The sequence below is a fragment of the Escherichia sp. HH41S genome (assembly GCF_009820115.1).
Classification (GTDB): domain Bacteria; phylum Pseudomonadota; class Gammaproteobacteria; order Enterobacterales; family Enterobacteriaceae; genus Escherichia; species Escherichia coli_F.
Genome location: NZ_VNXE01000105.1, coordinates 1 through 57,671, shown reverse-complemented (window position 1 = coordinate 57,671; position 57,671 = coordinate 1). Strand labels below are relative to the sequence as shown.

The 57,671-nt window shown below is 51.4% G+C and carries 51 protein-coding genes, 1 other RNA gene and 1 other annotated feature; of the genes, 30 read left to right on the top strand and 22 right to left on the bottom strand.

What is annotated here, in order from left to right; translation table 11 throughout:
- Positions 1 to 88: 88 nt before the first annotated feature.
- Positions 89 to 1,564 carry a muropeptide MFS transporter AmpG gene (ampG, locus tag FQZ95_RS20445; protein WP_032183476.1) on the bottom strand — a complete coding sequence of 492 codons (1,476 nt, stop codon included), beginning with the start codon at positions 1,562 to 1,564 and terminating at the stop codon, positions 89 to 91.
- Between the two features lie 43 nt (positions 1,565 to 1,607).
- Positions 1,608 to 2,186, bottom strand: a complete 579-nt coding sequence (locus FQZ95_RS20440) for a lipoprotein (RefSeq protein WP_001295326.1) — start codon at positions 2,184 to 2,186, stop codon at positions 1,608 to 1,610.
- 304 nt (positions 2,187 to 2,490) lie between these two features.
- Here FQZ95_RS20440 and bolA point away from each other — a divergent pair, with 304 nt between their 5' ends.
- From bolA to fadM, 9 genes are all read left to right on the top strand, one after another.
- A complete protein-coding gene (gene bolA, locus FQZ95_RS20435; RefSeq protein ID WP_000973448.1) occupies positions 2,491 to 2,808 on the top strand; it encodes a transcriptional regulator BolA in 318 nt (105 codons plus the stop codon).
- Positions 2,809 to 3,151: 343 nt separating this feature from the next.
- Positions 3,152 to 4,450, top strand: coding sequence for a trigger factor (tig, locus tag FQZ95_RS20430; protein ID WP_001198386.1), 1,299 nt, complete (start codon positions 3,152 to 3,154; stop codon positions 4,448 to 4,450).
- A 246-nt stretch (positions 4,451 to 4,696) separates the two neighbouring features.
- Positions 4,697 to 5,320: an ATP-dependent Clp endopeptidase proteolytic subunit ClpP gene (gene clpP, locus FQZ95_RS20425; RefSeq protein ID WP_160530591.1), complete on the top strand. Its 624-nt coding sequence runs from the start codon at positions 4,697 to 4,699 to the stop codon at positions 5,318 to 5,320.
- A 126-nt stretch (positions 5,321 to 5,446) separates the two neighbouring features.
- The gene (gene clpX, locus FQZ95_RS20420) at positions 5,447 to 6,721 is read left to right on the top strand and encodes an ATP-dependent protease ATP-binding subunit ClpX (RefSeq protein ID WP_000130305.1); all 1,275 of its coding nucleotides are present in this window, start codon (positions 5,447 to 5,449) and stop codon (positions 6,719 to 6,721) included.
- Positions 6,722 to 6,908: 187 nt separating this feature from the next.
- Complete coding sequence (lon, locus tag FQZ95_RS20415; protein WP_001295325.1) at positions 6,909 to 9,263, top strand: endopeptidase La; 2,355 nt, start codon at positions 6,909 to 6,911, stop codon at positions 9,261 to 9,263.
- A gap of 190 nt (positions 9,264 to 9,453) precedes the next feature.
- Complete coding sequence (gene hupB / locus FQZ95_RS20410) at positions 9,454 to 9,744, top strand: nucleoid-associated protein HU-beta (protein WP_254892905.1); 291 nt, start codon at positions 9,454 to 9,456, stop codon at positions 9,742 to 9,744.
- Positions 9,745 to 9,935: 191 nt separating this feature from the next.
- A complete protein-coding gene (ppiD, locus tag FQZ95_RS20405; protein WP_160530590.1) occupies positions 9,936 to 11,807 on the top strand; it encodes a peptidylprolyl isomerase in 1,872 nt (623 codons plus the stop codon).
- A gap of 150 nt (positions 11,808 to 11,957) precedes the next feature.
- A complete protein-coding gene (locus tag FQZ95_RS20400; protein ID WP_000680297.1) occupies positions 11,958 to 12,329 on the top strand; it encodes a helix-hairpin-helix domain-containing protein in 372 nt (123 codons plus the stop codon).
- Between the two features lie 105 nt (positions 12,330 to 12,434).
- Positions 12,435 to 12,833: a long-chain acyl-CoA thioesterase FadM gene (gene fadM / locus FQZ95_RS20395; protein WP_001194534.1), complete on the top strand. Its 399-nt coding sequence runs from the start codon at positions 12,435 to 12,437 to the stop codon at positions 12,831 to 12,833.
- A gap of 51 nt (positions 12,834 to 12,884) precedes the next feature.
- Here the strand turns inward: fadM and queC are convergent, their stop codons facing one another.
- On the bottom strand, positions 12,885 to 13,580 hold the full coding sequence (gene queC / locus FQZ95_RS20390) for a 7-cyano-7-deazaguanine synthase QueC (RefSeq protein ID WP_032183478.1): 696 nt from the start codon (positions 13,578 to 13,580) through the stop codon (positions 12,885 to 12,887).
- A gap of 64 nt (positions 13,581 to 13,644) precedes the next feature.
- The gene (locus tag FQZ95_RS20385; protein WP_032183479.1) at positions 13,645 to 15,345 is read right to left on the bottom strand and encodes an SgrR family transcriptional regulator; all 1,701 of its coding nucleotides are present in this window, start codon (positions 15,343 to 15,345) and stop codon (positions 13,645 to 13,647) included.
- Between the two features lie 99 nt (positions 15,346 to 15,444).
- On the opposite strand from FQZ95_RS20385, the gene cof reads away from it, so the two are divergent.
- The 6 genes from cof to amtB all read left to right on the top strand — a co-directional run bounded on the left by cof (position 15,445) and on the right by amtB (position 22,285).
- Positions 15,445 to 16,263, top strand: coding sequence for an HMP-PP phosphatase (cof, locus tag FQZ95_RS20380; protein ID WP_001353404.1), 819 nt, complete (start codon positions 15,445 to 15,447; stop codon positions 16,261 to 16,263).
- A 152-nt stretch (positions 16,264 to 16,415) separates the two neighbouring features.
- Entirely contained in the window at positions 16,416 to 16,874 is a 459-nt protein-coding gene (gene decR / locus FQZ95_RS20375) for a DNA-binding transcriptional regulator DecR (protein WP_000884589.1), read from the top strand.
- A 29-nt stretch (positions 16,875 to 16,903) separates the two neighbouring features.
- The gene (locus FQZ95_RS20370; RefSeq protein WP_160530589.1) at positions 16,904 to 18,676 is read left to right on the top strand and encodes a SmdA family multidrug ABC transporter permease/ATP-binding protein; all 1,773 of its coding nucleotides are present in this window, start codon (positions 16,904 to 16,906) and stop codon (positions 18,674 to 18,676) included.
- Positions 18,669 to 20,450 (top strand): SmdB family multidrug efflux ABC transporter permease/ATP-binding protein, encoded by a 1,782-nt coding sequence (locus FQZ95_RS20365; RefSeq protein ID WP_160530588.1) that lies wholly within the window; start codon positions 18,669 to 18,671, stop codon positions 20,448 to 20,450. Before FQZ95_RS20370 ends, FQZ95_RS20365 begins: the two co-directional genes overlap by 8 nt.
- A 180-nt stretch (positions 20,451 to 20,630) precedes the next feature.
- Positions 20,631 to 20,969, top strand: coding sequence for a P-II family nitrogen regulator (gene glnK / locus FQZ95_RS20360; protein ID WP_000780338.1), 339 nt, complete (start codon positions 20,631 to 20,633; stop codon positions 20,967 to 20,969).
- Between the two features lie 29 nt (positions 20,970 to 20,998).
- Positions 20,999 to 22,285 (top strand): ammonium transporter AmtB, encoded by a 1,287-nt coding sequence (amtB, locus tag FQZ95_RS20355; protein ID WP_160530587.1) that lies wholly within the window; start codon positions 20,999 to 21,001, stop codon positions 22,283 to 22,285.
- Between the two features lie 48 nt (positions 22,286 to 22,333).
- Here the strand turns inward: amtB and tesB are convergent, their stop codons facing one another.
- Positions 22,334 to 23,194 carry an acyl-CoA thioesterase II gene (gene tesB / locus FQZ95_RS20350; protein WP_000075876.1) on the bottom strand — a complete coding sequence of 287 codons (861 nt, stop codon included), beginning with the start codon at positions 23,192 to 23,194 and terminating at the stop codon, positions 22,334 to 22,336.
- 217 nt (positions 23,195 to 23,411) lie between these two features.
- Here tesB and FQZ95_RS20345 point away from each other — a divergent pair, with 217 nt between their 5' ends.
- A complete protein-coding gene (locus FQZ95_RS20345) occupies positions 23,412 to 23,984 on the top strand; it encodes a YbaY family lipoprotein (RefSeq protein WP_000779831.1) in 573 nt (190 codons plus the stop codon).
- Positions 23,985 to 24,014: 30 nt separating this feature from the next.
- On the opposite strand, the gene FQZ95_RS20340 is transcribed toward FQZ95_RS20345, so the two are convergent.
- On the bottom strand, positions 24,015 to 24,326 hold the full coding sequence (locus FQZ95_RS20340) for an MGMT family protein (protein ID WP_000409907.1): 312 nt from the start codon (positions 24,324 to 24,326) through the stop codon (positions 24,015 to 24,017).
- Positions 24,327 to 24,488: 162 nt separating this feature from the next.
- Here FQZ95_RS20340 and ffs point away from each other — a divergent pair.
- Positions 24,489 to 24,585, top strand: an RNA gene (gene ffs / locus FQZ95_RS20335) — signal recognition particle sRNA small type.
- A gap of 119 nt (positions 24,586 to 24,704) precedes the next feature.
- Positions 24,705 to 25,058 carry a DUF1428 domain-containing protein gene (locus tag FQZ95_RS20330; RefSeq protein ID WP_000878140.1) on the top strand — a complete coding sequence of 118 codons (354 nt, stop codon included), beginning with the start codon at positions 24,705 to 24,707 and terminating at the stop codon, positions 25,056 to 25,058.
- Between the two features lie 41 nt (positions 25,059 to 25,099).
- Here the strand turns inward: FQZ95_RS20330 and pdeB are convergent, their stop codons facing one another.
- The 7 genes from pdeB to acrA form a co-directional block, all read right to left on the bottom strand.
- Positions 25,100 to 26,650: a cyclic-guanylate-specific phosphodiesterase PdeB gene (gene pdeB, locus FQZ95_RS20325; RefSeq protein WP_001353400.1), complete on the bottom strand. Its 1,551-nt coding sequence runs from the start codon at positions 26,648 to 26,650 to the stop codon at positions 25,100 to 25,102.
- Between the two features lie 163 nt (positions 26,651 to 26,813).
- Entirely contained in the window at positions 26,814 to 27,284 is a 471-nt protein-coding gene (locus FQZ95_RS20320) for a YlaC family protein (RefSeq protein WP_000136192.1), read from the bottom strand.
- 115 nt (positions 27,285 to 27,399) lie between these two features.
- The gene (gene maa, locus FQZ95_RS20315) at positions 27,400 to 27,951 is read right to left on the bottom strand and encodes a maltose O-acetyltransferase (RefSeq protein ID WP_000102551.1); all 552 of its coding nucleotides are present in this window, start codon (positions 27,949 to 27,951) and stop codon (positions 27,400 to 27,402) included.
- A 171-nt stretch (positions 27,952 to 28,122) separates the two neighbouring features.
- Positions 28,123 to 28,341 (bottom strand): HHA domain-containing protein, encoded by a 219-nt coding sequence (locus tag FQZ95_RS20310; protein ID WP_001291435.1) that lies wholly within the window; start codon positions 28,339 to 28,341, stop codon positions 28,123 to 28,125.
- 25 nt (positions 28,342 to 28,366) lie between these two features.
- Complete coding sequence (gene tomB / locus FQZ95_RS20305) at positions 28,367 to 28,741, bottom strand: Hha toxicity modulator TomB (RefSeq protein ID WP_000344800.1); 375 nt, start codon at positions 28,739 to 28,741, stop codon at positions 28,367 to 28,369.
- 546 nt (positions 28,742 to 29,287) lie between these two features.
- Positions 29,288 to 32,437 carry an efflux RND transporter permease AcrB gene (gene acrB, locus FQZ95_RS20300; protein ID WP_001132492.1) on the bottom strand — a complete coding sequence of 1,050 codons (3,150 nt, stop codon included), beginning with the start codon at positions 32,435 to 32,437 and terminating at the stop codon, positions 29,288 to 29,290.
- Between the two features lie 22 nt (positions 32,438 to 32,459).
- The gene (gene acrA / locus FQZ95_RS20295) at positions 32,460 to 33,653 is read right to left on the bottom strand and encodes a multidrug efflux RND transporter periplasmic adaptor subunit AcrA (protein WP_001353399.1); all 1,194 of its coding nucleotides are present in this window, start codon (positions 33,651 to 33,653) and stop codon (positions 32,460 to 32,462) included.
- Between the two features lie 141 nt (positions 33,654 to 33,794).
- On the opposite strand from acrA, the gene acrR reads away from it, so the two are divergent.
- Both acrR and mscK read left to right on the top strand, forming a co-directional pair.
- Positions 33,795 to 34,442 carry a multidrug efflux transporter transcriptional repressor AcrR gene (gene acrR, locus FQZ95_RS20290; protein WP_000101739.1) on the top strand — a complete coding sequence of 216 codons (648 nt, stop codon included), beginning with the start codon at positions 33,795 to 33,797 and terminating at the stop codon, positions 34,440 to 34,442.
- 127 nt (positions 34,443 to 34,569) lie between these two features.
- Entirely contained in the window at positions 34,570 to 37,932 is a 3,363-nt protein-coding gene (gene mscK / locus FQZ95_RS20285; protein ID WP_088541925.1) for a mechanosensitive channel MscK, read from the top strand.
- A 211-nt stretch (positions 37,933 to 38,143) separates the two neighbouring features.
- Here the strand turns inward: mscK and rsmS are convergent, their stop codons facing one another.
- Both rsmS and priC read right to left on the bottom strand, forming a co-directional pair.
- Entirely contained in the window at positions 38,144 to 38,305 is a 162-nt protein-coding gene (gene rsmS / locus FQZ95_RS20280; protein WP_000051146.1) for a pleiotropic regulatory protein RsmS, read from the bottom strand.
- Between the two features lie 13 nt (positions 38,306 to 38,318).
- Positions 38,319 to 38,846 carry a primosomal replication protein N'' gene (priC, locus tag FQZ95_RS20275; protein ID WP_088541926.1) on the bottom strand — a complete coding sequence of 176 codons (528 nt, stop codon included), beginning with the start codon at positions 38,844 to 38,846 and terminating at the stop codon, positions 38,319 to 38,321.
- 69 nt (positions 38,847 to 38,915) lie between these two features.
- On the opposite strand from priC, the gene FQZ95_RS20270 reads away from it, so the two are divergent.
- From FQZ95_RS20270 to hemH, 8 genes are all read left to right on the top strand, one after another.
- Positions 38,916 to 39,293: a DUF454 family protein gene (locus tag FQZ95_RS20270; RefSeq protein WP_160530586.1), complete on the top strand. Its 378-nt coding sequence runs from the start codon at positions 38,916 to 38,918 to the stop codon at positions 39,291 to 39,293.
- Between the two features lie 152 nt (positions 39,294 to 39,445).
- A complete protein-coding gene (apt, locus tag FQZ95_RS20265) occupies positions 39,446 to 39,997 on the top strand; it encodes an adenine phosphoribosyltransferase (protein ID WP_000127356.1) in 552 nt (183 codons plus the stop codon).
- A 128-nt stretch (positions 39,998 to 40,125) separates the two neighbouring features.
- Entirely contained in the window at positions 40,126 to 42,057 is a 1,932-nt protein-coding gene (gene dnaX, locus FQZ95_RS20260) for a DNA polymerase III subunit gamma/tau (protein WP_160530585.1), read from the top strand.
- Positions 41,390 to 41,454: a sequence feature (DnaX frameshifting element), on the top strand. Its footprint overlaps the gene before it by 65 nt.
- Positions 42,058 to 42,109: 52 nt before the next feature.
- Positions 42,110 to 42,439, top strand: coding sequence for a YbaB/EbfC family nucleoid-associated protein (locus FQZ95_RS20255; protein WP_000467098.1), 330 nt, complete (start codon positions 42,110 to 42,112; stop codon positions 42,437 to 42,439).
- Positions 42,439 to 43,044, top strand: coding sequence for a recombination mediator RecR (gene recR / locus FQZ95_RS20250; RefSeq protein WP_001195025.1), 606 nt, complete (start codon positions 42,439 to 42,441; stop codon positions 43,042 to 43,044). Before FQZ95_RS20255 ends, recR begins: the two co-directional genes overlap by 1 nt.
- Positions 43,045 to 43,153: 109 nt before the next feature.
- Entirely contained in the window at positions 43,154 to 45,028 is a 1,875-nt protein-coding gene (htpG, locus tag FQZ95_RS20245; RefSeq protein WP_039020780.1) for a molecular chaperone HtpG, read from the top strand.
- 180 nt (positions 45,029 to 45,208) lie between these two features.
- Positions 45,209 to 45,853, top strand: a complete 645-nt coding sequence (adk, locus tag FQZ95_RS20240; RefSeq protein WP_001220233.1) for an adenylate kinase — start codon at positions 45,209 to 45,211, stop codon at positions 45,851 to 45,853.
- Positions 45,854 to 45,984: 131 nt separating this feature from the next.
- The gene (gene hemH, locus FQZ95_RS20235) at positions 45,985 to 46,947 is read left to right on the top strand and encodes a ferrochelatase (protein WP_160530584.1); all 963 of its coding nucleotides are present in this window, start codon (positions 45,985 to 45,987) and stop codon (positions 46,945 to 46,947) included.
- Here hemH and aes read toward each other — a convergent pair.
- Complete coding sequence (gene aes, locus FQZ95_RS20230; RefSeq protein WP_115738928.1) at positions 46,944 to 47,903, bottom strand: acetyl esterase; 960 nt, start codon at positions 47,901 to 47,903, stop codon at positions 46,944 to 46,946. The genes hemH and aes overlap by 4 nt on opposite strands.
- 151 nt (positions 47,904 to 48,054) lie before the next feature.
- Here aes and gsk point away from each other — a divergent pair, with 151 nt between their 5' ends.
- Complete coding sequence (gsk, locus tag FQZ95_RS20225; RefSeq protein ID WP_000671574.1) at positions 48,055 to 49,359, top strand: inosine/guanosine kinase; 1,305 nt, start codon at positions 48,055 to 48,057, stop codon at positions 49,357 to 49,359.
- Between the two features lie 208 nt (positions 49,360 to 49,567).
- On the opposite strand, the gene ybaL is transcribed toward gsk, so the two are convergent.
- Together ybaL and fsr are read right to left on the bottom strand one after the other, a co-directional pair.
- The gene (ybaL, locus tag FQZ95_RS20220; RefSeq protein WP_000546224.1) at positions 49,568 to 51,244 is read right to left on the bottom strand and encodes a YbaL family putative K(+) efflux transporter; all 1,677 of its coding nucleotides are present in this window, start codon (positions 51,242 to 51,244) and stop codon (positions 49,568 to 49,570) included.
- A gap of 237 nt (positions 51,245 to 51,481) precedes the next feature.
- The gene (gene fsr, locus FQZ95_RS20215) at positions 51,482 to 52,702 is read right to left on the bottom strand and encodes a fosmidomycin MFS transporter (protein ID WP_160530583.1); all 1,221 of its coding nucleotides are present in this window, start codon (positions 52,700 to 52,702) and stop codon (positions 51,482 to 51,484) included.
- Between the two features lie 217 nt (positions 52,703 to 52,919).
- Between fsr and ushA the strand changes: the two genes are divergently transcribed.
- On the top strand, positions 52,920 to 54,572 hold the full coding sequence (ushA, locus tag FQZ95_RS20210) for a bifunctional UDP-sugar hydrolase/5'-nucleotidase (RefSeq protein WP_160530582.1): 1,653 nt from the start codon (positions 52,920 to 52,922) through the stop codon (positions 54,570 to 54,572).
- 37 nt (positions 54,573 to 54,609) lie between these two features.
- On the opposite strand, the gene FQZ95_RS20205 is transcribed toward ushA, so the two are convergent.
- The 4 genes from FQZ95_RS20205 to FQZ95_RS20190 form a co-directional block, all read right to left on the bottom strand.
- On the bottom strand, positions 54,610 to 55,113 hold the full coding sequence (locus tag FQZ95_RS20205; RefSeq protein WP_160530581.1) for a hypothetical protein: 504 nt from the start codon (positions 55,111 to 55,113) through the stop codon (positions 54,610 to 54,612).
- Positions 55,110 to 55,910 carry a DUF6896 domain-containing protein gene (locus FQZ95_RS20200; protein WP_000439794.1) on the bottom strand — a complete coding sequence of 267 codons (801 nt, stop codon included), beginning with the start codon at positions 55,908 to 55,910 and terminating at the stop codon, positions 55,110 to 55,112. Before FQZ95_RS20200 ends, FQZ95_RS20205 begins: the two co-directional genes overlap by 4 nt.
- Before the next feature lie 23 nt (positions 55,911 to 55,933).
- Positions 55,934 to 56,413 carry a Cys-tRNA(Pro)/Cys-tRNA(Cys) deacylase YbaK gene (ybaK, locus tag FQZ95_RS20195; protein WP_000186628.1) on the bottom strand — a complete coding sequence of 160 codons (480 nt, stop codon included), beginning with the start codon at positions 56,411 to 56,413 and terminating at the stop codon, positions 55,934 to 55,936.
- Positions 56,414 to 56,616: 203 nt separating this feature from the next.
- A complete protein-coding gene (locus FQZ95_RS20190; protein WP_160530580.1) occupies positions 56,617 to 57,411 on the bottom strand; it encodes a TraB/GumN family protein in 795 nt (264 codons plus the stop codon).
- Positions 57,412 to 57,671: the final 260 nt, after the last annotated feature.

The following is a 57,671-nucleotide window of genomic DNA, read 5'->3' as shown; positions in this document are numbered from 1 at the left end:
AAGAACAAATATTAATAAGCGATGCTGATGTTTATTTAGCCGTAATAATTACGGCGAGTGATTACTACGGCTAAATAATATTTACAGATTACGTCAGATGCGTTTTTCGTAGCGCCAGATAATCCAGCAAACCACCAAGCACGACGCCAGAAAGGGCGACTAAAACCCCGACTTCCAGCAGAGCAGGCAGAAAAGAGAAGTGCGTCAAATCCAGCGCGTCCATCGTCAACAGCAGTAACCACACGGTCAACAGGCTGACGCCCGCCGCCAGTGTCCACATGGCAAAGGCATAACCTGACGGATACTCGGTGCGGGAGATAAAGTTGTCATTTACTCGTGTATATTCAAGCGTCTGGCGGCAAACCAGCAATAAAAAAAGCCCTGGTACGGCAGCGGCGACGGAGAACAGATAGAATGTCGACCAGCCGTGTGCTTCAACAAACCAACCCGCCACGGGGCCGACATAAACTCGCCCTACAGCAGAAAGCGCTGAGAGCAGGGCAAATTGAGTAGCGGAAAATGACTTATTACACAGCGTCATTAACAGCGCGACAAAGGCTGATGTACCCATCCCGCCACAGAGGTTTTCGAAAAAGACGGCTGCGCCCATGCTGTAGAGATGCTTATCAGTAATCGACAGCAGCCAGTAACCGGCGTTAGATGCACCTTGTAAAATGCCGAAAATCAGCAGCGCCCGGAACAGTGACAGGCGCTGCATCAAAATCCCACCGTACAACGCGCCAACAATGGTCGCCAGCAAGCCAAGCGTTTTGTTAACCACGCCTACTTCACCTGCATCAAATCCGACGCCGCGAATCAAAAAAGTGGTTGTCAGGCTCATGGCGAATGCGTCGCCCAGCTTATACAGCACGATGAGAAGCAAAATAAGCCACGCGTTATTGCGACCAAAGAAATCGCGCAGAGGTGCAACAACCGCTTGTTCCAGCGTTTTGGGCACAGGAACGGTGTCGGTTGGTTCTGGTGCAAGTAACGTCGCGATAATACAGGGGATCAACAGCGCCGCCATCAACCAGTACATGCCCTGCCAGCCCAGCCATTTATCTGCCAGCCACAGGGCTAAGCCGCCGGAAACCAGCATCCCTAAACGGTAACCCAGCACGCTGATTGCCGCGCCCGCACCACGCTCTTCTGCCGGGAGCACATCGGTTTTCCACGCATCGAAGACAATATCCTGGGAGGCAGAGCAAAAAGCGATCACCACCGCCAGTGCCGCCATCCAGCGGAGCTGGGTGCCTGGTTCGAGAAAACCCATCGCCGCAATGGCGACTAATAACAGAATTTGCGTGGCGAGCAGCCAACCGCGCCGCCGCCCGAAAAATGGGGGCGTGTAGCGGTCCATCAGCGGTGACCAGAGGAATTTAAAAACGTAAGCCTGGCCTACCAGAGAGAAGAAACCAATGGTTTTAAGATCGATATTCTCGACCGTCATCCAGGCCTGTAAGGTGCCGGATGTCAGGGCGAGCGGTAGCCCGGAAGCAAAACCCAGAATCAGCAATATGGCTGAACGTGGCTGTTGAAAAATACGTAAATATTGACTGGACATGGGCGTCTACAGGCCCGGTTTGCACCGGGCCAGAGGGCAGAAATTAACGCGCGTTCTGCTTGATGAATTCGTGGATGCTGGTGTCCTGAGACATATCAGCGATGGTATCGGTCAGCACACTGTTAACCGCATCGGCGATATTTTTGTTGGAGGCCTGGAACGCACCTTCAACGTTGTAGCTGGCACGATAGTTTTTGGTCATTTTGTTGCCATTCTGCGCGGTAGCGATGATAGCGATATCCGCTTTGGTGGCGATGTTATAGCGCACGTTGCCCTGGGACACGTCAGCATACAGTTGGCTAACGATGATTTGCAGATTAACCGGGCCATTCGGACCAACCATGTAACCACGCGCGGTCATCTGTTTTTCCAGCACTTCTTGCAGCAGGAAACGCAGATCGCGGGAGGCAGTCAGGGTAACGATTTGATTATCGCGGGTGACTTTTGCCAGCGCCTGATCGGTACGCTGATCGGCACCATTAATGCTTACGGTGACGCCCATCAGGCTTGGATCCTGCTGTGGCAGTGTTATCGTCGGTGAAACTTCAATAGTTGTTGGCGGTTTTGCGCATCCTGCAAGCATAAACAGAGCAACTAACGGGAAGAGGATTTTTTTGAACATGTTCGGGCTCTCAGAGACTCTTAAGCGTGTTTGGTAAAAATTCCCGCCATCATAACATTGCCAACGGCGAGGGGAAGTGGGTAAGGCATGTAAATTCATCATGTTGACGAAATAATCGCCCCTGGTAAAAGAAACGCTGATGCGAGGCCTGTGTTTCAATCTTTAAATCAGTAAACTTCATACGCTTGACGGAAAAACCAGGACGAAACCTAAATATTTGTTGTTAAGCTGCAATGGAAACGGTAAAAGCGGCTAGTATTTAAAGGGATGGATGACATCTCAGCGTTGTCGGAGGAGATATTTCATGATGATACGTGAGCGGATAGAAGAAAAATTAAGGGCGGCGTTCCAACCCGTATTCCTCGAAGTAGTGGATGAAAGCTATCGTCACAATGTCCCAGCCGGCTCTGAAAGCCATTTTAAAGTTGTGCTGGTCAGCGATCGTTTTACGGGTGAACGTTTTCTGAATCGTCATCGAATGATTTACAGTACTTTAGCGGAGGAACTCTCTACTACCGTTCATGCGCTGGCTCTGCATACTTACACTATTAAGGAGTGGGAAGGGTTGCAGGACACCGTCTTTGCCTCTCCTCCCTGTCGTGGAGCAGGAAGCATCGCGTAAAAACGCATTTGCAACTGTCGGCGCTTTTCCAGTATGTTGCTAAAGATTTTATGAAAAACGGCCTGCGGGCCGTTTTGTTTTGTCTGGATTTTGCGCTTTTTGCCCAGCATTCAGACGAAAATTGCCCGGGAATTGTGAAAAAATACGCGACAGCGCGCAATAACCGTTCTCGACTCATAAAAGTGATGCCGCTATAATGCCGCGTCCTATTTGAATGCTTTCGGGATGATTCTGGTAACAGGGAATGTGATTGATTATAAGAACATCCCGGTTCCGCGAAGCCAACAACCTGTGCTTGCGGGGTAAGAGTTGACCGAGCACTGTGATTTTTTGAGGTAACAAGATGCAAGTTTCAGTTGAAACCACTCAAGGCCTTGGCCGCCGTGTAACGATTACTATCGCTGCTGACAGCATCGAGACCGCTGTTAAAAGCGAGCTGGTCAACGTTGCGAAAAAAGTACGTATTGACGGCTTCCGCAAAGGCAAAGTGCCAATGAATATCGTTGCTCAGCGTTATGGCGCGTCTGTACGCCAGGACGTTCTGGGTGACCTGATGAGCCGTAACTTCATTGACGCCATCATTAAAGAAAAAATCAATCCGGCTGGCGCACCGACTTATGTTCCGGGCGAATACAAGCTGGGTGAAGACTTCACCTACTCTGTAGAGTTTGAAGTTTATCCGGAAGTTGAACTGCAGGGTCTGGAAGCGATCGAAGTTGAAAAACCGATCGTTGAAGTGACCGACGCTGACGTTGACGGCATGCTGGATACTCTGCGTAAACAGCAGGCGACCTGGAAAGAAAAAGACGGCGCTGTTGAAGCAGAAGACCGCGTAACCATCGACTTCACCGGTTCTGTAGACGGCGAAGAGTTCGAAGGCGGTAAAGCGTCTGATTTCGTACTGGCGATGGGCCAGGGTCGTATGATCCCGGGCTTTGAAGACGGTATCAAAGGCCACAAAGCGGGCGAAGAGTTCACCATCGACGTGACCTTCCCGGAAGAGTACCACGCAGAAAACCTGAAAGGTAAAGCAGCGAAATTCGCTATCAACCTGAAGAAAGTTGAAGAGCGTGAACTGCCGGAACTGACTGCAGAATTCATCAAACGTTTCGGCGTTGAAGATGGTTCCGTAGAAGGTCTGCGCGCTGAAGTGCGTAAAAACATGGAGCGCGAGCTGAAGAGCGCCATCCGTAACCGCGTTAAGTCTCAGGCGATCGAAGGTCTGGTAAAAGCTAACGACATCGACGTACCGGCTGCGCTGATCGACAGCGAAATCGACGTTCTGCGTCGCCAGGCTGCACAGCGTTTCGGCGGTAACGAAAAACAGGCTCTGGAACTGCCGCGCGAACTGTTCGAAGAACAAGCTAAACGCCGCGTAGTTGTTGGCCTGCTGCTGGGCGAAGTTATCCGCACCAACGAGCTGAAAGCTGACGAAGAACGCGTGAAAGGCCTGATCGAAGAGATGGCTTCTGCGTACGAAGATCCGAAAGAAGTTATCGAGTTCTACAGCAAAAACAAAGAACTGATGGACAACATGCGCAATGTTGCTCTGGAAGAACAGGCTGTTGAAGCTGTACTGGCGAAAGCGAAAGTGACTGAAAAAGAAACCACTTTCAACGAGCTGATGAACCAGCAGGCGTAATTTACGCAGCATAACGCGCTAAATTCGCACAAAGGCCCATCACCGCCAGGTGGTGGGTCTTTTTTTTGTCATGAATTTTGCATGGAACCGTGCGAAAAGCCTCTTTCGGTGTTAGCGTAACAACAAAAGATTGTTATGCTTGAAATATGGTGATGCCGTACCCATAACACAGGGACTAGCTGATAATCCGTCCATAAGGTTACAATCGGTACAGCAGGTTTTTTCAATTTTATCCAGGAGACGGAAATGTCATACAGCGGCGAACGAGATAACTTTGCACCCCATATGGCGCTGGTGCCGATGGTCATTGAACAGACCTCACGTGGTGAGCGCTCTTTTGATATCTATTCTCGTCTACTTAAGGAACGCGTCATTTTTCTGACTGGCCAGGTTGAAGACCACATGGCTAACCTGATTGTGGCGCAGATGCTGTTCCTGGAAGCAGAAAACCCAGAAAAAGATATCTATCTGTACATTAACTCCCCAGGCGGGGTGATCACTGCCGGGATGTCTATCTATGACACCATGCAGTTTATCAAGCCTGATGTCAGCACCATCTGCATGGGCCAGGCGGCCTCGATGGGCGCTTTCTTGCTGACCGCCGGGGCAAAAGGTAAACGTTTCTGCCTGCCGAATTCGCGCGTGATGATTCACCAGCCGTTGGGCGGCTACCAGGGCCAGGCGACCGATATCGAAATTCATGCTCGTGAAATTCTGAAAGTTAAAGGGCGTATGAATGAACTTATAGCGCTTCATACGGGTCAATCATTAGAACAGATTGAACGTGACACCGAGCGCGATCGCTTCCTTTCCGCCCCTGAAGCGGTGGAATACGGTCTGGTCGATTCGATTCTGACCCATCGTAATTGATGCCAGAGGCGCAACTGTGCCGCTATACTTATCCAGGGCGGCACAACGCTATAAAGCGGCTTGCGCCTGAGAATGGCATTTGCGTCGTCGTGTGCGGCACAAAGAACAAAGAAGAGGTTTTGACCCATGACAGATAAACGCAAAGATGGCTCAGGCAAATTGCTGTATTGCTCTTTTTGCGGCAAAAGCCAGCATGAAGTGCGCAAGCTGATTGCCGGTCCATCCGTGTATATCTGCGACGAATGTGTTGATTTATGTAACGACATCATTCGCGAAGAGATTAAAGAAGTTGCACCGCATCGTGAACGCAGTGCGCTACCGACGCCGCATGAAATTCGCAACCACCTGGACGATTACGTTATCGGTCAGGAACAGGCGAAAAAAGTGCTGGCGGTCGCGGTATACAACCACTACAAACGTCTGCGCAACGGAGATACCAGCAATGGTGTCGAGTTGGGCAAAAGTAACATTCTGCTGATCGGTCCGACCGGTTCCGGTAAAACGCTGCTGGCCGAAACGCTGGCGCGCCTGCTGGACGTCCCGTTCACCATGGCCGATGCAACCACGCTGACCGAAGCCGGTTATGTGGGCGAAGACGTTGAAAACATCATTCAGAAGCTGTTGCAAAAGTGCGATTACGACGTACAGAAAGCGCAGCGCGGGATTGTCTACATCGATGAAATCGACAAGATTTCTCGTAAGTCAGACAACCCGTCCATTACCCGAGACGTTTCCGGTGAAGGCGTACAGCAGGCACTGTTGAAACTGATCGAAGGTACGGTAGCTGCTGTTCCACCGCAAGGTGGGCGTAAACATCCGCAGCAGGAATTCTTGCAGGTTGATACCTCTAAGATCCTGTTTATCTGTGGCGGTGCGTTTGCCGGTCTGGATAAAGTGATTTCCCATCGTGTAGAAACAGGCTCCGGCATTGGTTTTGGCGCGACGGTAAAAGCGAAATCTGACAAAGCAAGTGAAGGCGAGCTGCTGGCGCAGGTTGAACCGGAAGATCTGATCAAGTTTGGTCTGATCCCTGAGTTCATTGGTCGTCTGCCGGTTGTCGCAACGTTGAATGAACTGAGCGAAGAAGCTCTGATTCAGATCCTCAAAGAGCCGAAAAACGCCCTGACCAAGCAGTATCAGGCGCTGTTTAATCTGGAAGGCGTGGATCTGGAATTCCGTGACGAGGCGCTGGATGCTATCGCTAAGAAAGCGATGGCACGTAAAACCGGTGCTCGTGGTCTGCGTTCCATCGTTGAAGCCGCACTGCTCGATACCATGTATGATCTGCCGTCCATGGAAGATGTCGAAAAAGTGGTTATCGACGAGTCGGTAATTGATGGCCAAAGCAAACCGTTGCTGATTTATGGCAAGCCGGAAGCGCAACAGGCATCTGGTGAATAATTAACCATTCCCATACAATTAGTTAACCAAAAAGGGGGGATTTTATCTCCCCTTTAATTTTTCCTCTATTCTCGGCGTTGAATGTGGGGGAAACATCCCCATATACTGACGTACATGTTAATAGATGGCGTGAAGCACAGTCGTGTCATCTGATTACCTGGCGGAAATTAAACTAAGAGAGAGCTCTATGAATCCTGAGCGTTCTGAACGCATTGAAATCCCCGTATTGCCGCTGCGCGATGTGGTGGTTTATCCGCACATGGTCATCCCCTTATTTGTCGGGCGGGAAAAATCTATCCGTTGTCTGGAAGCGGCGATGGACCATGATAAAAAAATTATGCTGGTCGCGCAGAAAGAAGCTTCAACGGATGAGCCGGGTGTAAACGATCTTTTCACCGTCGGGACCGTGGCCTCTATATTGCAGATGCTGAAACTGCCTGACGGCACCGTCAAAGTGCTGGTCGAGGGGTTACAGCGCGCGCGTATTTCTGCGCTCTCTGACAATGGCGAACACTTTTCTGCGAAGGCGGAGTATCTGGAGTCGCCGACCATTGATGAGCGGGAACAGGAAGTGCTGGTGCGCACCGCAATCAGCCAGTTTGAAGGTTATATCAAGCTGAACAAAAAAATCCCACCAGAAGTGCTGACGTCGCTGAACAGCATCGACGATCCGGCGCGTCTGGCGGATACCATTGCTGCGCATATGCCGCTGAAACTCGCTGACAAACAGTCTGTTCTGGAGATGTCCGACGTCAACGAACGTCTGGAATATCTGATGGCGATGATGGAATCGGAAATCGATCTGCTGCAGGTTGAGAAACGCATTCGCAACCGCGTTAAAAAGCAGATGGAAAAATCCCAGCGTGAGTACTATCTGAACGAGCAAATGAAAGCTATTCAGAAAGAACTCGGCGAAATGGACGATGCACCGGACGAAAACGAAGCACTGAAGCGCAAAATCGACGCGGCGAAAATGCCGAAAGAGGCAAAAGAGAAAGCGGAAGCAGAACTGCAGAAGCTGAAAATGATGTCTCCGATGTCGGCAGAAGCGACCGTAGTGCGTGGTTATATCGACTGGATGGTACAGGTGCCGTGGAATGCGCGTAGCAAGGTCAAAAAAGACCTGCGTCAGGCGCAGGAAATCCTTGATACCGACCATTATGGTCTGGAGCGCGTGAAAGATCGTATCCTTGAGTATCTTGCGGTTCAAAGCCGTGTCAACAAAATCAAAGGACCGATCCTCTGCCTGGTAGGGCCGCCGGGGGTAGGTAAAACCTCTCTTGGTCAGTCCATCGCCAAAGCCACCGGGCGTAAATATGTCCGTATGGCGCTGGGCGGCGTGCGTGACGAAGCGGAAATCCGTGGTCACCGCCGTACTTACATCGGTTCTATGCCGGGTAAACTGATCCAGAAAATGGCGAAAGTGGGCGTGAAAAACCCGCTGTTCCTGCTCGATGAGATCGACAAAATGTCTTCTGACATGCGAGGCGATCCGGCTTCCGCACTGCTTGAAGTGCTGGATCCAGAGCAGAACGTAGCGTTCAGCGACCACTACCTGGAAGTGGATTACGATCTCAGCGACGTGATGTTTGTCGCGACGTCAAACTCCATGAACATTCCGGCACCGCTGCTGGATCGTATGGAAGTGATTCGCCTCTCCGGTTATACCGAAGATGAAAAACTGAACATCGCCAAACGTCACCTGCTGCCGAAGCAGATTGAACGTAATGCACTGAAAAAAGGTGAACTGACCGTCGACGATAGCGCCATTATCGGCATTATTCGTTACTACACCCGTGAGGCGGGCGTGCGTGGCCTGGAGCGTGAAATCTCCAAACTGTGTCGCAAAGCGGTTAAGCAGTTACTGCTCGATAAGTCATTAAAACATATCGAAATTAACGGCGATAACCTGCATGACTATCTCGGTGTTCAGCGTTTCGACTATGGACGCGCGGATAACGAAAACCGTGTCGGTCAGGTAACTGGTCTGGCGTGGACGGAAGTGGGCGGTGACTTACTTACCATTGAAACCGCGTGCGTTCCGGGTAAAGGCAAACTGACCTATACCGGTTCGCTCGGCGAAGTGATGCAGGAGTCCATTCAGGCGGCGTTAACGGTGGTTCGTGCGCGTGCGGAAAAACTGGGGATCAACCCTGATTTTTACGAAAAACGCGACATCCACGTCCACGTACCGGAAGGTGCGACGCCGAAAGATGGTCCGAGTGCCGGTATTGCTATGTGCACCGCGCTGGTTTCTTGCCTGACCGGTAACCCGGTTCGTGCCGATGTGGCAATGACCGGTGAGATCACTCTGCGTGGTCAGGTACTGCCGATCGGTGGTTTGAAAGAAAAACTACTGGCAGCGCATCGCGGCGGGATTAAAACAGTGTTAATTCCGTTCGAAAATAAACGCGATCTGGAAGAGATTCCTGACAACGTAATTGCTGATCTGGACATTCATCCTGTGAAACGCATTGAGGAAGTTCTGACTCTGGCGCTGCAAAATGAACCGTCTGGCATGCAGGTTGTGACTGCAAAATAGTGACCTCGCGCAAAATGCACTAATAAAAACAGGGCTGGCAGGCTAATTCGGACTTGCCAGCCTTTTTTTGTCTCGCTAAGTTAGATGGCGGATTGGGCTTGCCCTTATTAAGGGGTGTTGTAAGGGGATGGCTGGCCTGATATAACTGCTGCGCGTTCGTACCTTGAAGGATTCAAGTGCGATATAAATTATAAAGAGGAAGAGAAGAGTGAATAAATCTCAATTGATCGACAAGATTGCTGCAGGGGCTGATATCTCTAAAGCTGCGGCTGGCCGTGCGTTAGATGCTATTATTGCTTCCGTAACTGAATCTCTGAAAGAAGGGGATGATGTAGCACTGGTAGGTTTTGGTACTTTTGCCGTTAAAGAGCGTGCTGCCCGTACTGGCCGCAACCCGCAGACCGGTAAAGAGATCACCATCGCTGCCGCTAAAGTACCGAGCTTCCGTGCAGGTAAAGCACTGAAAGACGCGGTAAACTAAGCGTTGTCCCCAGTGGGGATGTGACGAAGTTCAAGGGCGCATCTACTGATGTGCCTTTTTTATTTGTATTCGGTGACTTTCTGCGTCTTGTGGGCTGACAATTGCCCCCGTTTCTTGTCACAATAGGCCTTTGCGCGCATCGATACGTTGCGTGAGGTACACAGTCATCTACAGCGGAGTGTTGTTACACCATGATGGACAGCTTACGCACGGCTGCAAACAGTCTCGTGCTCAAGATTATTTTCGGTATCATTATCGTGTCGTTCATATTGACCGGCGTGAGTGGTTACCTGATTGGCGGAGGCAATAACTACGCCGCAAAAGTGAATGACCAGGAAATCAGCCGTGGGCAGTTCGAGAACGCCTTCAACAGCGAGCGTAATCGCATGCAGCAACAGCTGGGCGATCAATACTCTGAGCTTGCAGCGAACGAAGGCTATATGAAAACCCTGCGTCAACAGGTGCTGAATCGTCTGATCGACGAGGCGCTGCTGGATCAGTACGCTCGTGAGCTGAAACTGGGTATCAGTGATGAGCAGGTTAAACAGGAGATTTTCGCGACCCCAGCCTTCCAGGTTGACGGCAAATTTGATAACAGCCGCTATAACGGTATCCTCAACCAGATGGGGATGACCGCCGATCAGTACGCCCAGGCGCTACGTAACCAGCTCACTACCCAACAGCTGATTAACGGCGTTGCCGGTACCGATTTTATGCTGAAAGGTGAAACCGACGAGCTGGCGGCACTGGTAGCTCAACAACGCGTGGTACGTGAAGCGACTATCGATGTTAACGCGCTGGCGGCGAAGCAGCCTGTGACCGAACAGGAAATTGCCAGCTACTACGAACAAAACAAAAACAATTTCATGACGCCGGAACAATTCCGCGTGAGTTACATCAAGCTGGATGCCGCAACGATGCAGCAACCGGTTAGCGATGCGGATATCCAGAGCTACTACGATCAGCATCAGGATCAATTCACCCAGCCGCAGCGTACCCGCTACAGCATCATCCAGACCAAAACTGAAGATGAAGCGAAAGCGGTACTTGATGAGCTGAATAAAGGCGGTGATTTTGCTGCGTTAGCCAAAGAAAAATCTGCCGATATTATCTCTGCCCGTAACGGCGGCGATATGGGTTGGTTAGAAGATGCCACTATCCCGGACGAACTGAAAAATGCTGGTCTGAAAGAAAAAGGCCAACTCTCTGGTGTCATCAAATCTTCGGTCGGTTTCCTGATTGTACGTCTGGACGACATTCAGCCAGCGAAAGTGAAGTCGTTAGACGAAGTGCGTGACGATGTCGTGGCGAAAGTGAAACACGAAAAAGCTCTCGATGCGTACTACGCACTGCAGCAGAAAGTGAGCGATGCAGCAAGCAATGATACCGAGTCTCTGGCCGGTGCAGAGCAAGCTGCGGGCGTAAAAGCCACTCAGACGGGTTGGTTCAGCAAAGATAACCTGCCGGAAGAGTTGAACTTTAAGCCGGTTGCAGACGCTATCTTTAACGGCGGTCTGGTAGGTGAAAACGGCGCACCGGGCATCAACTCTGACATCATCACCGTAGACGGCGACCGCGCATTCGTGCTGCGCATCAGCGAGCACAAACCGGAAGCGGTGAAACCGTTGGCAGATGTTCAGGAACAAGTTAAGGCACTGGTTCAGCACAACAAAGCTGAACAACAGGCGAAAGTGGATGCTGAAAAACTGCTGGTTGATTTGAAAGCCGGCAAAGGTGCAGAAGCTATGCAGGCCGCCGGTCTGAAATTTGGCGAGCCGAAAACCTTAAGCCGTTCCGGTCGTGACCCGATTAGCCAGGCGGCGTTTGCACTGCCACTGCCAGCGAAAGACAAACCGAGCTACGGTATGGCGACCGATATGCAAGGTAATGTGGTTCTGCTGGCGCTGGATGAAGTGAAACAAGGTTCAATGCCGGAAGATCAGAAAAAAGCGATGGTGCAGGGTATCACCCAGAACAACGCACAAATCGTCTTTGAAGCTCTGATGAGTAACCTGCGTAAAGAGGCGAAAATCAAAATTGGCGATGCGCTGGAACAGCAATAATCCTGAAGCCGCCTCGCAAAAAAATGCTTTGCAGCTGTAACAAGAAAAGGTCGCTTTCGCGGCCTTTTCCATTTCTGAACATTGCCATTTGTTTCCTGTTTTCACTGCCGTTAAGGTGATTCCACTGTTAACAAACAAGGAGAAAACAGTATGAAACACGGAATTAAAGCACTGCTCATTACCCTGTCCCTGGCCTGTGCCGGAATGTCTCATAGCGCGCTGGCGGCAGCTCCTGCGGCGAAACCGACAACGGTAGAAACCAAAGCGGAAGCTCCTGCAGCACAAAGTAAAGCAGCAGTACCGACTAAAGCCAGTGACGAAGAAGGTACCCGGGTCAGCATTAATAATGCCAGCGCGGAAGAGTTAGCCCGCGCGATGAATGGCGTTGGCCTGAAGAAGGCGCAGGCGATTGTCAGTTATCGCGAAGAGTACGGTCCGTTTAAAACGGTGGAGGATCTCAAGCAGGTGCCGGGGATGGGCAATTCGCTGGTGGAACGTAATCTGGCGGTATTAACCCTGTAATTAATTTGCATAGTGGCAAATTTTTGCCAGACTGAAGAGGTCATACCAGTTATGACCTCTGTACTTATAACAGTTCTTATAACAACAACGTAAGGTTATTGCGCTATGCAAACACAAATCAAAGTTCGTGGATACCATCTCGACGTTTACCAGCACGTAAACAACGCCCGCTACCTTGAGTTTCTCGAAGAAGCCCGCTGGGATGGGTTGGAAAATAGCGACAGTTTTCAGTGGATGACGGCCCATAACATCGCCTTCGTCGTGGTCAATATCAATATTAACTATCGTCGCCCGGCGGTATTAAGCGACCTGTTAACCATTACCAGTCAGTTGCAGCAATTAAACGGTAAAAGCGGCATCTTAAGCCAGGTCATTACACTGGAGCCGGAAGGGCAGGTGGTCGCGGATGCGCTTATTACGTTTGTTTGTATTGATCTTAAAACGCAGAAAGCATTAGCTCTGGAAGGGGAATTGCGCGAAAAGCTGGAGCAGATGGTTAAGTAAACGTTTTGTGGTGCCGGATGCTCAAGCCGCATCCGGCGACACCCGGAATAATTACTTCAACCCGGTTTTCTGCTTCATCGCTGCCATCACCGTCGGTTTATCGGCCAGATAATGATGCAAACCGTTGGAGCGTAAATTACACGCCGCACAATGACCGCAACCGTCGCCTTTAATGCCGTTATAGCAGGTCAACGTTTCGTTACGGACTAAATCTAGTTTGCCGTAATAATCAGCCAGCGCCCAGGTTTCCGCTTTATCAATCCACATCAGCGGCGTTTCAAAACGAATATTTTTCGCCATGCCTAAACTGACGGCATGGTTTAGTGCTTTCACAAACTCATCGCGGCAATCCGGGTAACCGGAGAAATCCGTTTCGCAGACGCCGGTAATTACGGCTTCTGCTTTTACCTGATACGCATATATTGCCGCCAGTGTCAGGAACAAAATATTACGCCCAGGGACAAACGTATTCGGGATGCCATCAGCTTCAGGTTCATAATCAGGCACCGGAATGCTGTCACGCGTCAGGCTGCTGACCGCCAGTTCGTTGAGCAGCGTTACATCCAGCACTTTATGTGCACGAGCGCCCAGTTTCAGCGCCAGTTCGCGTGCCACGTCGATTTCTGCGCGATGTCGCTGACCGTAATCGAACGTCACGCAATGGACTTCATCATATTGTTGTAATGCCTGCACCAGACAGGTGGTGGAATCCTGGCCTCCACTGAACACAACGACAGCACGTTTCATAGATAATCCTGCTTGAACAATAAAAGCGTTATGGTAACGCCTGCGATTAACCCGGACCAGCTATTCATTGCGACGGCGCGGGAAGCCAGGCTTCGGTAAATTCAAACCAGCCTCGCGGTGTCAGCCGCACACCGTTCACGCCGGGAGGGGCGCTAATGCGATAGTGATAGTTGAACAGCGGCGTCAGCGTCGCATCTGCCATTAACTGGCTAAAAACCGCTTTCAGGGCATTAAATCGGTTTTCCTCATCAGGCATTACTTGCACCGCGTCCAGTGTCGATTGCAAATGTGCATATGCTGGAGCCTCGAAAACATGTGGCCACAGTGGATCGCATCGCAGCCATTGCTCCAGGGTATATTCCGGCGCTTCGCCAATTAACCTGTCGCCCATCATGAGGTCTGCTTGTGTCAGCAGGGTCGTGTCGTCCCAGTTTTTTGCGTTATGAAAAATAATTGTAAGTTCACAGCCTTCCGCGGCCAGTGTCGCCTGTAGGCGTTCTGCCATGGTATGAAGTTCTATCGGTAGGTGATAAACCAGCGTCAAGGTTTTCGGTAGTTTGACGTCATCCGGTACTTGCCATTGTGGAATAGTCCAGCCAGGCAGTAATGCATGACTGGCGGTGATCAGGTTTTCTCCGACTTCTAACGTTTGTAATAAACCGGATTGATGAATAATGGAGATCACTTTTCGCGCCTGCCAGAGGGACAGTCGGGGACTTTTGCGCAACGTTAAATAGCAAAAACCTAAACTGATGCCACTACTGACCTGGCTGACCCGTTGCAGCTCCTCAGGTTTGCCGATAGTGATTTGCACGGGATGCCGACAACTGGTTCCCAAATCTTTTTCGAAAAGCGGCGGAGTTATCCAGTACTCAACCGCTTTAAGCAGCGGATGACGTAAATGGTAATAATCATGACTCTCCAGGCGCACCAGTTCCGCTGTGAATTGTGTTAAGCGAAAAGGACCAGTGCCGATCAGGGGGAATTGCGGATGCGCCAGATGGCTGCAGTAGCTCGCCAGCCGGTGCGCAAGCCAGTAATCGGGGCGATGTAAAAAGAAGGTCAGACACTGCGGATGGGTGACTTCAATACGCTTCACGCTAATAAATAATAGATCCAGTGCTGGCAGTTGTAACAGCATCAATAACCGCTGGTGTAAGTGTGAGGCTTTTACTGCATCGCCGTTATGCCAGTGTAGGGTTGAGCGAAGATAAAAGTCCCAGCGTAACCCGTCAGCAGAGGTTTCCCAGTGATGCGCTAAATCGCCAATCGGGCGCTGGGTATTATTATCGAAGCGGGTCAGGCCGGAAAATATCTGTCCGGCGAGATGCTGCTCGGCACGGCCGGGCAAAAAGCCCGGTTGTAGCGGTTCGAGCGGGCGATAGTAGGGAATACGCAACGTGGGCGTATCGTTTTGCCATTGTCCGCCCATAAACGGCTGTAACAGAGTGCGCAGCTCACCTGGGGCCAGTTGCGCCAGCTCCAGCACATCTTGCTGCTTTCCGGTTTCCAGCGCCTGTTCCATCATCGCATTGCGTAGCGATTCTGGCGTGACCAGAAAGCGTAGTTGACCGCGCTTTCCGCGTCCTGACTGCGCCTGCCACTCCAGCCATCCCGCCTCCTGTGCCTGGCGTAACAGCGTACGAACATGGCGTTCGCTGCAAAAACAGCGTTCGGCCAGTTCGCTGACGGTGACGGTTTGCGGCTTTCCGGCGGAAGGTTGCCACAGACGTTGATACTGGTTAAGACGGTTGAGCAGTCGCATATAAACCCGGAACAATATTATTTAACTATTCACTATTACTTCCGTATATATCAGGTGATACTCAATCGCTATTAACCGTGTCACAGAGTGGAGAAAGAAATGGCTCGTCTGGCAGCATTTGATATGGACGGCACTTTATTGATGCCTGACCATCATTTAGGTGAGAAAACACTCTCTACTTTGGCACGACTGCGTGAACGCGACATTACCCTCACTTTCGCCACAGGTCGTCATGCGCTGGAGATGCAGCATATTCTCGGGGCGCTATCGCTGGATGCGTATTTGATTACCGGCAACGGAACGCGCGTGCATTCTCTGGAAGGTGAACTTTTACATCGTGATGATTTACCTGCGGATGTGGCAGAGCTGGTGCTGTATCAGCAATGGGATACCCGAGCTAGCATGCATATTTTCAATGACGATGGTTGGTTTACCGGAAAAGAGATCCCTGCGTTGTTGCAGGCATTTGTCTATAGCGGTTTTCGTTATCAGATAATCGATGTTAAAAAAATGCCACTCGATCGCGTCACCAAGATCTGCTTCTGTGGCGATCACGACGATCTTACACGCTTGCAGATCCAACTACACGAAGCATTAGGCGAGCGTGCACATTTGTGTTTTTCCGCGACTGATTGCCTCGAAGTGCTCCCGGTGGGCTGCAATAAAGGCGCTGCATTGACGGTGCTGACCCAACATTTAGGTTTATCGTTGCGCGATTGCATGGCCTTTGGTGATGCGATGAACGATCGCGAAATGTTAGGCAGCGTCGGTAGCGGCTTTATTATGGGCAATGCGATGCCGCAACTGCGCGCGGAGCTCCCTCATTTACCGGTGATTGGACACTGCCGAAATCAGGCTGTCTCTCACTATTTGACACACTGGCTGGACTATCCACATCTACCTTATTCCCCCGAATAACGAGATCCCTTCCAGCACCGGGCAATTGCCCGGTTTTTTTTGCGTTGAATTTGTCATTTTGTGCCGTGGTGTTTAAACCGCACAGAATAAATTGTCGCGATTTCACCTTTAAAATAGAATTAAAAGAGAAAAAATTTCTCTGTGGAAGGGTTATGTTAGATAAAATTGACCGTAAGCTGCTGGCCTTACTACAGCAGGATTGCACCCTCTCTTTGCAGGCATTGGCTGAAGCCGTTAATCTGACAACCACGCCTTGCTGGAAGCGACTGAAACGGTTGGAGGATGACGGTATCCTTATCGGCAAAGTCGCCCTGTTGGACCCGGAAAAAATTGGCCTCGGTCTGACCGCCTTTGTGCTGATAAAAACGCAACATCACAGCAGCGAATGGTATTGCCGCTTTGTGACGGTGGTTACTGAAATGCCAGAAGTGCTGGGGTTCTGGCGCATGGCCGGGGAATACGATTATCTGATGCGCGTCCAGGTTGCCGATATGAAACGCTACGACGAGTTTTATAAGCGTCTGGTAAACAGCGTGCCGGGGCTGTCGGACGTCACTTCCAGCTTCGCGATGGAACAGATTAAATACACCACTTCTTTACCCATCGAATAAATATCCAGAATCAGGTCAGGACACTACGCGTGCGATTATTTGCTCAATTAAGCTGGTATTTCCGTCGGGAATGGCGTCGCTATCTCGGGGCTGTTGCCTTGCTTGTCATTATCGCGATGCTGCAACTGGTTCCGCCGAAAGTGGTTGGTATTGTTGTCGATGGCGTGACAGAACAACACTTTACTACCGGGCAGATCCTGATGTGGATCGCCACCATGGTGCTGATTGCTGTTGTGGTTTATCTCCTGCGTTACGTCTGGCGCGTATTGCTGTTTGGCGCGTCTTATCAACTGGCTGTTGAACTGCGTGAAGATTATTACCGTCAGCTAAGCCGGCAGCATCCTGAGTTTTACCTGCGTCATCGCACGGGTGACCTCATGGCTCGTGCGACCAATGACGTCGATCGGGTCGTGTTTGCCGCCGGAGAAGGGGTGCTGACGCTGGTGGATTCACTGGTGATGGGCTGCGCTGTGTTGATTATGATGTCTACGCAAATTAGCTGGCAGTTGACCTTATTTGCCCTGTTACCTATGCCAGTGATGGCGATCATGATTAAGCGCAACGGCGATGCCTTGCATGAACGCTTTAAGCTGGCACAGGCGGCGTTTTCCAGTCTTAATGACCGCACCCAGGAAAGCCTCACCAGTATCCGCATGATCAAAGCCTTTGGTCTGGAAGATCGCCAGTCGGCGTTATTTGCCGCGGATGCCGAAGATACCGGCAAAAAAAACATGCGGGTGGCGCGTATTGATGCTCGTTTCGACCCGACCATCTATATCGCGATTGGTATGGCGAACTTGCTGGCGATTGGCGGCGGTAGTTGGATGGTGGTGCAGGGCAGTTTAACGCTGGGCCAGCTCACCAGTTTTATGATGTATTTAGGTCTGATGATTTGGCCGATGCTGGCGCTGGCATGGATGTTTAACATAGTGGAGCGTGGTAGTGCTGCGTACAGCCGTATTCGCGCGATGCTGGCGGAAGCGCCGGTGGTGAACGATGGTAGCGAACCCGTGCCCGAAGGTCGTGGTGAACTGGATGTAAATATTCGCCAGTTTGCGTATCCGCAGACTGACCATCCTGCGCTGGAAAACGTCAATTTCGCCCTGAAACCCGGTCAGATGCTGGGTATCTGCGGGCCGACTGGTTCCGGCAAAAGTACCCTGTTGTCGCTCATTCAGCGTCATTTCGACGTCAGCGAGGGGGATATTCGCTTTCATGATATTCCTCTGACGAAGTTACAACTCGATAGCTGGCGTAGCCGCCTGGCGGTGGTCAGCCAGACGCCATTCCTTTTTTCCGACACCGTGGCGAACAACATCGCGCTGGGTTGCCCGAATGCCACACAGCAAGAGATTGAGCATGTCGCGCGGTTAGCCAGCGTACATGACGATATTTTGCGTCTACCGCAAGGTTACGATACAGAGGTGGGCGAGCGCGGCGTGATGCTTTCTGGTGGGCAAAAACAGCGTATCTCCATTGCTCGTGCGTTATTAGTCAACGCGGAAATCCTCATCCTTGATGATGCGCTTTCGGCGGTGGACGGACGCACAGAGCACCAGATCCTGCATAACCTGCGTCAGTGGGGGCAGGGAAGAACGGTAATCATCAGTGCCCATCGCCTTTCGGCACTGACGGAAGCCAGTGAAATTATTGTGATGCAGCACGGACATATCGCCCAGCGTGGCAATCATGATGTGCTGGCACAACAAAGCGGCTGGTATCGCGATATGTATCGCTATCAACAACTGGAGGCGGCGCTCGACGACGCTCCGGAAATTCGCGAGGAGGCCATCGATGCGTAGTTTTAGCCAACTGTGGCCGACTCTCAAGCGCCTGTTAGCGTACGGTTCGCCGTGGCGTAAACCGTTGGGGATTGCGGTCCTGATGATGTGGGTTGCGGCGGCGGCAGAAGTCAGCGGGCCGCTGCTTATCAGCTATTTTATCGACAATATGGTGGCGAAAAATAACCTGCCGTTGAAAGTGGTTGCCGGGCTGGCTGCGGCGTATGTTGGGCTACAACTGTTTGCCGCCGGGCTACATTACGCGCAGTCGCTGCTGTTTAATCGGGCGGCGGTTGGCGTGGTACAACAGTTGCGTACCGACGTGATGGATGCTGCGTTACGCCAACCGTTGAGTGAGTTTGATACTCAGCCGGTCGGGCAGGTGATTTCCCGCGTTACCAATGATACTGAAGTGATCCGCGACCTCTACGTTACCGTAGTGGCAACGGTCCTGCGTAGCGCCGCCCTGGTGGGTGCGATGCTGGTGGCGATGTTTAGTCTCGACTGGCGAATGGCGCTGGTAGCGATAATGATTTTCCCGGTGGTGCTGGTGGTAATGGTGATATACCAGCGTTACAGCACGCCGATTGTCCGTCGTGTGCGCGCCTATCTGGCAGATATCAACGACGGCTTTAACGAAATCATCAATGGCATGAGCGTCATCCAGCAGTTCCGTCAGCAGGCGCGATTTGGCGAACGTATGGGTGAGGCCAGTCGTTCACACTATATGGCGAGGATGCAAACCCTGCGCCTCGACGGTTTTCTGCTGCGTCCGCTGCTGAGTCTGTTTTCATCGCTCATTCTTTGTGGCTTGTTGATGCTGTTTGGCTTCTCCGCCAGCGGTACCATTGAAGTGGGCGTACTGTATGCGTTTATCAGCTATCTTGGGCGACTTAACGAACCCTTAATCGAACTGACCACGCAACAAGCAATGCTGCAACAGGCCGTTGTTGCTGGTGAGCGCGTGTTTGAGTTGATGGACGGGCCGCGCCAGCAATACGGCAATGATGATCGCCCGTTGCAGAGCGGCAACATTGAAGTCGATAACGTGTCATTTGCTTATCGCGATAACAATCTGGTGCTGAAGAATATTAATCTCTCTGTGCCTTCGCGCAACTTTGTGGCGCTGGTGGGGCATACCGGCAGTGGAAAAAGTACCCTCGCCAGTTTATTGATGGGCTATTACCCGCTAACGGAAGGTGAGATTCGCCTTGATGGTCGTCCGTTAAGTTCGCTAAGTCACAGCGTGCTGCGCCAGGGCGTGGCGATGGTGCAACAAGATCCGGTGGTACTGGCGGATACCTTCCTCGCCAACGTGACGCTGGGACGTGATATCTCCGAAGAACGTGTCTGGCAGGCGCTGGAAACCGTGCAACTGGCGGAGCTGGCGCGCAGCATGAGCGATGGTATTTATACGCCGCTGGGCGAGCAGGGGAATAATCTCTCCGTCGGGCAAAAGCAACTGCTGGCACTGGCGCGCGTGCTGGTGGAGACGCCGCAAATCCTGATCCTTGATGAGGCAACCGCCAGCATTGACTCCGGTACTGAACAGGCGATTCAACACGCACTGGCGGCGGTGCGTGAACACACTACGCTTGTGGTGATTGCTCACCGCTTATCGACCATTGTCGATGCCGACACCATTCTGGTGCTTCATCGTGGTCAGGCTGTGGAACAGGGGACTCACCAGCAACTGCTGGCCGCCCAGGGGCGCTACTGGCAGATGTATCAACTGCAACTTGCGGGCGAAGAGCTGGCAGCCAGCGTGCGTGAAGATGAATCATTGAGCGCCTGAATAGCGCAATATTTCATCGTTGGTGCAAAAATGTAACGCACTGTGCACTGTCATAGTGCGTTTTTGTTTTCAATCTTCTTAACTTCCTGCTCACTTTCTCGTTTTTCATTTCTGGCACACCGCTTGCAATACCTTATTCGTGTAGCAGAACCATTACCGAATTCTGACCGGAGGGGATCTATGAAGCTGGTGACCGTGATAATCAAACCATTCAAGCTGGAAGACGTTCGTGAAGCGTTATCTTCCATTGGTATTCAGGGCCTGACCGTCACCGAAGTGAAAGGTTTCGGGCGTCAGAAAGGGCATGCCGAGCTGTACCGGGGGGCGGAATACAGCGTCAACTTTCTGCCAAAAGTAAAAATTGATGTGGCGATTGCTGATGACCAACTCGATGAAGTGATCGATATCGTCAGCAAAGCGGCTTACACCGGAAAAATTGGCGACGGCAAAATCTTCGTCGCTGAATTGCAACGCGTCATTCGTATTCGTACCGGCGAAGCCGACGAAGCGGCGCTGTAATCTCTGGCACACAGCAACAGGAACGAAAAATGAAGATAGCGACGATAAAAACTGGGCTTGCTTCACTGGCGATGCTGCCGGGACTGGTAATGGCTGCACCTGCGGTGGCCGATAAAGCTGACAATGCGTTTATGATGATTTGTACTGCGCTGGTGCTGTTTATGACTATTCCGGGGATTGCCCTGTTTTACGGTGGGTTAATTCGCGGCAAAAACGTGCTGTCGATGCTGACGCAGGTGACGGTGACGTTTGCACTGGTCTGTATTCTCTGGGTGGTTTACGGCTACTCGCTGGCGTTTGGTGAGGGCAACAACTTCTTCGGTAACATTAACTGGTTGATGCTGAAAAACATCGAACTGACGGCGGTGATGGGCAGCATTTATCAGTATATCCACGTGGCGTTTCAGGGATCGTTTGCCTGCATTACCGTCGGCTTGATCGTCGGGGCGCTGGCGGAACGGATCCGCTTCTCAGCTGTGCTGATTTTCGTGGTGGTGTGGCTGACGCTTTCTTACATTCCGATTGCGCATATGGTCTGGGGCGGCGGTTTGCTGGCTTCTCACGGTGCGCTGGATTTTGCGGGTGGCACGGTGGTGCACATTAACGCCTCTATTGCAGGTCTGGTGGGCGCGTATCTGATTGGTAAACGCGTGGGCTTCGGCAAAGAGGCGTTTAAACCGCACAACCTGCCGATGGTCTTTACCGGTACTGCCATTCTCTATATCGGTTGGTTTGGCTTTAACGCCGGGTCAGTGGGCACGGCGAATGAAATCGCAGCACTGGCATTTGTGAATACTGTGGTCGCAACGGCGGCGGCAATTCTTGGCTGGATCTTCGGTGAATGGGCGCTGCGTGGTAAGCCTTCACTGCTGGGAGCGTGTTCAGGCGCGATTGCCGGTCTGGTCGGCGTGACGCCAGCCTGTGGCTACATTGGTGTTGGCGGCGCGTTGATTATCGGCGTGGTAGCTGGTCTGGCAGGCTTGTGGGGCGTGACCATGCTCAAACGCTTGCTGCGGGTGGATGATCCCTGCGATGTCTTCGGTGTGCACGGTGTTTGTGGCATTGTCGGCTGTATCATGACTGGGATTTTTGCCGCCAGCTCGCTGGGCGGCGTAGGCTTCGCTGAAGGTGTGACGATGGGCCATCAGTTGCTGGTACAGCTGGAAAGCATTGCCATTACGATTGTCTGGTCCGGTGTGGTGGCGTTTATTGGCTACAAACTGGCGGATCTGACGGTTGGTCTGCGTGTACCGGAAGAACAGGAGCGAGAAGGGTTGGACGTCAACAGCCACGGCGAAAATGCCTATAACGCGTAATAAGCACTGCAAAAAACAGCCGGACGGTTTTCACCTCCGGCTATTTTTTTAATTGTGATTACGCATTACCCCTTCCTGAACGGTCGAGGCAACCAGCACGCCGTCCTGGGTATAAAACTCACCGCGCACAAAGCCGCGTGCGCTGGACGCCGAGGTGCTCTCCACGCTATACAGCAGCCATTCATTCAAATTAAACGGGCGATGGAACCACATGGAATGGTCGATGGTTGCTATCTGAATCCCTGGTTCGAGAAAACCGATGCCGTGCGGCTGTAAAGCTACCGGCAGGAAATTAAGGTCAGAAGCGTAACCGAGCAGATACTGATGAACGCGCAGATCATCCGGTACGCTACCATTTGCGCGGATCCACACCTGACGATGTGGTTCTGCGACATGTCCTTTCAGTGGGTTATGAAACTCCACCGGACGGACTTCCAGCGGACGATCGCAGATGAATTTATCTTTCAGCACTGGCGGCAGCAGGTGCGCCAGCGATTGGGCGATTTGCGTTTCCGAAGGCAGGCCATCAGGCGCTGGCGCGGACGGCATTGTTTTTTGATGTTCGAAACCCGCTTCCGGAGCCTGGAAAGAGGCTGTCATATAGAAAATCGGTTTACCGTTTTGAATAGCAGCAACCCGGCGGGCGCTGAAGCTGTTACCGTCACGCAGCGTTTCGACATCATAAATAATCGGCTTCTTACTGTCGCCTGGGCGAAGAAAGTAGCTGTGAAACGAATGTACCAGCCGCTCTTCAGGGACGGTCTCTTTTGCAGCATACAAGGCCTGACCCACGACCTGGCCGCCAAACACCTGGCGTAAACCTAAATCTTCACTCTGGCCGCGAAAGAGTCCTTCCTCAATTTTTTCCAGATTTAACAATGTCAGTAAATTTTTTAGCGCCTGACTCATATAACTCTCCAGTAACAAAGCTGCCGCAGCAAGCCAAAGTGAGTTGAGTATAACGCAAATTTGCCACTGGTCCGATGGGTGCAATAGTCTGAATTACTAGCCAATTACAGGCAGAAATGCGTGATGTGTGCCACACTTGTTGACGTTACTATTTTGTTAACCACTCTTCCGGCGAGGAAAGTTAGCCCGCTGGTGCATTGATAATAAGGAGAAGTAAATGAAACTCGTGCACATGGCCAGTGGTTTAGCGGTTGCGATTGCGTTGGCGGCTTGCGCAGATAAAAGCGCGGATATTCAGACGCCAGCACCGGCTGCAAATACGTCTATTTCAGCAACACAGCAACCAGCTATCCAGCAACCGAATGTTTCCGGTACCGTCTGGATCCGTCAGAAAGTTGCACTGCCGCCTGATGCCGTGCTGACCGTGACACTTTCTGACGCGTCGTTAGCCGATGCACCGTCAAAAGTACTGGCGCAGAAAGCGGTGCGTACCGAAGGCAAACAGTCACCATTCAGCTTTGTTCTGCCATTTAACCCGGCAGATGTTCAGCCGAACGCGCGTATTCTGTTGAGTGCGGCGATTACCGTGAATGACAAACTGGTATTTATTACCGATACCGTTCAGCCGGTGATCAACCAGGGCGGAACTAAAGCTGACCTGACATTGGTGCCGGTGCAGCAAACCGCCGTGCCGGTTCAGGCCAGCGGTGGCGCAACGACTACCGTACCATCAACTTCACCAACCCAGGTGAATCCGTCTTCGGCAGTTCCGGCTCCTACGCAATATTAAGCGAAGTTAACCCTCTCCGCCCGGAGAGGGTTAGTAGTTCCAGCGATAACGCTGCAAGTCGATTTGCCCTCTTCCTGACACCATCACACCTTCTGCCAGTAATGCCTGTCGCTGACGCTGTAAATCCGGTCCGGTTAGCGAAATGGTGCCGTGGCGATTAACCACCCGGTGCCAGGGCAAGGTGCTGCCTTCCGGGAGACGCTTTAACACACCACCTACCTGGCGCGCGGCGCGGGGCGATCCCGCCAGTTTCGCGACATCACCGTAAGTGGTGACATAGCCTTCGGGAATAGCGGCTACGATTTGCCAGACGCGTTGGGGAAATGAATCTTCTTTTTCCATCTTTTCTTCCTGAGGTAATTTTTCAGCATAATCTGGAAAAACGCCCGAGTGAAGCCGCATTGCGCAAGAAACCAGCATCTGGCACGCAATGGGTTGCAATTAGCCGGGGCAGCAGTGATAATGCGCCTGCGCGTTGGTTCTCAACGCTCTCAATGGGGGCTCTGTTGGTTCTCCCGCAACGCTACTCTGTTTACCAGGTCAGGTCCGGAAGGAAGCAGCCAAGGCAGATGACGCGTGTGCCGGGATGTAGCTGGCAGGGCCCCCACCCATTTCTGCCTCCCCCCGTTTCGTCAAAAAATCCCAACATGGCTAAACTTTAACCACAACTGACGTCGCAAGAATTGTCTGGCTGCGCAGTACGCTTCGGAGGTATGTCTGATGAAGTATGTTGATGGTTTTGTGGTTGCCGTTCCTGCCGATAAAAAGGATGCCTATCGGGAAATGGCCGCTAAGGCCGCGCCATTGTTTAAAGAGTTTGGCGCGCTTCGTATTGTCGAATGCTGGGCCAGCGATGTACCGGATGGCAAAGTGACCGATTTTCGTATGGCGGTGAAAGCGGAAGAGAATGAAGAGGTTGTCTTTAGCTGGATTGAATACCCTTCAAAAGAGGTCCGCGACGCTGCTAATCAAAAGATGATGTCGGACCCACGGATGAAGGAGTTCGGCGAGTCCATGCCGTTTGATGGCAAGCGAATGATCTATGGCGGATTCGAGTCAATCATCGACGAATAGGTAGCGTGACGGGCTGTGCGGCGTGCCGTCAGCCCAAAAATTCACAAATGTTGCTCGGCCCAGCGTAAGAAATCCTCTTTCGGTAATGCCTTGCTGTAGAGCCAGCCCTGGCCGTAGTGCACGCCATGCTGGCGTAGCCACTCTTCTTGTTTACTGGTTTCGATTCCCTCCGCTACCATTTTCAGTTTCAGTGTTTTTGCCATTTCGATGATATGTGGCGTGACATTTTTATATTCCAGCGCATCAACGAAAGATTTATCGATCTTCAGAATGTCGACATCCAGATCCTGTAAATAGCTTAAACTTGAATACCCCGTACCAAAATCATCGAGATAAATTTCATGGCCCGCCTCCCGGTAGCGAGAAATTATCGGGGCGCTGGTTTTCGGATCGGCAAACTCGCGTTCAGTGAGTTCAAGCGCGATCTGTCTGGGATTAACCTGATAGTGATTGATCATTTCACGCAGCAATTGCGGGATTTTTTCCGAGGTGAGCACGGTGGATTCAAGATTGATCGAAATATGCTGCTGCGGATGCTGACGCAGCCAGTCGCCCATATCTTCAAAGACACTTTTTATAATCAGTAGCGTCAACGGCTCAGAAAGCCCCGTTTGCTGTGCCAGCGGAATAAAACTATCTGGTGACAACCAACTACCGTCTGTCTGCGGCCAGCGCGCCAGTGCCTCAGCACCGACAATTTTGCCATTGGCTAAGGAGACAATCGGCTGATAGTGCACGCAAATATCACGATTTTCGATAGCATCCTGCAGCCGATGATGCGGTGACTGGATACGGCGCAAAATACGCAGCACAAACATCGCTGCCAGCAGGCCAATCACCAACCCGAGCGGTAACCAAATAAAGACTTGCCGATGCCAGCCTTTCTGCAACATTTTCGTTGAAGCCCAGGTGATGATCGAAATATTCATCTCCGGGAAGGGCTGGATATCGTAAATAATTCCATTATTTTCGATATGCTCACCGGGTGTTTTTTGTAGCCTGGTAATAATTCCCTGAGCAATTTCATCGCTGCTGGTTATGACAACATTATGGGCATTGCCAATAATGGCGGCATCAATTTGCCATGAGCTATAGGGAATGACATCAATAAAGGAAGCGGGGTCGATCATGACGACATAATGTGCCGTTCCTATGGCGACCATGTAACGGATAATGCCTAAATCGTTATGCGATGTTAACCAGACCCGATAACCATCTTTCGAAATTTTACCTGGCTCGGGGAAGGCATCGGGTGGGCTTTCATGCTCCAGAGACGAACACTGGGGAACGTTGTTATCGATATAGACCACTTCCTGAATATAGCGATAACTGTAAGATACCCGACGCATTTTCATGAGATGGGCTGCGCTACAGGCCGCACCTTGCCACCTTTCCAGCTCCTGCAGAGCATCTTTCCCTTGTATCGCCACCTTATTGGCCCGAATAGCGACGCGGGAGGAATAAGTATTCAGCTCTTCAATAAAAGATGTTTGTACTTGCTGATGGGCCAGCCAGATGCTTAAGCCGACAGGCAGTAATACTGAAAGAATCAGTACTCCCGAAATCAGGCTGACCAGATGTCGTGTTCTCACCAGCATATCCTTATTAACATAGTGTAGGGAAAGTATATCTGATTGTGGAAAAAGGCAGGCAGGAGATAAGGAGGTAGAGCTGGTATTTCATGAAGCGATGGGTGGAAACGATCGTTGTCATTTGACCAGGCGTAGAGCTTTACGCCTGGTATGTAACCCTAACTTAAGATGTTGATTCGGCGCGAGCGAGGGTAAAAATATCGTAAAAAGACAGTTCACCTTTACGGACGATCATTTTTTGCAGTTGTTCTTTATGAACATCCGCGACACGCGGAGAGTTCAAGATGGCTTCAACCAGCGCGGCAGGTACAAAGCGCGTGTTGTACCATTCGCCGTTATAGCAAACGCGGAAATCAAGCACGTCGATATCTTCATAGCGGTAGCGTGGGTAGACATCGAAAAAGAAGAAACCATTAAGCAGGATAAATAATACAACCAGTAGCCAGACAGAGCCTGACAGCGTTTCGGACTGCAACATCACCGCCAGGGTGGCAAAAAAAGCAACGTACATACCGATAAACAGCCCCGGATGTTTACGGATAAAACTGATACTAAAGCGGGGTTTGTTGTCGCGTTTTTCGCGGGTATTCAGAGACTCAATCGTTTCGGTCAGCAGGCGTTGTATTTCGGTCATCGTTTGCCTTCGTGGTATCTGCAACTTTCCAGGGAACACCCTATTTTAACGTGGGAATAGTAGAGGGAAAGTAACAGATTTGCCACGATTTTGCATAACAGTTGCGAAAAACAGGTTACAATTTTTTAATGATTCTGGCTGGATTACCGCCCACGACAACATTGTCCGGGACATCTTTTGTGACAACTGCACCTGAGGCTACCACGACGTTATCACCAATGGTCACACCAGGGTTAATGACTGCGCGTCCGCCAATCCAGACGTTATTACCGATGGTGACGGGTTTCCCCAGTTCAACACCGCTATTACGTGCTACAGGGTCGATGGGATGTGTTGCCGTGTAGATATGAACACCTGGCGCTAACATACAGTTATCACCGATGCGAATAGGGCAGACATCAAGCATCACGCAATCGAAGTTGGCGAAAAAATTATTGCCGAGAAAAATGTTATAGCCATAGTCACAGCGAAACGTTGGCTCAATATAAGCCTCTGTCACCTGACCGAATAAATCAGCGAGAATTTGCTGGCGTAATGTTTCCTCTTCCGCCAGGGAATGATTGTATCGGTGAATAAGCTGACGAGCGCGCAGGCGATCGCGAGATAACGTCTCATCTGCCGAGCGATACAACTCACCAGCAATCATCTTTTCTTTTTCTGTGCTCATTACTGACCTCCGGTTGCTGAAAATGCGGCAACACAGTAAGGCGAAAAGTCAGTGAAGAGAACGTTCCCATTACGTCTGTGTGATGAAGATCACATAGGGTGCGCCTTCATGGCGATAAAGTATAAAATTCTTAATAAACAGCTTGTTATAGCTCCGAAAGCCAATTATTTATTAGCGAATAAATTTCCATACTGAGGAAGGGATCTTGTCGTACAGTTTATTCATAGTCAATTCGGCGAGGCGGTGATCTGCGGCTGAGTAAAATACCGCCAGTTCATTATCTGATAATTCGTATTTATTTTTCTCGATAACACGCTCCAGCGTGTCAATTGTCTGGCAACGACGCAAACGCATTAAATAATCGGTTTTCGTTAAAGGTTTTTCGGACATACTTCTACCCATGGTTGTAATAATTCTAACAAGATAAACTCGCAGGATTCTCTTTCGTCGCATTGACAAAACAACGGAATAGTCGATTACCTGACTTCCGCCATTTCTGAAGATCCTGCATATTAATACCATAACTACTGAACAACATAAAGGTGTCATCCAGATATTCGTCGATCTGCTCAATGAGCTTATTGTCTTCATTATACTTAATTTTGTAATTAAGTGCGAAGGTCGCAATATGCTCAATCAGTTCATTCAACTGGAGGTTGATCGCCGAGGTTGGGTCGTTAACCCAGCCATGGTTGCTTTCTTCAAGGTTTGCAAGGCAATCATGATACAGGGTTTCACAGAGAAACTTAAGCTGTGCGATATCATGTCTTTTGGGTGAGTATTCATCCATAACGCGTCCCCTTCTTAGCGGTTGAACTAACGGACACCTTTCGGGATGGAAAAAACTTACTGACCTGGACTTGCCCTCTCGTTTGTTAGCTTAACTATAAGCCACTCTTTGCAGGTTTTCATCGCATTATTACGAAAAATTACAAATAGGAAGGAAGCGGGATAGGACTCACTTTTTCATACTAGCACCAACCCGCTGCAGGTAAAAGCAGTTTGCTCGAACTGTTCATAACATTTCAGGATTATCGCCAGATGAAATTGGTCACACTAATACCAGGAATGCTCTGAATATGTCGTAATAACCGATGAATGAATAAAGAATTACCGCAAATAATTAAGAAAAGCCTCTAAATGATTATGGATTATTAAATCTATTAGCCCTGCTTAATATAAATTAACTAACAATCAGTATTTTTTATGAATTTTATGCGAAGTTAATACTGGTTTTCATATGAGATTCTGAGTTGATTGTTCAGTTCCCCATTCAACTCGTAGGTTATGCATCTAAAAAAGGCCGCTTGCGCGGCCTTAGTGATTACACGTTGTATCAATGATGATCGACAGTATGGCTGTGCTCGATATCTTCATTCTTGCGGCTAAAGCGGCGGCGAACCACCACAAAGAATACCGGAACGAAGAAGATTGCCAGTACCGTTGCGGTCACCATCCCGCCCATTACACCGGTACCTACTGCGTTCTGCGCGCCGGAACCAGCACCAGTACTGATAACCAGCGGCATAACGCCGAGGATAAACGCCAGCGAGGTCATCAGGATCGGACGTAAACGCATCCGCACCGCATCAAGCGTCGCTTCAATCAGACCTTTACCTTCTTTATCCATCAAGTCTTTGGCGAATTCGACGATAAGTATCGCGTTCTTCGCCGACAACCCAATGGTTGTGAGCAGGCCTACCTGGAAGTACACGTCATTGGTCAGGCCACGGAAGGTGGCTGCCAGCAAGGCACCGATAACCCCCAGCGGAACGACCAGCATAACGGAGAACGGAATCGACCAGCTCTCGTACAGCGCCGCCAGACACAGGAACACGACAATCAACGAAATCGCGTACAGTGAAGGTGCCTGGTTGCCGGAGAGACGTTCCTGATAGGACATCCCCGTCCAGTCATAGCCAACACCGGTAGGCAGTTTACTCGCCAGTTGTTCCATCAGCTCCATTGCTTCACCGGTACTTTTACCCGGTGCCGCCTGGCCTAAGATTTCCATAGACGGCAGGCCGTTGTAACGTTCCAGACGCGGCGAACCGTACTCCCAACGAGAAGAGGAGAACGCCGAGAACGGTACCATCTGACCATCAGCAGCACGAACATACCAGTCGCCGATATCATCCGGCAGCATACGGTATTTCGCTTCTGACATGACGTAAACTTTCTTCACACGACCGCGGTCGATAAAGTCGTTCACATAGCTACCGCCCCATGCAGCGCCCAGAGTGGTGTTAATGTCGTTGATAGAAACACCCAGCGCCTGCGCTTTTTCCTGGTCGATATCAATCTTAAACTGCGGGGTATCTTCCAGACCGTTTGGACGTACGCTGGTCAACATATCAGGGTGCTTCGCTGCTTCTGCAAGCAGCTGGTTACGCGCCTGAGTCAGTTTTTCGTGACCAAGGCCAGCCTGGTCAATCAGCTCAAAGTCAAAGCCGGTTGCAGTACCCAGTTCCACGATTGCGGGCAGGTTAAAGGCGAAAACCATCGCATCTTTGATTTGCGAGAAAGCGCGTGTTGCACGCATGGTAATCGCTTCAACTTTGTTTTCTTCGCCCGGACGATCGGCCCAGTCCTTCAAGGAAACGAACGCAATACCGGTATTCTGACCACGTCCCGCAAAGCCGAAGCCGTTAACGGCGAACACCGACTCAACGTTGTTCTTTTCTTTGGTCAGATAGTAATGCGTTACCTCATTGAGCACTTTCTGCGTACGTTCCTGCGTTGCACCTGCTGGCAGCTGAACCATGGTCATAAATACGCCCTGGTCCTCATCTGGCAAGAAGGAGCTTGGCAGACGCACAAACAGATAGGCCATGCCGACCACGATGATTAGATACAGCACCAGGTAACGCCCCGTACTGCGCAGAATACCGCCTACGCTGTCGGTGTAGTGGTGCGTGCTCTTCTCGAACATGCGGTTAAACCAGCCGAAGAAGCCTTTTTTACCTTCTCCGTGATCGCCTTTGGCAATAGGTTTCAGCATGGTGGCACAAAGAGCCGGAGTCAGAATCAACGCCACCAGTACCGACAGCGCCATTGCTGAAACAATGGTAATAGAGAACTGACGATAGATAGCACCAGTAGAACCGCCAAAGAAGGCCATCGGTACGAATACCGCCGACAGTACCATCGCGATACCGACCAGAGCGCCCTGAATCTGCCCCATCGACTTACGGGTGGCTTCTTTTGGCGGCAAACCTTCTTCCGCCATCACACGCTCAACGTTTTCTACCACAACGATGGCGTCATCCACCAACAGGCCGATGGCGAGCACCATCCCGAACATTGTTAGCGTGTTTATCGAGAAGCCAAAGGCGGCAAGGACGGCAAAGGTCCCCAGCAATACCACCGGTACGGCAATGGTCGGAATCAACGTCGCGCGGAAGTTCTGCAAGAACAGATACATAACCAGGAACACGAGGATGATCGCTTCGACCAGCGTTTTAACCACTTCGTGAATAGAGATTTTCACGAACGGTGTGGTGTCGTACGGGTAAACAATTTTCAGACCCGACGGGAAGAACGGTTCCATCTTCGCCAGTTCAGCACGGATTGCCGCAGCGGTATCCAGCGCGTTCGCGCCGGTTGCCAGCTTGATCCCCAGACCGGAAGCCGGTTGGCCGTTAAACTCTGCGATGATGTCGTAGTTCTCACCACCCAGCTCAATTTTCGCCACATCACGCAGCAGCACGCGGGAACCATCCTGATTCACTTTCAGCAGGATTTTGCCGAACTCTTCAGTAGAAGTCAGACGCGTCTGAGCAATAATAGAGGCGTTAAGCTGTTGGCCTTTCACCGGCGGCGTACCACCGAGCTGACCCGCCGCAACCTGGGCGTTCTGCGCTTTGATGGCGGTAATGACATCAACCGGCGTTAGCTGGTATTTGTTCAGTTCATTAGGGTTCATCCAGATACGCATCGCGTACTGAGAACCGAACAGCTGAACGTCACCCACGCCCGACGTACGGCTGATGGCGTCTTTCATATTCGCCGCCACGTAGTCGGAGATATCCTCCTGCGTCATGGTGCCATCGGTGTTGATAACGCCGACAACCATCAGGAAGCTACTGGACGATTTCTCAACGCTCACCCCTTGCTGCTGTACTTCTTGCGGCAGCAACGGCATTGCCAGCTGCAGTTTGTTCTGCACCTGAACCTGCGCGATATCCGCATCAGTACCAGACTCAAAGGTCAGGGTGATCTGCACGGTACCCGTGGAGTCACTGTTAGAGGACATGTACATCAGGTTATCGATACCATTCATATTCTGTTCGATAACCTGTGTCACCGTGTCCTGCACTGTTTTCGCATCAGCGCCGGGGTAGGAGGCGGAGATCGTTACTGCCGGCGGAGCAATCGTAGGATATTGCGCCACCGGCAGTTTGAGGATCGCCAGCCCCCCTGCCAACATGATGATGATGGCGATCACCCACGCAAAAATCGGGCGATCGATAAAGAAATTAGGCATGTCTTAACGGCTCCTGTTTAAGTTAAGACTTGGACTGTTCAGGCTGAGTACCGCTTGCGGCTTGCTGGTTATTATCAGCGGTAACTTCTTGTGCTTTTACCTGGACACCAGGACGCACTTTCTGCAGCCCACTTATTACTACGCGATCGCCTGCTTTCAGACCTTCTGTCACCAGCCACTTATCGCCAATAGCCTGGCTTGCAACGATCGGACGGGTTTCCACTTTGTCATCCGCGCCAACCACCAGTACGGTAGCATCGCCACGCGGCGTACGGGTTACACCCTGTTGCGGGACTAAAATGGCGTTTGGATTCAGCCCTTCTTCCAGACGTGCGCGCACGAACATACCCGGCAGCAGAGTGTGATCCGGGTTCGGGAAGATAGCGCGTAGGGTGATAGACCCGGTGGTCTGATCGACAGTAACGTCAGAGAACTCCAGCGTACCGTCCTGTGGGAACTTAATGCCGTCACTGGTGATCAGCGACACTTTGGCTTTGCCGTTCTCTTGTTTCAGCGTGCCATTTGCCAGTTCCTGTTTCAGGCGCAGGAAGTCGTTGCTGGACTGAGTCACATCAACGTAGATCGGATCAAGTTGCTGCACGGTTGCCAGCGCAGTCGCCTGACCGTTTTGCACCAGGGCACCTTCCGTCACGTTTGACTTACCAATGCGGCCGCTAATTGGAGAGGTGACTTTGGTGTAAGCCAGATTGATACGCGCAGTTTCAACGGCAGCTTTCGCCGCAGTTACCGCGGCATTCGCCTGTTGCGCATCAGCCAGAGCCTGATCGTACTCTTGCTTACTGATGTACTGCGTACCCAGCAGTTTCTGATAACGATTCACCGTCAATTGCGCGATATTGGCTGCAGCCTGGGCTTTCGCTAAATCGCCTTTCGCACTGTCGTATGTGGCCTGATAGGTCGCAGGATCAATCTGATAGAGAGAGACACCTGCTTCGATGTCGCTACCTTCTTTGAAATTACGCTTCAGGATAATCCCGCTAACTTGAGGACGAACTTCTGCGATCCGGTAGGCACTGGTGCGACCCGGAAGCTCGGTTGTGATCTGCAGAGGTTCAGTTTTGACTGTAACTACGCCAACGGCGGGCATCTGCTGGCCACCTTGTTGGGCCTGTTTGTCGTCACATCCTGTTAGGGCTAAGCTGCCTGAGAGCATCAGAACGACCGCCAGAGGCGTAAACCCTCTGTTTTTGTTCATATGTAAACCTCGAGTGTCCGATTTCAAATTGGTCAATGGTCAAAAGTTAATAAACCCATTGCTGCGTTTATATTATCGTCGTGCTATGGTACATACATTCACAAATGTATGTAAATCTAACGCCTGTAAATTCACGAACATATGGCACGAAAAACCAAACAAGAAGCGCAAGAAACGCGCCAACACATCCTCGATGTGGCTCTACGTCTTTTCTCACAGCAGGGGGTATCATCCACCTCGCTGGGCGAGATTGCAAAAGCAGCTGGCGTTACGCGCGGTGCAATCTACTGGCATTTTAAAGACAAGTCGGATTTGTTCAGTGAGATCTGGGAACTGTCAGAATCCAATATTGGTGAACTAGAGCTTGAGTATCAGGCAAAATTCCCTGGCGATCCACTCTCAGTATTAAGAGAGATATTAATTCATGTTCTTGAATCCACGGTGACAGAAGAACGGCGTCGATTATTGATGGAGATTATATTCCACAAATGCGAATTTGTCGGAGAAATGGCTGTTGTGCAACAGGCACAACGTAATCTCTGTCTGGAAAGTTATGACCGTATAGAACAAACGTTAAAACATTGTATTGAAGCAAAAATGTTGCCTGCGGATTTAATGACACGTCGCGCAGCAATTATTATGCGTGGCTATATTTCCGGCCTGATGGAAAACTGGCTCTTTGCCCCGCAATCTTTTGATCTTAAAAAAGAAGCTCGCGATTACGTCGCCATCTTACTGGAGATGTATCTCCTGTGCCCCACGCTTCGTTACCCTGCCACTAACGAATAACCCTGAATCTGACTCCAGGATTTTTCCTGGACATTTTCGCCGTTGCTATTCTGGTTCACTGCGTCGTGATATTCTTGCGGTTTGACTTTTTCAGGTCGTTCTTCAGGTTCAGAAACCTTCATTCATCATGACTATGTTCCAGTATTACAAACGATCACGGCATTTTGTTTTTTCAGCATTCATTGCTTTTGTTTTGGTCTTGTTATGCCAGAATGCGGCGTTTGCGCGGGCGCCATCGAATGGTGATCTGCCGACAAAAGCGGACCTGCAGGCACAACTTGACTCACTGAATAAACAAAAAGATCTTTCTGCTCAGGACAAACTGGTGCAGCAGGATCTGACAGATACATTAGCCACCCTCGATAAAATCGATCGCATAAAAGAAGAGACAGTTCAGCTACGGCAAAAAGTCGCTGAAGCGCCGGAAAAAATGCGTCAGGCGACCGCGGCGTTAACAGCACTTAGCGATGTCGATAACGACGAAGAAACGCGCAAAATTCTAAGCACGCTTTCGTTGCGCCAGCTGGAAACTCGCGTTGCCCAGGCGCTGGACGATTTGCAAAACGCACAAAACGATCTGGCGTCTTATAACAGCCAGCTGGTTTCGTTACAGACGCAGCCCGAACGCGTGCAAAATGCGATGTATAACGCTTCGCAGCAGCTGCAACAAATTCGCAGCCGCCTGGATGGCACTGATGTTGGCGATACTGCCTTACGTCCCAGCCAGAAAGTGTTGATGCAGGCCCAGCAGGTTTTGCTGAATGCTGAGATTGACCAGCAGCGAAAAAGCCTGGAAGGGAACACCGTCTTACAGGATACCTTGCAAAAGCAGCGTGATTACGTGACGGCGAACAGTGCTCGTCTGGAACACCAGTTGCAACTGTTGCAAGAAGCGGTAAACAGTAAGCGCCTGACCTTAACCGAAAAAACGGCGCAGGAAGCCGTCTCTCCGGATGAAGCTGCACGTATTCAGGCTAATCCGCTGGTGAAGCAGGAACTGGAAATTAACCAGCAGTTAAGTCAGCGTCTGATTACCGCGACTGAAAACGGTAATCAGTTGATGCAGCAAAACATTAAAGTCAAAAACTGGCTGGAGCGGGCGCTGCAATCGGAACGCAATATTAAAGAGCAGATTGCCGTCCTGAAGGGCAGTCTGCTGTTGTCTCGTATCCTTTACCAGCAACAACAAACGCTGCCCTCGGCGGATGAACTGGAAAACATGACCAACCGCATCGCGGATTTGCGTCTCGAACAGTTTGAAGTCAACCAGCAGCGTGATGCGCTCTTCCAGAGTGATGCGTTCGTTAACAAGCTGGAAGAAGGCCACGCCAACGAAGTTAACAGTGAAGTTCATGACGCATTACTCCAGGTTGTGGATATGCGTCGCGAACTGCTGGATCAGCTTAATAAACAGTTGGGTAACCAGCTGATGATGGCCATTAACCTGCAAATCAACCAGCAGCAGTTAATGAGCGTGTCGAAAAACCTGAAATCGATCCTGACTCAGCAAATCTTTTGGGTGAACAGTAACCGTCCAATGGACTGGGACTGGATCAAAGCGTTCCCACAAACGCTGAAAGATGAATTTAAGTCGATGAAGATCACGGTAAACTGGGAAAAAGCCTGGCCTGCCGTCTTTATCGCTTTCCTCGCTGGTTTACCACTGCTATTAATTGCCGGGCTGATCCACTGGCGTCTGGGATGGCTGAAAGCGTATCAACAAAAACTGGCTTCCGCTGTGGGTTCCCTGCGTAACGACAGCCAGCTCAACACACCAAAAGCGATCCTTATCGACCTGATCCGTGCGCTGCCGGTGTGCCTGATTATTCTCGCGGTTGGTCTGATTCTGCTAACCATGCAGCTCAACATCAGCGAACTGCTGTGGTCGTTCAGTAAAAAACTGGCGATTTTCTGGCTGGTGTTTGGCCTGTGCTGGAAGGTACTGGAGAAAAATGGCGTTGCCGTGCGTCACTTCGGCATGCCGGAACAGCAGACCAGCCACTGGCGTCGGCAAATTGTCCGCATCAGTCTCGCGTTGCTGCCTATCCATTTCTGGTCTGTGGTGGCAGAACTTTCCCCGCTGCATCTGATGGATGATGTGCTGGGGCAGGCGATGATTTTCTTCAACTTGCTGCTGATTGCCTTCCTGGTGTGGCCGATGTGCCGCGAAAGCTGGCGTGATAAAGAGTCGCACACCATGCGACTGGTCACCATTACCGTACTGTCGATTATCCCGATTGCGTTGATGGTGCTGACCGCCACGGGTTATTTCTACACCACGCTGCGCCTCTCCGGGCGTTGGATTGAAACCGTTTATTTGGTGATCATCTGGAACCTGCTGTACCAGACGGTATTGCGCGGCTTAAGCGTAGCGGCGCGGCGTATCGCCTGGCGTCGTGCGCTGGCGCGTCGGCAGAATCTGGTGAAAGAGGGCGCAGAAGGGGCTGAACCGCCGGAAGAACCCACCATTGCACTGGAGCAGGTTAACCAGCAGACGCTGCGTATTACCATGTTGCTGATGTTTGCGCTGTTCGGTGTCATGTTCTGGGCGATTTGGTCAGATTTGATTACCGTGTTCAGCTATCTCGACAGCATTACGCTCTGGCATTACAACGGCACTGAAGCTGGCGCTGCGGTGGTGAAAAACGTCACCATGGGCAGTCTGTTGTTTGCGATTATCGCCTCAATGGTAGCCTGGGCGTTGATTCGCAACCTGCCTGGTTTGCTGGAAGTATTGGTGCTCTCGCGACTGAATATGCGCCAGGGCGCGTCGTATGCCATTACTACCATCCTTAACTACATCATCATTGCCGTTGGTGCGATGACGGTGTTCGGATCGCTGGGTGTCTCGTGGGATAAACTCCAGTGGCTGGCGGCGGCATTATCCGTAGGTCTTGGTTTTGGTTTACAAGAGATCTTCGGTAACTTCGTCTCCGGTTTGATTATCCTGTTCGAACGTCCGGTGCGCATTGGCGATACGGTAACCATTGGTAGCTTCTCGGGGACGGTAAGTAAGATTCGTATTCGTGCGACAACGATTACCGATTTCGATCGCAAAGAAGTGATCATCCCGAACAAAGCGTTTGTTACCGAGCGTCTGATCAACTGGTCGTTAACCGACACCACCACGCGTCTGGTGATCCGCCTGGGCGTGGCCTATGGCTCCGATCTGGAAAAAGTGCGTAAAGTGTTGCTGAAGGCGGCGACTGAGCACCCAAGGGTGATGCACGAACCCATGCCGGAAGTCTTCTTTACGGCGTTTGGTGCCAGCACGTTGGATCACGAGCTGCGCCTGTACGTGCGTGAACTGCGTGACCGCAGTCGTACTGTCGATGAGCTGAACCGTACTATTGATCAGCTGTGCCGTGAAAACGACATCAACATTGCCTTTAACCAGCTTGAAGTGCATCTGCACAACGAGAAGGGCGATGAGGTGACGGAAGTAAAACGCGACTACAAAGGCGACGATCCGACACCAGCGGTTGGGTAATAACCAAAGGGGGCGACATTTAGTTGCCCCGAGATTACTGACAAAGTGCGCGTTGTTCATGCCGGATGCGGCGTGACCGCCTTATCCGGCCTACGAAACCGCAAGAATTCAATATATTGCAGGAGCGGTGTAGGCCTGATAAGCGTAGCGCATCAGGCAGTTTTGCGTTTGCCCGCAATCTTAGGGGACATTTAGCGGCCCCATTTATTTCTCACTTTTCCGCCTCATCATCGCGCGTTAATTTCTTTTCATAATCGCGTTTTACAATATCCAGCGCACGCAGCACGGTGCGCGCTGGGATCTGATTTTCTTCCAGCAGCACAATCAAATCGACAGCCAGTTTGACATCGTCAGGGGCATTTTCCAGTGACATACTCTCTCCATTGCTAGCGGGTTAAACGCGCTAACCTGTTTTCGATTTTTTCCAGCGCATGGCGGCAGCGTGCCAGGCGCGCTTCATAAGCTTCTACTTCACGATGCAGCGTTTGCTGTTCCACGAGATCGGTCACCCGCGCCAGGCGGGCTTTACGTTCGGCAACCATCTCACGAAGTCGCCGCTCAAAATCCTGATGCTGAATACGTTTACGCTGCCAGCGGGCAATTTTCGGTGGCGCACTGTCCCACTCGCGCAATGACCAGGCGGAGGCTTCACGCGCGATGGCTTCCAGTTGTGCAGCCAGATGTTCCGCCAGCCAGGCCACTTGCGGCAGCTGTTGCTGCTCAACCGCATGACGAAGCGCAGCCAGATTATCGCCCGCCTCATCGAGACAAGCCTGTAGTGTTGTCGCACGGGTCTGAAAAAGGTGCCTGTCAAAACGGGCACTTAGCGTGGCAAATTGCGCTACCGGGGCACAACGCTGACGCAGCGTGGCGAGCTGTCCTTCCAGTTTTTCCAGCAGCAGGGCGGTTTTCACGATAAGACCTCAATGAAAATGATAATTGTTATGCTAAAGTAGCCACTCTGTAAGCTGACAACACTCAATATGCAACGAATCATTTTAATCATCATTGGCTGGCTGGCGGTAGTGCTGGGTACGCTGGGCGTGGTATTACCGGTATTACCGACGACGCCGTTTATCCTGCTGGCGGCCTGGTGCTTTGCCCGTTCTTCCCCGCGCTTTCACGCCTGGTTGCTGTACCGCTCATGGTTTGGCAGCTATCTACGTTTCTGGCAGAAACATCATGCGATGCCGCGCGGCGTCAAACCGCGGGCGATTTTGCTTGTTTTGCTCACGTTTGCCATTTCTTTGTGGTTCGTCCAGATGCCATGGGTGCGCATCATGTTGCTGGTAATTCTCGCCTGTTTGCTTTTTTATATGTGGCGAATTCCGGTGATTGATGAAAAGCAAGAAAAGCACTGAAGCACAACAATCGCAGTTGCAATTATTGCGTACAGCCAGTACATTCTGGCGTTTTCGAGCACAGGCGCAGGCGGTCAAAGGTTAAACAATTGTTACTTTTGATACGTTTAAGACGCGCCGTGAGTACCACCGTAACAAGCAGGCATACACTTATGACCGCGACTGCACAGCAGCTTGAGTATCTCAAAAATAGCATCAAAAGCATTCAGGACTACCCAAAACCCGGCATTCTTTTCCGTGATGTCACCAGCTTACTGGAAGACCCGAAAGCTTACGCTCTCAGCATCGACTTGCTGGTTGAGCGTTACAAAAATGCGGGCATTACCAAAGTTGTCGGCACCGAAGCGCGTGGCTTCTTGTTTGGCGCTCCGGTAGCTCTGGGTCTGGGCGTTGGCTTTGTACCGGTCCGTAAACCGGGCAAACTGCCGCGTGAGACCATCAGTGAAACTTACGATCTGGAATACGGCACCGATCAGCTGGAAATCCACGTTGATGCCATCAAACCGGGCGACAAAGTTCTGGTGGTGGACGACCTGCTGGCAACCGGCGGCACTATCGAAGCGACCGTTAAACTGATCCGTCGTCTGGGTGGTGAAGTGGCTGATGCTGCGTTCATTATCAACCTGTTCGATCTCGGCGGCGAACAGCGTCTCGAAAAACAGGGCATTACCAGCTACAGCCTTGTTCCGTTCCCGGGCCATTAATTATCGTCAGTCTTGCGCTGCTCACGCTACGGGCAGCACAAGATGTGCATTCAGCCTCGCCGTTCTGACGGGGCTGTGTTAGCATTACCCCTTCGTGAATCCACCTTCCAGCGTTTCAGAGCCTGCCAATGAGTTATCAGGTCTTAGCCCGAAAATGGCGCCCACAAACCTTTGCTGACGTCGTCGGCCAGGAACATGTGCTGACCGCACTGGCGAACGGCTTGTCGTTAGGGCGTATTCATCATGCTTATCTTTTTTCCGGCACCCGTGGCGTCGGAAAAACCTCTATCGCCCGACTGCTGGCGAAGGGGCTAAACTGCGAAACCGGCATTACCGCGATGCCGTGCGGCGTGTGCGATAACTGTCGTGAAATTGAGCAGGGGCGCTTTGTCGATCTGATTGAAATCGACGCCGCCTCGCGCACCAAAGTCGAAGATACCCGCGACCTGCTGGATAACGTCCAGTACGCGCCAGCGCGTGGTCGTTTTAAAGTTTATCTGATCGACGAAGTGCATATGCTGTCGCGCCACAGCTTTAACGCACTGTTAAAAACCCTTGAAGAACCGCCGGAGCACGTCAAGTTTCTGCTGGCGACGACCGATCCGCAGAAATTGCCGGTGACGATTTTGTCACGCTGTCTGCAATTTCATCTCAAAGCGCTGGATGTCGAGCAAATTCGCCATCAGCTTGAGCACATCCTCAACGAAGAACATATCGCTCACGAGCCACGGGCGCTGCAACTGCTGGCGCGCGCCGCTGAAGGCAGCTTGCGAGATGCCCTAAGTTTAACCGACCAGGCAATTGCCAGCGGTGACGGCCAGGTTTCAACCCAGGCGGTCAGTGCGATGCTGGGTACGCTTGACGACGATCAGGCGCTGTCGCTGGTTGAAGCGATGGTTGAAGCCAACGGCGAGCGTGTAATGTCGCTGATTAATGAAGCCGCCGCTCGTGGTATTGAGTGGGAAGCGTTGCTGGTAGAAATGCTCGGCCTGTTGCACCGCATTGCAATGGTGCAACTTTCCCCTGCTGCGCTGGGCAACGACATGGCCGCCATCGAGCTGCGGATGCGTGAACTGGCGCGCACCATACCGCCGACGGATATTCAGCTTTACTATCAAACGCTGTTGATTGGTCGCAAAGAATTACCGTATGCGCCGGACCGCCGCATGGGCGTTGAGATGACGCTGTTGCGCGCACTGGCGTTTCATCCGCGTATGCCGCTGCCTGAGCCAGAAGTGCCACGCCAGTCTTTTGCGCCCGTCGCGCCAACGGCAGTAATGACGCCAACCCAGGTGCCGCCGCAACCGCAATCAGCGCCGCAGCAGGCACCGACTATACCGCTCCCGGAAACCACCAGCCAGGTGCTGGCGGCGCGCCAGCAGTTGCAGCGCGTGCAGGGAGCAACCAAAGCAAAAAAGAGTGAACCGGCAGCCGCTACCCGCGCGCGGCCGGTGAATAACGCTGCGCTGGAAAGACTGGCTTCGGTCACCGATCGCGTTCAGGCGCGTCCGGTGCCATCGGCGCTGGAAAAAGCGCCAGCCAAAAAAGAAGCGTATCGCTGGAAGGCTACCACTCCAGTGATGCAGCAAAAAGAAGTGGTCGCCACGCCGAAGGCGCTAAAAAAAGCGCTGGAACATGAAAAAACGCCGGAACTGGCGGCGAAGCTGGCGGCAGAAGCCATTGAGCGCGACCCGTGGGCGGCTCAGGTGAGTCAACTTTCGCTACCAAAACTGGTCGAACAGGTGGCGTTAAATGCCTGGAAAGAGGAGAACGGCAACACGGTGTGTCTGCATTTACGCTCCTCTCAGCGTCATCTGAATAACAGCGGCGCACAGCAAAAACTGGCTGAAGCGTTGAGCACGTTAAAAGGTTCAACGGTTGAACTGACTATCGTTGAAGATGATAATCCCGCGGTGCGCACGCCGCTGGAATGGCGTCAGGCGATATACGAAGAAAAACTTGCGCAGGCGCGCGAGTCCATTATTGCGGATAATAATATTCAGACCCTGCGTCGGTTCTTCGATGCGGAGCTGGATGAAGAAAGTATCCGCCCCATTTGATCGTAAGCACAGCTTACGTTCGTCATCCTTAACGTGATTGAGAGAGAAACCTATGTTTGGTAAAGGCGGTCTGGGTAACCTGATGAAGCAAGCCCAGCAGATGCAAGAAAAAATGCAGAAAATGCAGGAAGAGATCGCGCAGCTGGAAGTGACCGGCGAATCTGGCGCAGGTCTGGTAAAAGTGACCATCAACGGTGCACACAACTGCCGTCGCGTAGAGATCGACCCGAGCCTGCTGGAAGACGACAAAGAGATGCTGGAAGATCTGGTGGCTGCAGCATTCAACGACGCAGCACGTCGTATCGAAGAAACGCAGAAAGAAAAAATGGCCTCTGTTTCCTCCGGAATGCAGCTGCCGCCTGGCTTTAAGATGCCGTTCTGATGCAAACCAGCCCGCTGTTAACACAGCTTATGGAAGCACTGCGCTGTCTGCCGGGCGTTGGCCCGAAGTCGGCGCAGCGTATGGCGTTCACGCTGCTTCAGCGCGATCGTAGCGGCGGGATGCGTCTGGCGCAGGCGCTCACCCGGGCGATGTCGGAAATCGGCCACTGCGCCGATTGCCGCACCTTCACCGAACAGGAAGTCTGTAACATCTGTTCGAATCCGCGTCGTCAGGAAAACGGTCAAATCTGCGTGGTGGAGAGTCCGGCGGACATTTATGCCATTGAGCAGACGGGGCAGTTTTCAGGTCGTTATTTTGTGTTGATGGGACATCTGTCACCGCTGGACGGCATCGGTCCGGATGATATCGGCCTTGATCGTCTGGAACAGCGTCTGGCAGAGGAAAAAATCACTGAAGTGATCCTCGCCACCAACCCCACGGTTGAAGGTGAAGCTACCGCTAACTACATTGCCGAGCTTTGCGCGCAATATGACGTGGAAGCCAGCCGAATCGCTCATGGCGTACCGGTTGGCGGCGAGCTGGAAATGGTCGATGGCACCACGCTGTCACACTCCCTTGCCGGGCGTCATAAGATTCGTTTTTAAGCAAACGAGAGCAGGATCACCTGCTCTCGCTTGAAATTATTCTCCCTTGTCCCCATCTCTCCCTCATCCTGTTTTTAACCTTAAAATGGCATTATTGAGGTAGACCTACATGAAAGGACAAGAAACTCGTGGTTTTCAGTCAGAAGTGAAACAGCTTCTGCACCTGATGATCCATTCTCTCTATTCCAATAAAGAAATCTTCCTGCGTGAGCTTATCTCTAACGCCTCCGATGCGGCGGACAAGCTGCGTTTCCGCGCGCTCTCTAACCCGGACCTGTACGAAGGTGATGGCGAACTGCGCGTTCGTGTCTCTTTCGATAAAGACAAGCGTACGCTGACCATTTCCGACAACGGCGTGGGGATGACCCGCGACGAAGTGATTGACCATCTGGGTACTATCGCTAAATCCGGCACCAAATCATTCCTCGAATCCCTGGGTTCTGACCAGGCGAAAGACAGCCAACTGATCGGTCAGTTTGGTGTTGGTTTCTACTCTGCGTTTATCGTGGCCGACAAAGTGACCGTGCGTACTCGCGCGGCAGGCGAAAAACCAGAAAACGGCGTCTTCTGGGAATCGGCTGGCGAAGGTGAATATACCGTTGCCGACATCACCAAAGAAGATCGTGGTACTGAAATCACCCTGCATCTGCGTGAAGGCGAAGACGAGTTCCTCGATGACTGGCGCGTGCGTTCCATCATCAGCAAATACTCCGACCATATCGCGCTGCCGGTAGAGATCGAAAAACGCGAAGAGAAAGACGGCGAAACCGTTATCTCCTGGGAGAAAATCAACAAAGCGCAGGCGCTTTGGACCCGTAACAAGTCGGAAATCACCGACGAAGAGTACAAAGAGTTCTACAAACACATCGCCCACGACTTTAACGATCCGCTGACCTGGAGCCACAACCGCGTTGAAGGTAAGCAGGAGTACACCAGCCTGCTGTACATTCCGTCGCAGGCACCGTGGGATATGTGGAACCGCGATCATAAACACGGCCTGAAACTGTATGTTCAGCGTGTGTTCATCATGGACGACGCAGAACAGTTCATGCCGAACTATCTGCGCTTCGTGCGTGGTCTGATTGACTCCAGCGATCTGCCGCTGAATGTTTCCCGTGAAATCCTCCAGGACAGCACGGTAACCCGCAACCTGCGCAATGCGCTGACCAAGCGTGTGCTGCAAATGCTGGAAAAACTGGCGAAAGACGACGCGGAAAAATACCAGACCTTCTGGCAACAGTTTGGCCTGGTGCTGAAAGAAGGTCCGGCGGAAGATTTCGCTAACCAGGAAGCGATCGCCAAACTGCTGCGTTTTGCTTCTACACATACCGACACTTCTGCGCAGACCGTGTCTCTGGAAGACTACGTTTCCCGCATGAAAGAAGGGCAGGAGAAAATCTACTACATCACCGCAGACAGCTATGCGGCAGCGAAGAGCAGCCCGCACCTGGAACTGCTGCGTAAGAAAGGCATCGAAGTTCTGCTGCTTTCCGACCGCATTGATGAGTGGATGATGAACTATCTGACTGAGTTCGACGGTAAACCGTTCCAGTCTGTGTCTAAAGTTGACGAGTCGCTGGAAAAACTGGCTGACGAAGTTGATGAGAGCGCGAAAGAAGCGGAGAAAGCACTGACTCCGTTCATCGACCGTGTGAAAGCCCTGCTCGGCGAGCGCGTGAAAGATGTCCGTCTGACTCACCGTCTGACCGATACGCCAGCGATCGTTTCGACCGACGCGGACGAAATGAGCACCCAGATGGCGAAACTGTTCGCTGCGGCGGGCCAGAAAGTACCAGAAGTGAAATACATCTTCGAACTGAACCCGGATCACGTACTGGTGAAACGTGCGGCAGATACTGAAGATGAAGCGAAGTTCAGCGAGTGGGTAGAACTGCTGCTGGATCAGGCGCTGCTGGCAGAACGCGGCACGCTGGAAGATCCGAACCTGTTTATTCGCCGTATGAACCAGCTGCTGGTTTCCTGATGTAATGCCGGATGACCCTCGTGTCATCCGGCATTTTTCTTTTCATCATCTGTCCTTTCCGCAAATTATCTCGCCATTAACCGTTTCAGCCTCAGGTGCCTTTCTTGAGGCAATCGCCTGATGGTGGTATCGTTTATCGCTTTTTCAAAAAATTCGACACATTTTAAGGGGATTTTCGCAATGCGTATCATTCTGCTTGGCGCTCCGGGCGCGGGGAAAGGGACTCAGGCTCAGTTCATCATGGAGAAATATGGTATTCCGCAAATCTCCACTGGCGATATGCTGCGTGCTGCGGTCAAATCTGGCTCCGAGCTGGGTAAACAAGCAAAAGACATTATGGATGCTGGCAAATTGGTTACCGACGAGCTGGTGATCGCGCTGGTTAAAGAGCGTATTGCTCAGGAAGACTGCCGTAATGGTTTCCTGTTGGATGGCTTCCCGCGTACCATTCCGCAGGCAGACGCGATGAAAGAAGCGGGCATCAACGTTGATTACGTTCTGGAATTCGACGTACCGGACGAACTGATTGTTGACCGTATCGTAGGCCGCCGCGTTCACGCGCCGTCTGGTCGTGTATATCACGTTAAATTCAATCCGCCGAAAGTAGAAGGCAAAGACGACGTTACCGGTGAAGAACTGACTACCCGTAAAGACGATCAGGAAGAAACCGTGCGTAAACGTCTGGTTGAATACCATCAGATGACTGCACCGCTGATCGGCTACTACTCCAAAGAAGCGGAAGCGGGTAACACCAAATACGCGAAAGTTGACGGCACCAAACCGGTTGCTGAAGTTCGCGCTGATCTGGAAAAGATCCTCGGCTAATTAAGCCGCAGCAGATCTGCTTTCGGGCAGGTCTGCTCATCCTCCTCAGGCAAAACCTCTCACAGCAATTAGTTCTTCTTCTTCACTTTTCCGCTACAATTATCAACAAGTTGAATCGATAAGAGGCGGTAATGCGTCAAACTAAAACCGGTATTCTGCTGGCAAACCTGGGTACACCCGATGCCCCCACTCCTGAAGCGGTAAAACGCTACCTGAAACAATTTTTAAGCGACAGACGCGTGGTTGATACCTCACGGCTGTTGTGGTGGCCGTTGCTGCGCGGCGTGATTTTGCCGCTGCGCTCGCCGCGTGTGGCGAAGTTGTATGCCTCTGTCTGGATGGAGGGCGGCTCGCCACTGATGGTTTACAGCCGCCAGCAACAGCAGGCGCTGGCACAACGTTTACCGGAGACGCCCGTAGCGCTGGGAATGAGCTACGGCTCGCCATCACTGGAAAGCGCCGTAGATGAACTCCTGGCAGAGCATGTAGATCATATTGTGGTGCTGCCGCTTTATCCGCAATACTCCTGTTCAACGGTCGGTGCGGTATGGGATGAGCTGGCACGCATTCTGGCGCGCAAACGTAGCATTCCGGGGATATCGTTTATTCGTGATTACGCCGATAACCACGATTACATTAATGCACTGGCGAACAGCGTACGTGCTTCTTTTGCCAAACATGGCGAACCGGATCTGCTGCTGCTCTCTTATCATGGCATTCCCCAGCGTTATGCAGATGAAGGCGATGATTATCCGCAACGTTGCCGCACAACGACTCGCGAACTGGCTTCCGCACTGGGGATGGCACCGGAAAAAGTGATGATGACCTTTCAGTCGCGCTTTGGGCGGGAACCCTGGCTGATGCCTTATACCGACGAAACGCTGAAAATGCTCGGAGAAAAAGGCGTAGGTCATATTCAGGTGATGTGCCCGGGCTTTGCTGCAGATTGTCTGGAGACGCTGGAAGAGATTGCCGAGCAAAACCGTGAAGTCTTCCTCGGTGCGGGCGGTCAAAAATACGAATATATTCCGGCGCTTAATGCTACACCGGAACATATCGAAATGATGGCTAATCTTGTTGCCGCGTATCGCTAAAGCTGAGCGGTAAAGAACTGAGCGCCGTCGCGAAGAGCCTCGTCGGCGGCTTTCATCATCCGTGAATAATGCAAAAAGGCGTGTAACGTGCCTGGGTAGAGTTTGAACTCACAGGGCTGCTGATGCGCCGCTAACGTCTGGTAAAGCAGACGGCTGTCATCCAGCAGCGGATCGAACTCCGCCCCGGCAATAAAACAGGGCGGAACTTCGCGAGTGAGATCATTATTAAACAGGCAGTAATACGGCGACTCGCGGTCCGCGTCGTTGCTTAAATACGCCTCTTCATACATCTGTAAATCCTGTTGCGTTAAGCCATCCCAGACACCGCCCAACAGACGACGAGTCACGGAATCCCGTAATCCGTAAAGCCCATACCACAGCAAAACGCCCGCAACTTTACCGCAATCGATCTGTTTATCACGCAACCACAACGCACTGGCGAGCGCCAGCATGGCACCTGCGGAATCACCGGCAAAACCAATGCGGGACATATTGATTTGATAATCCTCTGCCTGCTGGTGGAAGTGGCAACAGGCAGCCACAATTTCCTCTATTGCCTGCGGAAAACGTGCTTCCGGCGAAAGAGTGTAAGCAATTCCAATCACTGTACATTGGGTGTAACTTGCCAGCAGTCGCATAATCCGATCGTGGGTATCAAGATTGCCGAGAATAAAACCACCACCATGCAGATAAAATAGTGTCGCCGGGCTGTGACTTTTGGGTGAGTAGAGGCGAGTCTCGACCTGACCATAAGGTGTGGGAACCATGTAAGCGCTGGTTGCCATTTCTGGAGCGCCCGCATTCCAGAATCGGCGCTCAAGTGTGTAATACTGTCGTTGCTCAGCAATCGTTCCCGTTGCGGGCCAGGGCGGTAAATCCGGCTGAAGAGTATTCACAACGGTCTTCATTTCAGCAGAAATAAGGTCCAGAACGGGTAATTTGTTTTCCGGCTTCATGCAAAAACTCCTTTCAAATTACGTCATTGTAAGGAACCACTGCCATGAAAATGCGATCCCGCCTGCTGATATTGAAACTGGCTGCGTCTCGCGCGCTCCCGTCAGATTGTGTTAACATTCGCCGCTCAGTTAACCACCCGTAAAAACAACCATGAAATTTCCCGGCAAACGTAAATCCAAACATTATTTTCCCGTAAACGCACGCGATCCGCTGCTTCAGCAATTCCAGCCAGAAAACGAAACCAGCGCTGCCTGGGTAGTGGGTATCGATCAAACGCTGGTCGATATTGAAGCGAAAGTGGATGATGAGTTCATTGAGCGTTATGGATTAAGCGCCGGGCATTCACTGGTGATTGAGGATGATGTTGCCGAAGCGCTTTATCAGGAGCTGAAACAGAAAAACCTGATTACTCATCAGTTTGCGGGTGGCACCATTGGTAACACCATGCACAACTACTCGGTGCTCGCGGACGACCGTTCGGTGCTGCTGGGCGTCATGTGCAGCAATATTGAAATTGGCAGCTATGCCTATCGTTACCTGTGTAACACCTCCAGCCGTACCGATCTTAACTATCTGCAAGGCGTGGACGGCCCGATTGGTCGCTGCTTTACCCTGATTGGCGAGTCCGGGGAACGTACCTTTGCTATCAGCCCTGGCCACATGAACCAGCTGCGGGCTGAAAGTATTCCGGAAGATGTGATTGCCGGAGCCTCGGCACTGGTTCTCACTTCTTATCTGGTGCGTTGTAAGCCGGGTGAACCCATGCCGGAAGCAACCATGAAAGCCATTGAGTACGCGAAGAAATATAACGTACCGGTGGTGCTGACGCTGGGCACCAAGTTTGTCATTGCCGAGAATCCGCAGTGGTGGCAGCAATTCCTCAAAGATCACGTCTCTATCCTTGCGATGAACGAAGATGAGGCCGAAGCGTTGACCGGAGAAAGCGATCCGTTGTTGGCATCTGACAAGGCGCTGGACTGGGTTGATCTGGTGCTGTGCACCGCCGGGCCAATCGGCTTGTATATGGCGGGCTTTACTGAAGACGAAGCGAAACGTAAAACCCAGCATCCGCTGCTGCCGGGCGCTATCGCGGAATTTAACCAGTATGAGTTTAGCCGCGCCATGCGCCATAAAGATTGCCAGAACCCGCTGCGCGTCTATTCTCACATTGCGCCTTATATGGGTGGGCCGGAAAAGATCATGAACACCAACGGTGCCGGGGATGGCGCACTGGCAGCATTGCTGCATGACATTACCGCCAACAGCTACCACCGTAGCAACGTACCAAACTCCAGCAAACATAAATTCACCTGGTTAACGTATTCGTCATTAGCGCAGGTGTGTAAATATGCTAACCGTGTGAGCTATCAGGTACTGAACCAGCATTCACCTCGTTTAACGCGCGGCTTACCGGAGCGTGAAGACAGTCTGGAAGAGTCTTACTGGGATCGTTAAGTTATCGGACTGATGACAGTCGGATGCGGCATAAACGCCTTATCCGACCTACGAAAGATGGCACCTGTAGGCTGGATAAGATGTGTCAACATCGCATCCGGCAATGACAGTCGGATGCGACATAAACGCCTTATCCGACCTTTGGAAGGTGGCACCTGTAGGCCGGATAAGATGCGCCAGCATCGCATCCGGCAATGGAATCAATGTCTTACCCCGTCACCACTTCACCCGCCGGTGGCGTTTCCAGCAGTTCCAGCATAGTACGGGCGATTTCACGCTCGCCCATTACCACCTGATTCGCCCCGCGCTCGGTAATATATGCTACCTCGTCGTCATAATGGGCGCGGGCGATAATCTCAATATCCGGGTTTTTCGCGCGAGCAGACGCCACAATCTCGCCTGCTTCGTAACCATTAGGAATCGTCAGGATCAGCCATTTTGCGCATTCCAGATGCGCTAGTTGCATAATTTCTTCATTCGCCGCGTTGCCCAATACCGCCCGGACCCCGCGCTCGCGCAGTTCATCGACGCGAGTACGTGACGTCTCAATCACCACTAAAGGAATATCAGATGCGAGCAACTTCTCCCCCAGCAGGCTGCCCACACGACCATAACCTACCAGCAGCGCATGGTTGCAGATATCCACCGGAATCTGCTTCTCCTCTTCGATAGCTTCTTCCAGCGTCTGCTCTTCCAGTGTTTCGGTCTTCGCCAGATATTTCTCCAGCAGCGCAAACAGGACCGGGTTGAGCATAATCGACAAAATCGCCCCTGCCAGTACCAGGTTCTGCCCGGCTTGCGGCAATAGATCCAGCGCCATGCCCAGTCCCGCCAGGATAAACGCGAACTCACCAATTTGCGCCAGGCTGGCGGCGATGGTTAATGCCGTACGTTGGGAGTGACCAAACAGTCGCACCAGGAAAAACGCGGCTAACGACTTACCAAACAGAATAATTGCCAGCGTTGCCAGCACCGCCAGTGGTTGCTGAATCAGAATTAACGGATCAAACAACATCCCGACGGAGACAAAAAACAGCACAGCAAACGCATCGCGCAATGGCAGCGTATCGTGGGCGGCACGGTGACTCAGTTCAGACTCGTTCAGTACCATCCCGGCAAAGAACGCACCGAGTGCAAAGGAGACATCAAACAGCTCCACCGCACCAAAGGCAATCCCTAACGCCAGCGCCAGCACCGACAGGGTAAACAGCTCGCGGGAACCGGTTGCCGCGCTGCGTGCCATAATCCACGGCACCAGACGGCGACCTACCAGCATCATAATGGCGATAAATGCGATCACCTTGCCGATGGTGATCCCCATATCAACGGCCAGCGTCGCAAAGCCCACATCACCCTGTTCCATCATTCCTGCCACTGCGGGCAGCAACACCAGCGTCAGAACCATGACCAGGTCTTCCACAATCAACCAACCGATGGCGATTTGCCCACGCTGGCTGTCTATTAATTGCCGTTCTTCAAGTGCGCGCAGTAACACCACGGTACTGGCGGTGGAAAGACATAAACCGAACACGATACCGGTCATTAACGACCAGCCCAGTACGGCGGAGAGCGCCATACCCAGCAGCGTCGCCACGGCTATCTGGGCGATCGCGCCGGGAATGGCGATGGCCTTTACCGCCATCAAATCCTTCAGCGAAAAGTGCAGACCCACGCCAAACATCAACAGAATGACGCCCAGTTCAGCCAGTTCCGGCGCAAGCTTGGTATCGGCAACAAAGCCAGGAGTGAATGGTCCTGCCAGCACACCCGCTAACAGATATCCCACCAGAGGAGAAATACGTAGTTTATTGGCCAGCATGCCGAGGATAAAGGCGAGCACAAGGCCGCCAACAATGGTGGTGATAAGCGGGGTGGCGTGATGCATTCCGTCTCCTTTTCCTGGTGGTTATTGTCCATTTTTGGCCGGGAAAACCAAAATTACAGGTAATAGTTTATGACAATTTCATTGATGATGTTTATGAATAATTGTTGAATTTTGCAGAAAAATGGAATTAGCTGCAAAAAAAGCACGGATCGGAAAACAGAAGGCGGTTTAACAGAGGAAAGGCTTATGGCGACTGTAAAACGATGCAGCCAAAGTTTGCCTTTGGCTGCAATGAAATCAGTCTTTATGCCGGTTATCAGGCAGGAATATGGTCAACATCCCCAATAGTGGCAGGAAAGCACAGATTTTATAGACTAACTCGATGCTGGTATGGTCGGCGATAAGCCCCAGAACTGCCGCTCCCAGACCTCCCATGCCGAAAGCAAAACCGAAAAAGAGTCCAGAAACCATACCGATACGTCCCGGAAGCAGCTCCTGAGCGTAGACCAGAATGGCAGAGAATGCCGAAGCGAGGATAAATCCAATAATCACCGTTAAAACCCCCGTCCAGTGCAGGGTGGCGTAGGGTAAAATCAGCGTAAACGGCGCAACGCCGAGGATAGAGCCCCACATCACATATTTCCGTCCAATTTTATCCCCTACAGGCCCGCCGATCACCGTACCTGCCGCAACGGCAAACAGGAATGCAAACAGATGAAGCTGGGCATTCTGGATAGATAATCCGAATTTTTGCATCAGATAAAAGGTGTAATAGCTGCTGATGCTCGCCATATAGAAATATTTCGAGAAAATGAGGATTAACAGAATGCTGACCGCCAGTACCACTTTGTTGCGCGGCAGTGGATTGATAATCGTTGCTTTGGGTTTGCCCTTATTCATTCGGTGCTGTGCCGAGTACCAACGGCTGATTTGCGCCAGCACCACGATTGCCAGCAGTGCTGCAAGCACAAACCAGGCCACGTTGCCTTTGCCATAAGGCGCGATAATCACCGCTGCCAGCAAGGGCCCCAGGGAACTGCCAAAGTTGCCGCCGACCTGAAAGATAGATTGCGCCAGGCCATGACGGCCACCAGACGCCATTCGGGCCACGCGTGAGGATTCCGGATGAAAGACCGACGAACCAGTGCCGACCAACGCCGCCGCCAGCAGAACTGCGCCAAAACTGCCCGCCAGCGCCAGCAGCACCAGACCGCTCAAGGTAAAGCACATGCCAATCGGCAACGACCACGGCATCGGATATTTATCCGTCCAGTAGCCGACCACCGGTTGCAATAGTGAAGAGGCGAGCTGGAAGGTGAGGGTTATCATGCCAATTTGCATAAATGTCAGAGAAAATTCTGACTGAAGCAGGGGATAAATCGCCAGAATCAGCGATTGGATCATGTCGTTCAGCAGATGTGAGAGGCTGATAGCACCTAAAATACCAAACGATGTTCGGGCCTTAGTCGTTGACGCAGCCGCGCCCGCCACAGGCTGGGTTTGTTCACTCATTGCCATAGGAAAGTCACTTTTTCAGGGTTGCGATGTAAAGAATGATCTTATTTGTGATTATTACCCGACTAACATACCTGTATGCGCCGCCTGAAGGAAGTCTCAATGCTGAATACAGAATTTCTAATCTGGATGCAGATTTATCTTCACCGGACGCAGACTTGTCTATGATGTCGCGTCATACTATTTTTCAACACGTTGAAATCTGATCAGGGAGAGAAGTATGAAATTATTGCAGCGGGGCGTGGCGTTAGCACTGTTAACCACATTTACACTGGCGAGTGAAACTGCTCTGGCTTATGAGCAGGATAAAACCTACAAAATTACAGTTCTGCATACCAATGATCATCATGGGCATTTTTGGCGCAATGAATATGGCGAATATGGTCTGGCGGCGCAAAAAACGCTGGTGGATGGTATCCGCAAAGAGGTTGCGGCTGAAGGCGGTAGCGTGCTGCTACTTTCCGGTGGCGACATTAATACTGGCGTGCCCGAGTCCGACTTACAGGATGCCGAACCTGATTTTCGCGGTATGAATCTGGTAGGCTATGATGCAATGGCGATCGGTAATCATGAATTTGATAACCCGCTCACCGTATTACGCCAGCAGGAAAAGTGGGCTAAGTTCCCGTTGCTTTCCGCCAATATCTACCAAAAAAGCACTGGTGAGCGCCTGTTTAAACCATGGGCGCTGTTTAAGCGTCAGGATCTGAAAATTGCCGTTATTGGGCTGACAACCGATGACACAGCCAAAATTGGTAACCCGGAATACTTCACTGATATCGAATTTCGTAAGCCCGCTGATGAAGCGAAGCTGGTGATTCAGGAGCTGCAACAGACAGAAAAGCCAGACATTATTATCGCGGCAACCCATATGGGGCATTACGACAATGGTGAGCACGGCTCTAATGCACCGGGCGATGTGGAGATGGCACGCGCGCTGCCTGCCGGATCGCTGGCGATGATCGTCGGAGGTCACTCGCAAGATCCAGTCTGTATGGCGGCAGAAAATAAAAAACAGGTCGATTACGTTCCTGGTACGCCATGCAAACCGGATCAACAAAATGGCATCTGGATTGTACAAGCGCATGAGTGGGGCAAGTACGTTGGTCGGGCCGACTTTGAGTTTCGCAACGGCGAAATGAAAATGGTCAACTACCAGTTGATTCCGGTAAACCTGAAGAAGAAAGTGACCTGGGAAGACGGGAAAAGCGAGCGTGTGCTTTACACCCCTGAAATCGCCGAAAACCAGCAAATGATTTCGCTGTTATCACCGTTCCAGAACAAAGGCAAAGCGCAGCTGGAAGTGAAAATAGGCGAAACCAATGGTCGTCTGGAAGGCGACCGCAGCAAAGTGCGTTTTGTACAGACCAATATGGGGCGGTTGATTCTGGCAGCACAAATGGATCGCACTGGTGCCGACTTTGCGGTGATGAGCGGAGGCGGAATTCGTGATTCTATCGAAGCAGGTGATATCAGCTATAAAAATGTGCTGAAAGTGCAGCCATTCGGCAATGTGGTGGTGTATGCCGACATGACCGGTAAAGAGGTGATTGATTACCTGACCACCGTCGCGCAGATGAAGCCAGATTCAGGTGCCTACCCGCAATTTGCCAACGTTAGCTTTGTGGCGAAAGACGGCAAACTGAACGACCTGAAAATCAAAGGCGAACCGGTCGATCCGGCAAAAACTTACCGTATGGCGACATTAAACTTCAATGCTACCGGCGGTGATGGCTATCCGCGCCTTGATAACAAACCGGGCTATGTGAATACCGGCTTTATTGATGCCGAAGTGCTGAAAGCGTATATCCAGAAAAGCTCGCCGCTGGATGTGAGTGTTTATGAACCGAAAGGTGAGGTGAGCTGGCAGTAATGAACCCTGTCGCGGCGTCATGATATGACGCCGCCATTTATGAATATTGAAATCTTGCATCGTAATCGCGATGTGTCAAACCAAATGCCATCAGCATATAATTCTGCGGTTCACCAGACTGTTCTTCATCTGCTTCAAACCAAAGTGTCACGCCTGAGCGATTGACGTGGATTAATAGTGTATGGGGCGATTGACGGTGGATTTGCAGATCAGCGCCTTCGTTAACAAGCATGTTAAATACACGCGTAACGTTCAACTCAGCGACGTTATTCAATATTCCTTTATCAAATCGGATCGCTTTGCCCAAATGGATTTGGCTCAAATAATCGCACCAAATCATATATAGCTTGTTGCTTTCGAAATGAAACTCAACATTGCCAAATAGCCAGATATAAAAACCATTTCCCATATCATTTTTAGAGTCCGGCTCAACAAAGTTTTGTTCCAGCCATGCCATTGTTTGCCCCGGTTCGACAAAATCGAATTTTCCGTTAAAGACAAAATTGTGGAAGCTAACATCAACAAGATGGTCAAATTTCATCTTTCGCTCCTTTGTGAATTTTTTACACGCTTCAAAAGCCAGCGTAATTTACATCGGTGCAGGCGACTCTCCAGTGTTGAGCGAAAATTTGCGATGTCGACATTGGACCGATCTACCGCAGCAACCCCCGTGTATTGTGGGATCGGTGAAGGGATTTTTTGTAACTTTCCCAGCGCCAGCAGTTGTTGAATGATCCTGCTACCGTCGTGGTAATCATCGTAAATAGCCACTGGCAGAGGCTGCCAGGCGGGGGTCGATTTGATAAATCCGGAAAAAAAATACGGGTCCAGATCGCCGAAATCAAAGCCGTAGGCGAGGGGAACTTCAATATTTTGCTCTGTTTTTTTATTCTCAAATGCACAATGAAAACCGTGAAAACAATACTGCCACTTTCCCATTTTGCCTTTTCGCTTACGGTTGCATTTGAAGGGGGCAAAGGTAACTAGCGGGTTATTTTCCGCCATCTCAACGTTCAGTTGTTCAGCCAATGCAAATATAAGCTCTGTCGCCAGCTTACGATATTCTTTCGCGCAGTGTTCGAAAAAATCCTGATGGCGGTTAATCTCTTCAAGCGATATTAATCTGGCGATCCTGATAACCGGGTCGGCAGAATGCATGCCAACAACAAATTCATCGAGCTGTGCTTTCAGCACCAGCCCGAATTCCTCACGATACCTCTCTGCTTCGCTGGCAAAATGCAGATGTAATACCTTTTCTCTCGATGTTTGCCGAAGTAAGGCGATATCCGGTATCTCATCTGCACAAGCGATACTTAATGTCTCTGTAATCCTTTCCACATCTCATCTTCCGTGTGCATCACTTAATCGCGACGAGCGATATCAGCAAATTTGGCATCGAGGATCTTCGCCAGGTCGCTTGCCGCCAGTTCGATGTCCAGCCCGCGCTTGCCGCCAGAAACAAAAATAGTGGCAAATTCTTGCGCGGGGGCGTCGATAATCGTTGGCAGACGTTTTTTCTGCCCCAGTGGGCTAATTCCCCCCACCAGATATCCCGTCGAACGCTGCGCGACCATCGGATCGGCCATCTCAACTTTCTTGGCACCCAACGCCTTTGCTACTTTTTTAAGATCCAGTTGACCGGCGACCGGCGTAACGGCCACGGCAAGGTGTTTCATATCACCGTTCACTGCGACCAGCAGCGTTTTGTAGACCTGATCCGGATTCAAACCTAATTTTTTGACGACTTCATCACCAAAATTGGTTTCAGCCGGATCGTGCTCGTAGGTATGGATTTGAAACGAAATCTTGTTTTTTTCGAGTAATTTAACTGCGGGTGTCATGGTAATTTTCCTGCCTTAAACAAAAAAACGAAGCAAGCATACGCCTGATGGCGGTCCAAAAAAAAGAGTCATCTTGCCTAAGAGTATTGGCAGGATGGTGAGATTGAGCGACAATCGAGTTACACCGTCGCTTAAAGTGACGGCATAATAATAAAAAAATGAAATTCCTCTTTGACGGGCCAATAGCGATATTGGCCATTTTTTTAGCGCAACATTTGTGGCAAATTCCCTTCTCCATACAGGTGTAGTGCACCGACCGCGACCACATAGCGTCCCGGCGGCATGGCGCGTAATTTGTCCCGCCAGGCGAGATTTCGCTGATGCATCAGCACATCGTACAGCGACTGACTGAACGTATTGGGCAGCGTTATTTCATTATTTTGCGGCGGCGCATTCAGCCACCAGCTCATCATTTGTTGCAGCAACCGTGCATTGGTGTGCCAGTGGGTCAGCGTATCGTCCAGCAGCGCCAGTCCTTTGTCAGGGAGCTGGAGCAACATGGCAATCTGGTTTTCTGCCCCTTCCAGTTCAATCACGGGTTTATGTTGTTGCTTCGCCGCCTGCAATAGCTGGTAATCGATACCGTATTCTGCCCGCAGCCCCAGTTTTTGTGCCTGCGTCGCCTGAAGAACCATCGCGATTTGCCACAGTGGTTGGGTGGAAAAGAGCGACGGAGAAATGCCCATCTCCTGGCTTATGTGTTGCAGATTTTGTAATTGCTCCTCGCTAATGCGCTCTTCCAGCGCCTCGCAGGCAGGCAAATTGGCAAAAGGCGTATCGCTGGTGGAAACATCCGCCTCGACGATCAGCGCATCGGCGTTTTTGAGCTTTTTGAGCAAACGGGGGGGCAGGGGAGCCATATCGTGGCTGCCCATATGAATACTGCCAATCAGATGAAAATGGCGATTGCCGGGAAGAGAGATATCGATAGCAGGCCAGGTGTAATGATTGCCGCGCAGCGCGGCCCAAAGCGTTTTTACCCGGTACAACAGATCCATACGACCTCCCTTTGTGAAATATCATGCTAGCGCGCGGTGAGGGATGGCGCAAATGGAGTTATGAGGCTTGTTCAGTGGTAGCTTAAATATGATCGAAAAATTGTTTTTGCTTTGAAACGAAAGACTGCACGGGTGTTGGTGGCGTCAAAATCGCCGAGGCGTTCCCTGAAGGCCGGGGCAGCACACATGGATGTGGGCTGAGGGCGCGTTTTACAGGGATAATGAGATGGACGCTCCAGATTTTACGGTATCAAAGTACC

Excerpts from the sequence above, each read along its gene's own strand:
- ampG (WP_032183476.1), bottom strand. The coding sequence starts at position 1,564 with ATGTCCAGTCAATATTTACGTATTTTTCAACAGCCACGTTCAGCCATA.
- FQZ95_RS20440 (WP_001295326.1), bottom strand. The coding sequence starts at position 2,186 with ATGTTCAAAAAAATCCTCTTCCCGTTAGTTGCTCTGTTTATGCTTGCA.
- bolA (WP_000973448.1), top strand. The coding sequence starts at position 2,491 with ATGATGATACGTGAGCGGATAGAAGAAAAATTAAGGGCGGCGTTCCAA.
- tig (WP_001198386.1), top strand. The coding sequence starts at position 3,152 with ATGCAAGTTTCAGTTGAAACCACTCAAGGCCTTGGCCGCCGTGTAACG.
- clpP (WP_160530591.1), top strand. The coding sequence starts at position 4,697 with ATGTCATACAGCGGCGAACGAGATAACTTTGCACCCCATATGGCGCTG.
- clpX (WP_000130305.1), top strand. The coding sequence starts at position 5,447 with ATGACAGATAAACGCAAAGATGGCTCAGGCAAATTGCTGTATTGCTCT.
- lon (WP_001295325.1), top strand. The coding sequence starts at position 6,909 with ATGAATCCTGAGCGTTCTGAACGCATTGAAATCCCCGTATTGCCGCTG.
- ppiD (WP_160530590.1), top strand. The coding sequence starts at position 9,936 with ATGATGGACAGCTTACGCACGGCTGCAAACAGTCTCGTGCTCAAGATT.
- FQZ95_RS20400 (WP_000680297.1), top strand. The coding sequence starts at position 11,958 with ATGAAACACGGAATTAAAGCACTGCTCATTACCCTGTCCCTGGCCTGT.
- fadM (WP_001194534.1), top strand. The coding sequence starts at position 12,435 with ATGCAAACACAAATCAAAGTTCGTGGATACCATCTCGACGTTTACCAG.
- queC (WP_032183478.1), bottom strand. The coding sequence starts at position 13,580 with ATGAAACGTGCTGTCGTTGTGTTCAGTGGAGGCCAGGATTCCACCACC.
- FQZ95_RS20385 (WP_032183479.1), bottom strand. The coding sequence starts at position 15,345 with ATGCGACTGCTCAACCGTCTTAACCAGTATCAACGTCTGTGGCAACCT.
- cof (WP_001353404.1), top strand. The coding sequence starts at position 15,445 with ATGGCTCGTCTGGCAGCATTTGATATGGACGGCACTTTATTGATGCCT.
- decR (WP_000884589.1), top strand. The coding sequence starts at position 16,416 with ATGTTAGATAAAATTGACCGTAAGCTGCTGGCCTTACTACAGCAGGAT.
- FQZ95_RS20365 (WP_160530588.1), top strand. The coding sequence starts at position 18,669 with ATGCGTAGTTTTAGCCAACTGTGGCCGACTCTCAAGCGCCTGTTAGCG.
- glnK (WP_000780338.1), top strand. The coding sequence starts at position 20,631 with ATGAAGCTGGTGACCGTGATAATCAAACCATTCAAGCTGGAAGACGTT.
- amtB (WP_160530587.1), top strand. The coding sequence starts at position 20,999 with ATGAAGATAGCGACGATAAAAACTGGGCTTGCTTCACTGGCGATGCTG.
- tesB (WP_000075876.1), bottom strand. The coding sequence starts at position 23,194 with ATGAGTCAGGCGCTAAAAAATTTACTGACATTGTTAAATCTGGAAAAA.
- FQZ95_RS20345 (WP_000779831.1), top strand. The coding sequence starts at position 23,412 with ATGAAACTCGTGCACATGGCCAGTGGTTTAGCGGTTGCGATTGCGTTG.
- FQZ95_RS20340 (WP_000409907.1), bottom strand. The coding sequence starts at position 24,326 with ATGGAAAAAGAAGATTCATTTCCCCAACGCGTCTGGCAAATCGTAGCC.
- FQZ95_RS20330 (WP_000878140.1), top strand. The coding sequence starts at position 24,705 with ATGAAGTATGTTGATGGTTTTGTGGTTGCCGTTCCTGCCGATAAAAAG.
- FQZ95_RS20320 (WP_000136192.1), bottom strand. The coding sequence starts at position 27,284 with ATGACCGAAATACAACGCCTGCTGACCGAAACGATTGAGTCTCTGAAT.
- maa (WP_000102551.1), bottom strand. The coding sequence starts at position 27,951 with ATGAGCACAGAAAAAGAAAAGATGATTGCTGGTGAGTTGTATCGCTCG.
- FQZ95_RS20310 (WP_001291435.1), bottom strand. The coding sequence starts at position 28,341 with ATGTCCGAAAAACCTTTAACGAAAACCGATTATTTAATGCGTTTGCGT.
- tomB (WP_000344800.1), bottom strand. The coding sequence starts at position 28,741 with ATGGATGAATACTCACCCAAAAGACATGATATCGCACAGCTTAAGTTT.
- acrB (WP_001132492.1), bottom strand. The coding sequence starts at position 32,437 with ATGCCTAATTTCTTTATCGATCGCCCGATTTTTGCGTGGGTGATCGCC.
- acrA (WP_001353399.1), bottom strand. The coding sequence starts at position 33,653 with ATGAACAAAAACAGAGGGTTTACGCCTCTGGCGGTCGTTCTGATGCTC.
- acrR (WP_000101739.1), top strand. The coding sequence starts at position 33,795 with ATGGCACGAAAAACCAAACAAGAAGCGCAAGAAACGCGCCAACACATC.
- mscK (WP_088541925.1), top strand. The coding sequence starts at position 34,570 with ATGACTATGTTCCAGTATTACAAACGATCACGGCATTTTGTTTTTTCA.
- rsmS (WP_000051146.1), bottom strand. The coding sequence starts at position 38,305 with ATGTCACTGGAAAATGCCCCTGACGATGTCAAACTGGCTGTCGATTTG.
- FQZ95_RS20270 (WP_160530586.1), top strand. The coding sequence starts at position 38,916 with ATGCAACGAATCATTTTAATCATCATTGGCTGGCTGGCGGTAGTGCTG.
- apt (WP_000127356.1), top strand. The coding sequence starts at position 39,446 with ATGACCGCGACTGCACAGCAGCTTGAGTATCTCAAAAATAGCATCAAA.
- dnaX (WP_160530585.1), top strand. The coding sequence starts at position 40,126 with ATGAGTTATCAGGTCTTAGCCCGAAAATGGCGCCCACAAACCTTTGCT.
- FQZ95_RS20255 (WP_000467098.1), top strand. The coding sequence starts at position 42,110 with ATGTTTGGTAAAGGCGGTCTGGGTAACCTGATGAAGCAAGCCCAGCAG.
- recR (WP_001195025.1), top strand. The coding sequence starts at position 42,439 with ATGCAAACCAGCCCGCTGTTAACACAGCTTATGGAAGCACTGCGCTGT.
- htpG (WP_039020780.1), top strand. The coding sequence starts at position 43,154 with ATGAAAGGACAAGAAACTCGTGGTTTTCAGTCAGAAGTGAAACAGCTT.
- adk (WP_001220233.1), top strand. The coding sequence starts at position 45,209 with ATGCGTATCATTCTGCTTGGCGCTCCGGGCGCGGGGAAAGGGACTCAG.
- hemH (WP_160530584.1), top strand. The coding sequence starts at position 45,985 with ATGCGTCAAACTAAAACCGGTATTCTGCTGGCAAACCTGGGTACACCC.
- aes (WP_115738928.1), bottom strand. The coding sequence starts at position 47,903 with ATGAAGCCGGAAAACAAATTACCCGTTCTGGACCTTATTTCTGCTGAA.
- gsk (WP_000671574.1), top strand. The coding sequence starts at position 48,055 with ATGAAATTTCCCGGCAAACGTAAATCCAAACATTATTTTCCCGTAAAC.
- ybaL (WP_000546224.1), bottom strand. The coding sequence starts at position 51,244 with ATGCATCACGCCACCCCGCTTATCACCACCATTGTTGGCGGCCTTGTG.
- fsr (WP_160530583.1), bottom strand. The coding sequence starts at position 52,702 with ATGGCAATGAGTGAACAAACCCAGCCTGTGGCGGGCGCGGCTGCGTCA.
- ushA (WP_160530582.1), top strand. The coding sequence starts at position 52,920 with ATGAAATTATTGCAGCGGGGCGTGGCGTTAGCACTGTTAACCACATTT.
- FQZ95_RS20205 (WP_160530581.1), bottom strand. The coding sequence starts at position 55,113 with ATGAAATTTGACCATCTTGTTGATGTTAGCTTCCACAATTTTGTCTTT.
- ybaK (WP_000186628.1), bottom strand. The coding sequence starts at position 56,413 with ATGACACCCGCAGTTAAATTACTCGAAAAAAACAAGATTTCGTTTCAA.
- FQZ95_RS20190 (WP_160530580.1), bottom strand. The coding sequence starts at position 57,411 with ATGGATCTGTTGTACCGGGTAAAAACGCTTTGGGCCGCGCTGCGCGGC.